Source organism: Kineosporia mesophila (genome assembly GCF_021129235.1).
Classification (GTDB): Bacteria; Actinomycetota; Actinomycetes; order Actinomycetales; family Kineosporiaceae; genus Kineosporia; species Kineosporia mesophila.
The window spans coordinates 115,138-172,199 of sequence record NZ_JAJOMA010000007.1 but is presented as its reverse complement, the minus strand read 5'-3'; the positions used below and the strand labels follow the sequence as shown (position 1 = coordinate 172,199).

At 69.6% G+C, this 57,062-nt stretch carries 52 protein-coding genes and 1 pseudogene (2 of these 53 only partly in view); 32 read left to right on the top strand and 21 right to left on the bottom strand.

Annotated features, from left to right (window positions below):
* The 4 genes from LR393_RS12280 to LR393_RS12265 form a co-directional block, all read right to left on the bottom strand.
* Positions 1 to 354 carry the 5' portion of a glutathione peroxidase gene (locus tag LR393_RS12280; RefSeq protein ID WP_231483982.1) on the bottom strand. 132 nt of this gene lie to the left of the window's left edge, so the window shows 354 of its 486 coding nt (coding positions 1–354); its start codon is at positions 352 to 354; the stop codon falls past the left edge of the window.
* Positions 355 to 389: 35 nt separating this feature from the next.
* Positions 390 to 1,472, bottom strand: coding sequence for a cytochrome P450 (locus LR393_RS12275; protein WP_231483981.1), 1,083 nt, complete (start codon positions 1,470 to 1,472; stop codon positions 390 to 392).
* Positions 1,469 to 2,869, bottom strand: coding sequence for an ABC1 kinase family protein (locus LR393_RS12270; RefSeq protein WP_231483980.1), 1,401 nt, complete (start codon positions 2,867 to 2,869; stop codon positions 1,469 to 1,471). The genes LR393_RS12275 and LR393_RS12270 overlap by 4 nt, the downstream gene beginning before the upstream one ends.
* Positions 2,870 to 3,123: 254 nt before the next feature.
* Positions 3,124 to 4,137: a LacI family DNA-binding transcriptional regulator gene (locus tag LR393_RS12265; RefSeq protein WP_231483979.1), complete on the bottom strand. Its 1,014-nt coding sequence runs from the start codon at positions 4,135 to 4,137 to the stop codon at positions 3,124 to 3,126.
* A 284-nt stretch (positions 4,138 to 4,421) separates the two neighbouring features.
* Here LR393_RS12265 and LR393_RS12260 point away from each other — a divergent pair, with 284 nt between their 5' ends.
* Entirely contained in the window at positions 4,422 to 5,327 is a 906-nt protein-coding gene (locus LR393_RS12260; protein WP_231483978.1) for an amidohydrolase, read from the top strand.
* A complete protein-coding gene (locus LR393_RS12255; protein WP_231483977.1) occupies positions 5,324 to 5,899 on the top strand; it encodes a cysteine dioxygenase in 576 nt (191 codons plus the stop codon). The genes LR393_RS12260 and LR393_RS12255 overlap by 4 nt, the downstream gene beginning before the upstream one ends.
* A 126-nt stretch (positions 5,900 to 6,025) precedes the next feature.
* On the opposite strand, the gene LR393_RS12250 is transcribed toward LR393_RS12255, so the two are convergent.
* On the bottom strand, positions 6,026 to 7,612 hold the full coding sequence (locus LR393_RS12250; RefSeq protein ID WP_231483976.1) for an aromatic amino acid lyase: 1,587 nt from the start codon (positions 7,610 to 7,612) through the stop codon (positions 6,026 to 6,028).
* A gap of 205 nt (positions 7,613 to 7,817) precedes the next feature.
* Between LR393_RS12250 and LR393_RS12245 the strand changes: the two genes are divergently transcribed.
* The 5 genes from LR393_RS12245 (at position 7,818) to LR393_RS12225 (ending at position 12,148) form a co-directional block, all read left to right on the top strand.
* Positions 7,818 to 8,585 (top strand): IclR family transcriptional regulator, encoded by a 768-nt coding sequence (locus LR393_RS12245; protein ID WP_231483975.1) that lies wholly within the window; start codon positions 7,818 to 7,820, stop codon positions 8,583 to 8,585.
* 4 nt (positions 8,586 to 8,589) lie between these two features.
* Positions 8,590 to 9,705: an ABC transporter ATP-binding protein gene (locus tag LR393_RS12240; protein WP_231483974.1), complete on the top strand. Its 1,116-nt coding sequence runs from the start codon at positions 8,590 to 8,592 to the stop codon at positions 9,703 to 9,705.
* The gene (locus LR393_RS12235; RefSeq protein ID WP_231483973.1) at positions 9,702 to 10,349 is read left to right on the top strand and encodes an ABC transporter permease; all 648 of its coding nucleotides are present in this window, start codon (positions 9,702 to 9,704) and stop codon (positions 10,347 to 10,349) included. Before LR393_RS12240 ends, LR393_RS12235 begins: the two co-directional genes overlap by 4 nt.
* Complete coding sequence (locus LR393_RS12230; RefSeq protein WP_231483972.1) at positions 10,346 to 11,083, top strand: ABC transporter permease; 738 nt, start codon at positions 10,346 to 10,348, stop codon at positions 11,081 to 11,083. The genes LR393_RS12235 and LR393_RS12230 overlap by 4 nt, the downstream gene beginning before the upstream one ends.
* Before the next feature lie 144 nt (positions 11,084 to 11,227).
* Positions 11,228 to 12,148 carry an ABC transporter substrate-binding protein gene (locus tag LR393_RS12225; RefSeq protein WP_231483971.1) on the top strand — a complete coding sequence of 307 codons (921 nt, stop codon included), beginning with the start codon at positions 11,228 to 11,230 and terminating at the stop codon, positions 12,146 to 12,148.
* Positions 12,149 to 12,217: 69 nt separating this feature from the next.
* On the opposite strand, the gene LR393_RS12220 is transcribed toward LR393_RS12225, so the two are convergent.
* Complete coding sequence (locus LR393_RS12220; protein ID WP_231483970.1) at positions 12,218 to 12,394, bottom strand: hypothetical protein; 177 nt, start codon at positions 12,392 to 12,394, stop codon at positions 12,218 to 12,220.
* Positions 12,395 to 12,553: 159 nt separating this feature from the next.
* On the opposite strand from LR393_RS12220, the gene LR393_RS12215 reads away from it, so the two are divergent.
* Positions 12,554 to 13,060 carry a VanZ family protein gene (locus tag LR393_RS12215; protein ID WP_231483969.1) on the top strand — a complete coding sequence of 169 codons (507 nt, stop codon included), beginning with the start codon at positions 12,554 to 12,556 and terminating at the stop codon, positions 13,058 to 13,060.
* On the opposite strand, the gene LR393_RS12210 is transcribed toward LR393_RS12215, so the two are convergent.
* Positions 13,026 to 13,802 (bottom strand): IclR family transcriptional regulator, encoded by a 777-nt coding sequence (locus tag LR393_RS12210; RefSeq protein WP_231483968.1) that lies wholly within the window; start codon positions 13,800 to 13,802, stop codon positions 13,026 to 13,028. The genes LR393_RS12215 and LR393_RS12210 overlap by 35 nt on opposite strands.
* 130 nt (positions 13,803 to 13,932) lie before the next feature.
* On the opposite strand from LR393_RS12210, the gene hutU reads away from it, so the two are divergent.
* From hutU to hutI, 4 genes are all read left to right on the top strand, one after another.
* Positions 13,933 to 15,597, top strand: coding sequence for a urocanate hydratase (gene hutU, locus LR393_RS12205; RefSeq protein WP_345718855.1), 1,665 nt, complete (start codon positions 13,933 to 13,935; stop codon positions 15,595 to 15,597).
* A gap of 142 nt (positions 15,598 to 15,739) precedes the next feature.
* The gene (locus tag LR393_RS12200) at positions 15,740 to 16,939 is read left to right on the top strand and encodes an allantoate amidohydrolase (RefSeq protein ID WP_231483966.1); all 1,200 of its coding nucleotides are present in this window, start codon (positions 15,740 to 15,742) and stop codon (positions 16,937 to 16,939) included.
* Positions 16,936 to 18,255, top strand: coding sequence for a formimidoylglutamate deiminase (locus LR393_RS12195; protein ID WP_231483965.1), 1,320 nt, complete (start codon positions 16,936 to 16,938; stop codon positions 18,253 to 18,255). Before LR393_RS12200 ends, LR393_RS12195 begins: the two co-directional genes overlap by 4 nt.
* Before the next feature lie 11 nt (positions 18,256 to 18,266).
* On the top strand, positions 18,267 to 19,460 hold the full coding sequence (gene hutI, locus LR393_RS12190; RefSeq protein WP_231483964.1) for an imidazolonepropionase: 1,194 nt from the start codon (positions 18,267 to 18,269) through the stop codon (positions 19,458 to 19,460).
* On the opposite strand, the gene LR393_RS12185 is transcribed toward hutI, so the two are convergent.
* Complete coding sequence (locus LR393_RS12185; protein ID WP_231483963.1) at positions 19,451 to 19,993, bottom strand: GNAT family N-acetyltransferase; 543 nt, start codon at positions 19,991 to 19,993, stop codon at positions 19,451 to 19,453. The genes hutI and LR393_RS12185 overlap by 10 nt on opposite strands.
* A 30-nt stretch (positions 19,994 to 20,023) precedes the next feature.
* The gene (locus LR393_RS12180; protein ID WP_345718856.1) at positions 20,024 to 21,055 is read right to left on the bottom strand and encodes a Gfo/Idh/MocA family protein; all 1,032 of its coding nucleotides are present in this window, start codon (positions 21,053 to 21,055) and stop codon (positions 20,024 to 20,026) included.
* A gap of 346 nt (positions 21,056 to 21,401) precedes the next feature.
* Between LR393_RS12180 and LR393_RS35245 the strand changes: the two genes are divergently transcribed.
* Positions 21,402 to 23,720, top strand: a complete 2,319-nt coding sequence (locus tag LR393_RS35245) for an ABC transporter ATP-binding protein (RefSeq protein ID WP_331282938.1) — start codon at positions 21,402 to 21,404, stop codon at positions 23,718 to 23,720.
* Positions 23,721 to 24,114: 394 nt separating this feature from the next.
* Here the strand turns inward: LR393_RS35245 and LR393_RS12165 are convergent, their stop codons facing one another.
* The 3 genes from LR393_RS12165 to LR393_RS12155 all read right to left on the bottom strand — a co-directional run bounded on the left by LR393_RS12165 (position 24,115) and on the right by LR393_RS12155 (position 26,955).
* Entirely contained in the window at positions 24,115 to 25,236 is a 1,122-nt protein-coding gene (locus LR393_RS12165; protein WP_231483961.1) for an aromatic ring-hydroxylating oxygenase subunit alpha, read from the bottom strand.
* 130 nt (positions 25,237 to 25,366) lie between these two features.
* Positions 25,367 to 26,593 (bottom strand): NAD(P)/FAD-dependent oxidoreductase, encoded by a 1,227-nt coding sequence (locus LR393_RS12160; RefSeq protein WP_231483960.1) that lies wholly within the window; start codon positions 26,591 to 26,593, stop codon positions 25,367 to 25,369.
* Between the two features lie 26 nt (positions 26,594 to 26,619).
* The gene (locus tag LR393_RS12155) at positions 26,620 to 26,955 is read right to left on the bottom strand and encodes a bifunctional 3-phenylpropionate/cinnamic acid dioxygenase ferredoxin subunit (RefSeq protein WP_345718857.1); all 336 of its coding nucleotides are present in this window, start codon (positions 26,953 to 26,955) and stop codon (positions 26,620 to 26,622) included.
* A gap of 157 nt (positions 26,956 to 27,112) precedes the next feature.
* Here LR393_RS12155 and LR393_RS12150 point away from each other — a divergent pair, with 157 nt between their 5' ends.
* The gene (locus LR393_RS12150) at positions 27,113 to 27,898 is read left to right on the top strand and encodes an IclR family transcriptional regulator (protein WP_231483958.1); all 786 of its coding nucleotides are present in this window, start codon (positions 27,113 to 27,115) and stop codon (positions 27,896 to 27,898) included.
* A 108-nt stretch (positions 27,899 to 28,006) separates the two neighbouring features.
* Positions 28,007 to 28,165, top strand: coding sequence for a hypothetical protein (locus LR393_RS12145; RefSeq protein ID WP_231483957.1), 159 nt, complete (start codon positions 28,007 to 28,009; stop codon positions 28,163 to 28,165).
* A gap of 92 nt (positions 28,166 to 28,257) precedes the next feature.
* Here LR393_RS12145 and LR393_RS12140 read toward each other — a convergent pair whose 3' ends face one another.
* Together LR393_RS12140 and LR393_RS12135 are read right to left on the bottom strand one after the other, a co-directional pair.
* Entirely contained in the window at positions 28,258 to 28,851 is a 594-nt protein-coding gene (locus tag LR393_RS12140) for a DUF805 domain-containing protein (protein WP_231483956.1), read from the bottom strand.
* 139 nt (positions 28,852 to 28,990) lie between these two features.
* The gene (locus LR393_RS12135) at positions 28,991 to 30,502 is read right to left on the bottom strand and encodes an aldehyde dehydrogenase family protein (RefSeq protein ID WP_231483955.1); all 1,512 of its coding nucleotides are present in this window, start codon (positions 30,500 to 30,502) and stop codon (positions 28,991 to 28,993) included.
* Between the two features lie 116 nt (positions 30,503 to 30,618).
* On the opposite strand from LR393_RS12135, the gene betA reads away from it, so the two are divergent.
* From betA to LR393_RS36340, 6 genes are all read left to right on the top strand, one after another.
* Positions 30,619 to 32,316 carry a choline dehydrogenase gene (gene betA / locus LR393_RS12130; RefSeq protein ID WP_231483954.1) on the top strand — a complete coding sequence of 566 codons (1,698 nt, stop codon included), beginning with the start codon at positions 30,619 to 30,621 and terminating at the stop codon, positions 32,314 to 32,316.
* A gap of 385 nt (positions 32,317 to 32,701) precedes the next feature.
* On the top strand, positions 32,702 to 33,802 hold the full coding sequence (locus tag LR393_RS12125) for a quaternary amine ABC transporter ATP-binding protein (protein WP_231483953.1): 1,101 nt from the start codon (positions 32,702 to 32,704) through the stop codon (positions 33,800 to 33,802).
* A 2-nt stretch (positions 33,803 to 33,804) separates the two neighbouring features.
* Positions 33,805 to 35,766: an ABC transporter permease gene (locus tag LR393_RS12120; protein ID WP_345718859.1), complete on the top strand. Its 1,962-nt coding sequence runs from the start codon at positions 33,805 to 33,807 to the stop codon at positions 35,764 to 35,766.
* An 88-nt stretch (positions 35,767 to 35,854) separates the two neighbouring features.
* Positions 35,855 to 36,793: an ABC transporter substrate-binding protein gene (locus tag LR393_RS12115; protein ID WP_231483951.1), complete on the top strand. Its 939-nt coding sequence runs from the start codon at positions 35,855 to 35,857 to the stop codon at positions 36,791 to 36,793.
* A gap of 236 nt (positions 36,794 to 37,029) precedes the next feature.
* A complete protein-coding gene (locus tag LR393_RS12110) occupies positions 37,030 to 39,489 on the top strand; it encodes a GcvT family protein (protein WP_231483950.1) in 2,460 nt (819 codons plus the stop codon).
* Positions 39,490 to 39,520: 31 nt separating this feature from the next.
* Complete coding sequence (locus LR393_RS36340) at positions 39,521 to 40,645, top strand: GGDEF domain-containing protein (RefSeq protein ID WP_231483949.1); 1,125 nt, start codon at positions 39,521 to 39,523, stop codon at positions 40,643 to 40,645.
* 96 nt (positions 40,646 to 40,741) lie between these two features.
* On the opposite strand, the gene LR393_RS12100 is transcribed toward LR393_RS36340, so the two are convergent.
* Entirely contained in the window at positions 40,742 to 41,176 is a 435-nt protein-coding gene (locus tag LR393_RS12100; RefSeq protein WP_231483948.1) for a DUF2000 domain-containing protein, read from the bottom strand.
* Between the two features lie 50 nt (positions 41,177 to 41,226).
* On the opposite strand from LR393_RS12100, the pseudogene LR393_RS36995 reads away from it, so the two are divergent.
* Both LR393_RS36995 and LR393_RS36990 read left to right on the top strand, forming a co-directional pair.
* Positions 41,227 to 41,634, top strand: a pseudogene (locus tag LR393_RS36995) (AraC family ligand binding domain-containing protein); the annotation flags it as partial.
* Positions 41,635 to 42,084: 450 nt separating this feature from the next.
* Positions 42,085 to 42,996: an aldo/keto reductase gene (locus LR393_RS36990; RefSeq protein WP_345718860.1), complete on the top strand. Its 912-nt coding sequence runs from the start codon at positions 42,085 to 42,087 to the stop codon at positions 42,994 to 42,996.
* Between the two features lie 5 nt (positions 42,997 to 43,001).
* Here LR393_RS36990 and LR393_RS12090 read toward each other — a convergent pair whose 3' ends face one another.
* Together LR393_RS12090 and LR393_RS12085 are read right to left on the bottom strand one after the other, a co-directional pair.
* A complete protein-coding gene (locus tag LR393_RS12090; protein ID WP_231483946.1) occupies positions 43,002 to 43,991 on the bottom strand; it encodes an aldo/keto reductase in 990 nt (329 codons plus the stop codon).
* 25 nt (positions 43,992 to 44,016) lie between these two features.
* Positions 44,017 to 44,661, bottom strand: a complete 645-nt coding sequence (locus tag LR393_RS12085; RefSeq protein ID WP_231483945.1) for a TetR/AcrR family transcriptional regulator — start codon at positions 44,659 to 44,661, stop codon at positions 44,017 to 44,019.
* 437 nt (positions 44,662 to 45,098) lie between these two features.
* Here LR393_RS12085 and sohB point away from each other — a divergent pair, with 437 nt between their 5' ends.
* From sohB to LR393_RS12070, 3 genes are all read left to right on the top strand, one after another.
* The gene (gene sohB / locus LR393_RS12080; RefSeq protein WP_231483944.1) at positions 45,099 to 46,082 is read left to right on the top strand and encodes a protease SohB; all 984 of its coding nucleotides are present in this window, start codon (positions 45,099 to 45,101) and stop codon (positions 46,080 to 46,082) included.
* A gap of 134 nt (positions 46,083 to 46,216) precedes the next feature.
* The gene (locus LR393_RS12075) at positions 46,217 to 46,723 is read left to right on the top strand and encodes a SigE family RNA polymerase sigma factor (protein WP_231483943.1); all 507 of its coding nucleotides are present in this window, start codon (positions 46,217 to 46,219) and stop codon (positions 46,721 to 46,723) included.
* On the top strand, positions 46,723 to 47,514 hold the full coding sequence (locus LR393_RS12070) for a hypothetical protein (RefSeq protein WP_231483942.1): 792 nt from the start codon (positions 46,723 to 46,725) through the stop codon (positions 47,512 to 47,514). Before LR393_RS12075 ends, LR393_RS12070 begins: the two co-directional genes overlap by 1 nt.
* Here the strand turns inward: LR393_RS12070 and LR393_RS12065 are convergent.
* From LR393_RS12065 to LR393_RS12055, 3 genes are all read right to left on the bottom strand, one after another.
* Positions 47,511 to 47,918, bottom strand: a complete 408-nt coding sequence (locus LR393_RS12065; RefSeq protein WP_231483941.1) for a VOC family protein — start codon at positions 47,916 to 47,918, stop codon at positions 47,511 to 47,513. The genes LR393_RS12070 and LR393_RS12065 overlap by 4 nt on opposite strands.
* 65 nt (positions 47,919 to 47,983) lie before the next feature.
* Positions 47,984 to 49,939, bottom strand: a complete 1,956-nt coding sequence (gene acs / locus LR393_RS12060) for an acetate--CoA ligase (RefSeq protein ID WP_231483940.1) — start codon at positions 49,937 to 49,939, stop codon at positions 47,984 to 47,986.
* 149 nt (positions 49,940 to 50,088) lie between these two features.
* On the bottom strand, positions 50,089 to 50,928 hold the full coding sequence (locus LR393_RS12055) for a LytR/AlgR family response regulator transcription factor (protein ID WP_269327072.1): 840 nt from the start codon (positions 50,926 to 50,928) through the stop codon (positions 50,089 to 50,091).
* 98 nt (positions 50,929 to 51,026) lie between these two features.
* Here LR393_RS12055 and LR393_RS12050 point away from each other — a divergent pair, with 98 nt between their 5' ends.
* Both LR393_RS12050 and LR393_RS12045 read left to right on the top strand, forming a co-directional pair.
* Entirely contained in the window at positions 51,027 to 51,485 is a 459-nt protein-coding gene (locus tag LR393_RS12050) for a GtrA family protein (RefSeq protein ID WP_231483938.1), read from the top strand.
* Between the two features lie 11 nt (positions 51,486 to 51,496).
* Complete coding sequence (locus tag LR393_RS12045) at positions 51,497 to 52,348, top strand: Fic family protein (protein WP_231483937.1); 852 nt, start codon at positions 51,497 to 51,499, stop codon at positions 52,346 to 52,348.
* Between the two features lie 397 nt (positions 52,349 to 52,745).
* On the opposite strand, the gene LR393_RS12040 is transcribed toward LR393_RS12045, so the two are convergent.
* Positions 52,746 to 53,597, bottom strand: coding sequence for an HAD family hydrolase (locus LR393_RS12040; protein WP_231483936.1), 852 nt, complete (start codon positions 53,595 to 53,597; stop codon positions 52,746 to 52,748).
* A 496-nt stretch (positions 53,598 to 54,093) separates the two neighbouring features.
* Here LR393_RS12040 and ssd point away from each other — a divergent pair, with 496 nt between their 5' ends.
* The 4 genes in view from ssd to LR393_RS12020 are tightly spaced (each overlapping or abutting the next) and all read left to right on the top strand, a layout consistent with a single transcriptional unit that may run on beyond the window.
* Positions 54,094 to 54,852, top strand: coding sequence for a septum site-determining protein Ssd (gene ssd / locus LR393_RS12035; RefSeq protein WP_231483935.1), 759 nt, complete (start codon positions 54,094 to 54,096; stop codon positions 54,850 to 54,852).
* Positions 54,849 to 56,042 carry a TadA family conjugal transfer-associated ATPase gene (locus LR393_RS12030; RefSeq protein WP_231483934.1) on the top strand — a complete coding sequence of 398 codons (1,194 nt, stop codon included), beginning with the start codon at positions 54,849 to 54,851 and terminating at the stop codon, positions 56,040 to 56,042. Before ssd ends, LR393_RS12030 begins: the two co-directional genes overlap by 4 nt.
* Entirely contained in the window at positions 56,039 to 56,650 is a 612-nt protein-coding gene (locus LR393_RS12025; RefSeq protein WP_231483933.1) for a type II secretion system F family protein, read from the top strand. The genes LR393_RS12030 and LR393_RS12025 overlap by 4 nt, the downstream gene beginning before the upstream one ends.
* Positions 56,647 to 57,062, top strand: partial view of a type II secretion system F family protein gene (locus LR393_RS12020; protein WP_231483932.1) — the 5' portion only. The gene runs 88 nt beyond the window's last position; only the first 416 of its 504 coding nucleotides appear in the window; its start codon is at positions 56,647 to 56,649; its stop codon lies off the right edge, out of view. Before LR393_RS12025 ends, LR393_RS12020 begins: the two co-directional genes overlap by 4 nt.

Sequence of the window (57,062 nt, the reverse complement as noted above, 5' to 3'; positions counted from 1 at the left end):
CTCGCCGGAGGCGTCGGGCTGCTGCGTGAGCTGCTGGTAGAGCGCGTCCCGGTCAGGACCGTTGACCTCGGTCTTGGCCAGCATCGGGAAGGTCACGCCGTAGGTGCGCGAGCAGAACTCCTCGATCTCCTGCGAGCTGCCCGGCTCCTGCCCGGCGAACTGGTTGCAGGGCACCCCGATCACCGTGAACCCGCGGTCGGCATAGGTCTTCTGCAGTCGCTCCAGCCCCTCGTACTGCGGCGTCAGGCCGCACTGGGAGGCGACGTTGACCAGCAGCACGGTCTTTCCGGCGTAGTCACCCAGGCTGGTGGGGTCGCCGGAGAGCGTGGACAGGGGAATCGCGTGAAGGCTCATGACTCCCGCAACATTCCCGGGCCGGGATTGTTCCGTCACGCGAGGGCAATCGGCAGTTCGGCCAGGGCGTGAAAGGTGCCCGAGTCCCGCCAACGAGGGACGCCGGTGAGCGCGTGGGCGTTCGGGTACCGGTTGAAGAACCGGGTCAGGGCCTCTTCGGCCTCCAGCCGGGCCAGCGCGGCCCCCAGGCAGAAATGGATACCGGTGCCGAACCCCAGGCTGCCCGGACCCTCACGGGTCAGGTCGAGGCGTTCGGCGTCGGGCCAGCGGCGCTCGTCGCGGGCGGCCCGGTCCAGCTCGATCAGCACGGCACTGCCCTGCGGTACCGGCACGCCGCCCAGCTCGTGGTCGGTCAGGGCGGTGCGGCCGATGATGCGCACCGGACCCTCCAGACGCACCAGCTCGTCGATCGCCCGGGACGGGTTCTCGTGCAGGGCGGGCAGCTGGTCGCGGTGCTGCATCAGGGCCAGACCACCGCTGGCGATCAGGTTGGCGGTGGTCTCGTGGCCCGCGGCCAGCAGCAGCACACAGGTGGCCATCACCTCGTCCACCGACAGGTCGGTACGCAGCAACTGGCTGATGAAGTCGTCGCCGTCACCACCCTTGCGCTGCGCCAGTACCGGGGTGAGGAACATCGTGACCTCGAACCCGGCGGTCACGGCGAGCCGGACATCGTCGGGTGTCGGGTCGACCTCGAGAAGCCGGACCAGGTCGGGGGTCTGGTCGAGAAACACTTCGGCCCCCTCGACGCCCACGTCGAGCAGCTCGGCGATCACCGCCAGAGGCACCAGATACCCGAAGTCCGCCAGCAGATCGACCTGCTCACCCGCGTCCTCCATCTGATCCAGACACGACTCCACGATCGACCCGACCCGACCCCGGAAGGCCTCGACCGCCCGGGCAGTGAACGCCGGGGCGACCAGCCGGCGCAGCCGGGTGTGGTCGGGCGGGTCGGTGAACAGCATCAAGGACGAAGGCAACTGGGTGACGTCGTCGGGCACCAGCGGGCTGTTGGCCGGGTCGCTGCTCCAGCCCTGCCCCCGCAACACGGCCGAGGCCTCGTCGAATCCGGTGATCCGGAAGGCCCTTACCGACTCGTCCCAGCTGACGTGGCTCATGCCCGGGCCTTTCGGTAGTCGGCCTCGAGCCGGCCGTAGTGGGTCGCCGGCTCGGCGCCAAGATCCATCTCCTCGCGGATGCCGCGCCAGTCGTTCTTCGCGCGCAGCCCGGCCAGCACCGAGGTCAGGCCCAGGTCGATGCGACTGAGGGCCAGGTACTCCCCCGGCAGGGCCAGCTTCTGCACGACAGCGGAATGCGGCCCCCGCGGCGAGAACTCGAGATCGACGATCCGGGCCGCGTACTCCGGCGTGTAGGTGAAGGGCTGATCGGACATCACCGGGGTGAGCGACTCCCGGGCCCAGGCCAGCATCGCCTGCGCGTTCGGGGGCTCACCCGGCACGAAACCGTGCTCGCTGTATTGCTTCAGCAACTCGTCGGCGTCACCGTCGATGGTTGCCTGCACGGCCTTGACCATCCAGCCGACCTGCTCCTGGTGCCAGGTCTTCACGCAGCCGAAGTCGAGGAAGGTGACCGTGCCGTCGGGATGGAACAGGTAGTTGCCCGGATGCGGGTCGGCGTTGAACCGACCCAGCCGCCGGAGACTTCCCAGGGTGAAGCGGTAGACAGCCTCTCCCCACTGGTCTTTCAGATCCTGGTCGGCATCCTTGGCGGCAGACCAGCGCATCCCGTCGCTGCGCTCCATGGTCAGCACCCGGCCGGTGCTGTATTCCGGCAGCACCTCCGGCACCCGGGCGAACGGATGGTCGCGATAGGCGTCGGCGAAGACCTGCTGGTTCGCGGCCTCGGTGCGGTAGTCGATCTCCTCACCGATCCGCTCGGTCACCTCGGCCGCCAGGGCGCGGGCGTCGGTGCGGCCCAGATCAGGCAGCACACCCCGGATGACCTGGAAGAACGTCGCGAGCAACTCGGCGTTGGCCAGGTCGGCGCGAATCGCCTCGTCCACGCCCGGATACTGGATCTTCACCACCACCCGGCGCCCGTCGTGCGTGGTGGCGGCGTGCACCTGGCCGATCGAGGCGGCAGCCAGGGGCAGCGGCTCGAACTCGGCGAAAACCTCGTGCGGGGGCGCCCCGAGCTCGGCCGTCACCACCGAGGCAGCCAGCTCCGGCTCCATCGGCGGGGCGTCGTCCTGGAGCCGGGCGAGCGCCGCCTGATACACCGACTGGCTGCTGCCCTCGGCCAGCGAGCCGAGCGAGACGAACGAAAGGATCTGCCCCGCCTTCATCAGCACCCCGCGGCTGTGCCCGAGGGACTCGGCGTAGCGTTCCGCCCCGCGCCGGTGCACGCCGGCCCGGTCCTTCCGGCGCAGCGCGGAGATCACCGCCTCGCCTGCCGTGCGGCCGGTGAGAGCCACCAGCGGTGCCGCCCGGGCCACCCGCCCCGTCTTCAGGCGGCCGTTCTCACGTCGAGCATTTCCCTCGGACCCGGTAGTCACCGCCTCAGTGTCACCCAGGGTCGTGGCGGGGCAAACGCAGTCGACCCCAATGTCCCGCCGGGCAAACGTATCTCGCTCGCGGCACCCGTCCTCGCTGCCCATCGCGACATCCCGGACTTTGTTACCCAAAGGCCCGCGAACGGGCTACGCCTTCACCGTGGGAAAACTCAAAACCCCGGCCCTGCTGATAATTGCCGTCGCGGCCACCTCCGTGCACATCACCGTGAACCGATCCGGCACCGCCGGCCGAAACCTCAAGACCGGGGCGGCGCCACGCTGCCCCGGGGCATCGGCTCGGGCACCAGTACGGTGCGCCGTTGCCGATCGGTCGTCTTGCTGTCGATCGCCTCGACGGCGTGACTGACCACGGCCGAGACCAGGTCGTCGATGGGCCAGCGGTAGCTCGACAGGGGCGGGGTGAGCAGGCGGCCGGCCGGGAAGTCGTCGTAGCCCACGACTGAAACATCTTCCGGCACGGACAGTCCCAGATCCCGAGCGGCCAGGTAGACGCCGAACGCGATGGAGTCGGCCAGGCAGAAGAACGCCGTGGGGGGCGCGTCGGCGGCCATCAGCTCACGCACCACCGCGGCGGCCCCGTCGAGATCGTGCGGGCAACTGCGCACCACCGCGGCGAGCCCGAGCTCGGGTGCCAGTTGCCGCACGATCCGCTCGGCCGGGCGGTCGGGGGTGGCCCGGTCGGTCGGCGTCAGCAGGGTGACGCGGGTGTGCCCGGCGGCCGCGAGCATGCGCAGACCGTGGCTGACGCCGGTGTCGTTGTCGAAGACCACCTCGGCGGCGGTAGGGGCCCCGGGCAGGCCGTCGCCCACCGCCACGAGCACCGTGCGGTCGGCCACCTCGGCCCAGTGCGGCGCGTTCGGGTCGACCGGCAGCACGATCAGTGCGTCGGCCCGCTGGTCGACCATGCGCTTGGCCAGGGTGGCCTCCCGCACCGGGTCGTTGCCGGCGTCCACCGTGACCGGGTTGCGCCCCGCCCCCAGCAGCCCTCGCCCCAGAGCCGCGGCCACCTGCTGCTGCCATCCGTCGGCGAGAGAGCCGCAGAGCACGCCGATCGTCTCGGTACGCCCAGAAGCCAGTGCCCGCGCGATCGGATCAGCCTCGTACCCCAGGCGTTTCGCGGCCTCGCGGACGCGCGCCTGGGTCTCCTCGGTGACCTGTAGCCCCCGCAGGGCATAGCTGACAGCGGCCGGAGACAGCCCAGTCTCCTCGGCGATATCGCGCAGCGTCGGCCGGTGACGCCCCTGAGTCATGCGGTAACCGTAACGAACGGAACCGGCGCCTCCTCTTGAAATGATCAAGGTGAAGCGCTTCAATAGACACCAGTGAAGCGCTTCACCGCAGGTGGGACCGGGTTACCGGAATCACCGACGCCCGATCGAGCGTCGCTCGGTGTTCGTCAGGACGACACACCTTGAGACGCATGGGCAACAGCACTTGAAATCATTCGGGTGAACCGCTTCAATAAGTCTATAGATTTAGTCGAGAATGCAGGTCGGGACGGGGGAGGTCCGAGAGATGCGGAAGGATGGTCGGTGTGTCGTCGCGTTCGGGCGAGTCGTGCGATGTGCATCAGCACCTGTGGCCGTCCACGCTGATCTCCGCGCTCCGGGCTCGCCGGGAACCGCCCTTCCTCCGCGGATGGACCCTTCATCTCCCGGGCGAACCGCCGTACGAGGTGAACCCCGCCGATCACGATGTCGCCGCCCGGCTCGGCCTGCAGGGCGATGTCCGGGCCCTGGTCTCGCTGTCCAGCCCACTGGGCCTCGAAGACCTTCCGGCCTCTGAGGCCCAGCCCCTTCTCGACACCTGGCACGAGGGAGCCCGTGAGCTCCCGTCCGGTTTCGGGGCCTGGGCCGCGGTCGGCCGTCACGAGCCCGACCGGTCCGGCCTGGCCGAACTGCTGCACGGCGATTTCGTCGGGCTGCAGGTGCCGGCCCCCTGGCTGGCCACTCCCCGGGCTCTCGACGCCCTGGCGCCGGTCCTGAGGGTCTGCGAAGAGGCCGGCAAGCCCGTCCTGGTGCACCCCGGGGCGGTCGCGCAGGTACCGGTCGAGGAACTTCCCGGCTGGTGGCCCGCCGTCGTCGACTACACCGCCCAGCTCTCGGCGGCCTGGTGGTCCTGGCACCACGTGGGCCGTGGGCTCCTGCCGAAGCTCCGGATCGGTTTCGTCGCCGGGGCCGGACTGGCCCCTCTGCAGCACGAGCGCCTGAACGCCCGGGGCGGACGGATGGGCCGGCTCGATCCCGGTGTGTTCGTCGAGACCTCCAGTTACGGCCCGCAGGCGGTCGACGCCCTGGTCCGCGTGCTCGGGATCGACGCGATCGTCCGGGGCAGCGACCGTCCGTACGCCCAGCCCGTCCCCCTTGGCTTCGGCAGTGCCGCCGACCACGCCATCGATGTCAGCAATCCGCAGCGTTTCCTGATCGGAGGTAGGCCATGACCAGCACCACCGACACCGCGGCCACGCAAGTGCAGGTCCTGAACGACCTTCCTGCGCGCGTCCTCACCCGCCCGGAACTGCGCGACCTGGTCGCGGCCATCGCCGCCGACCCGGCCGCGTGGGAGCCGCACGTGGCCTACGACGACGAGCACCGCCACTACGTCTGCCTGCACCGCGACGCGAACGTCGACGTCTGGGTGCTGTGCTGGACCCCGAGCAACGACACCGGCTGGCACGACCACGACGTCTCCTCCGGTGCCGTCGCCGTGGCCCACGGTGAGGTGATCGAGCACAACCTGGTGATCGGCAGCGCCGCCCTGGAGATCCGGGTGCCCGCCGGCCAGGCGTTCAGCTTCGGCACCGACCACATCCACCGGATGACCGGCGCCGCCGAGGGCAGCGTCTCGATCCACGCCTACTCCCCGCCCCTGTGGCGCATGGGGCAGTACGCGATCAGCACCACCGGCGTCCTGCGTCGCACCTCGGTCTCCTACGCCGACGAGCTGCGCCCGATCGACGAGCCGTTCCCGGACGACCAGGAACGTCTGCGGGACGCCCAGATCCAGAACTGACGTAATTCCTGTTCGTGATCATGCAAAACCTCCCCGGTGTTCTAGAACTCTGCGAGTCACAGTTCTAGAACGCTGGGGAGGTTTTGCATGATCACGAAATGGTGGGGGGTGCCCCCGTCCTCGAGTTCAGCGGTCCTGTTCGTAGCTCTCGACGAGATCGGCCAGCACGGGCAGGAGTTCCTGGGCGGTGGCGAGGTCGCCGGTGAGGTCGCGGTCGGCCGCGCTGTCGCCGAGCGAGGTGCACAGGTCGAGGATCTTGACCCAGCCGGCGCAAGAACCGGTCTTGGTGACGGCCTCCTGCATGCGCAGGGCCCGGACCGCGGCGAGCAACTCGCAGGAAAGAGCCGTGGCGTAGGCGTCTCCGGCGTTCAGCACCTGAACGGCCGAGCGGGAGGCGAAACTCGCGTGCTCCTCGGTGCCGCGCGACAGGCTCACCGAACCCAGCGAGGCCGGTGACGCGGCGCTGCGCAGTTCGGCGAAGGCCGACGCGGCCAGGTATTCCAGCATCATCACACCCGAGGCGCCGGGAGTGCCGTCACCCAGGAACGGGGGCAGGCCGGTCGCGGCCGGGTCGACCAGCATGGCCAGGCGGGCCTGGAGCAGGGACGCGGACTGGGCCGCCGAGATGGCCGCGCTGTCGCAGCCCAGGGCGACCGCCGGAATATGGAAACCCCCGTGGTGCGCGACGACCGGGGCCGGATCGGGACCGAGCACCGCGGGACCGGCCAGGATCACCGGGTTCTCGGCCGCGGCGTTCAGGTGTGCGCCGACGACCCGGTCGAGCTGCGCCAGCGTGTCGATCATCAGGCCGTTGACCTGCGGCAGGCAGCGCATGCCGAACGGGTCCTGGATGCGGGCGGGGTCGTGCACGGGCACGTCCTGACCGGGCTCGGTGACCAGACCGGTGACCACGCGGCAGACCTGGCGGGTGCCCAGGCCCGGCGTCACGCGGGCCACGGCCGGGCCGAATGCCTCCCAGTTCGCCCGCACCGCAACGCCGGTGAGCGTGGCCACGGCCAGACCGGCGCGGGCCAGGGTCTGCAGGCGGGTGGCGGCGAGCGCGGCGTCGGCCAGGGTGGCGGCGTTCGAGCTGAGGAAGGGCAGGGCGTCGTGGATGCCGAGCGAGATCGGGCGTAGCGGGTTGGTCAGGGGTGCCTCACCGAGCAGGCCGAGGGCGGTGGTGGCCATGGCGGTGAGGTCGCCGGTGCCGATGCCGGCGTGCTCGCGGATCGGGGGCAGGGCATCGGCGTTGATCATCGCCTGGAGGCCGTCGATCGCGGCCATCGAGATGCCGCTGCCGCCGGCGGCCAGCTGGTTGAGGCGCACGACGAGCATGGCCCGGATCCGGATGTCGTTGCGTACCTGACCGGCGCTGGTGGCGTGACTGCGCAGCAGGCCGAGGGTGTGGCGGGCGGCGTCGGTGGCGGGCAGCGCCACCTCGCGGTTGGCGCCGACGCCGGTGGTGCGGCCGTAGACCGGGCGCAGGCCGACGGCGGCGTTCGCGGCCTGGTGCGAGGCGGCGGCGCGGCGGCGGGCGGTGGGGGTGATCCGCACCTTGAGCGGGGCGTCCACGCGGGCCACGAGTTTGCGGGTGGTGAGGGTGCGGCCGTCGATCGTCATCGCGGGCGGGCCGTCCGCCCTGCGTACCCGCGCCGGTGGGGCCGCGTAGGCCGCAGCGGCGGCGGCGGCCCGGTCTGCCGGAGTCTGATCCATGGCCACGCCTCGCTTCCGATCCATCTCATGAAGTAACGGCCGCCCCGGCAGGTTTCTGGACGCCTTACCGCTTCATGTCGATGTGACCTTACTTTCCACCAGTCGGCAAGGTGTTTCCATCAAGTGAAAACTTTCTTCCGGCCGCGACGCAACCCTCCTGGTGAGGTAGAAAAGGTCATTCACCGACCAGAGAGGGGCGCCGAAAATGCCCGGCAAGCCCCCCGCCAGCTCTTCCACGCGATCCGTGGAACGCGCGCTGGCTCTGCTGGCGGCCGTCTGCACCGGGGGGACCGGTCCCCTGGTGGAGCTCGCCCGCCTCGTCGGGCTTCCCGTCAGCACCACACTCCGGCTGCTGCGCACGCTCGAGCAGGACCAGTTCGTCACCCGCGCCGAAGTCGGTGGCTACCGCCCCGGCCCGCGGATGATGCAGCTGGGCGCCCAGGCCCTCTCCCACGAGCACCTGGTGCCGCTGAGCCGCCCGGCCCTGAACGAGCTGGTCGAGGCCACCGGCGAGTCGGCCTACCTGAGCGTCACCGGGCCCGGCGCGACGGCCCTCTACCTGGCCATGGCCCAGGGCACGCACTCGGTGCGACACGCCGGCTGGGTCGGCCGGGCCTTCCCGCTGGCCGGGAGCGCGGCCGGATCGGTCCTGCTCGGGCGCACCCCGGACAAGGGCTGGACCAGCATCGCCTCCGGCATCGAACCCGACGTCACGGCGGTCGCGGCCCCGGTCACCGGTCCCGGTGGAGTGGCGGCGGCCCTGAGCATCGTCGGCCCCACCTACCGGCTGGACGAATCGGCGATCGGCCGATTCGGGCCTCTCCTGACCCATCTGGCCGCCGGACTGGGCGCTCAGCTGGGAGGCGACCAGCTCGTCCATTGCTCCGAAAAGCCCGAAAGAACCGAAGCCATGCCCACTACTGACCCGGCACACCCCGCTGAACCCCGCACGATGCCCCGAGAGCAGAGATGAGCGCATGATCAAGTTTGAATCCGTGGTGAAGAAGTACCCGGACGGAACCGTGGCCGTGAACGGGCTCGATCTCGTGGCGCCCTCGGGAAAGATCACGGTGTTCGTCGGCCCCTCCGGCTGCGGCAAGACCACCTCGCTGCGCATGATCAACCGGATGATCGAGCCCACCTCGGGCACGATCTGGCTGGACGACCAGGACACCGGAAAGGTCGACGCGAGCACGCTGCGCCGGGGCATCGGCTACGTGATCCAGCACGCCGGCCTGTTCCCTCACCGCACGATCGTCGACAACGTGGCCACCGTGCCACTGCTGCTCGGCCGGGACAAGAAGAAGGCGCGCAGCCAGGCGATCGAGCTGATGGAGCGCGTCGGACTGCCCGCGTCTTTCGCGAAGCGTTACCCCGCACAACTTTCCGGCGGCCAGCAGCAACGCGTGGGCGTGGCCCGGGCCCTGGCCGCCGACCCGCCCGTGATGCTCATGGACGAGCCGTTCAGCGCCGTCGACCCGGTGGTGCGCGCCGAGCTGCAAGACGAATTCCTGCGCTTGCAGTCGGAACTCGGCAAGACCATCATCTTCGTCACGCACGACATCGACGAGGCGGTGAAGCTCGGCGACCAGGTCGCCGTGCTCAAGGTCGGTGGCACGCTGGCCCAGCTGGCCTCGCCCGCGACCTTGCTGACCGACCCGGTGGACGACTTCGTCGCCGGTTTCGTGGGTCGCGACCGTGGTTACCGGGCACTGGGTTTCGAGTCCGGCCAGCTTGACCCCGACACCGAGCAGACGGTCAAGCTGGGCGACGACGCAGCGGCCGTGGGCCGGGCCGCCCGCGACGGCTGGTCGCTCGCCGTCGACGACGCCCGCCGGCCCCTGGGCTGGGTGCGCGCCGCCGCCCTGGCCGAGGGCAAGCAGGTGACGCCGGAGCTGCTGCACCGCGGCGGCACCCTGGCCCCGGTGTCCGGCTCCCTGCGCGGGGCACTCGACGCCGCGCTCTCCTCGCCCGCCGGCCGCGGGGTGCTCATCGACGACAACGGCGCCCTGGTGGGTACCGTGACGGCGAGCGAGGTGGTGCAGCGCATCGAGTCCCAGCTGGCCGGCCGGCGCAACGGGAGCGACGGATGATCAACTACCTGAAGAACAACCCGGACAACGTCTCGTCCTGGTTCTTCACGCACCTGTGGATGTCGGTGCTGCCGGTGGTGATCGGCCTGATCATCGCCCTGCCGATCGGCTGGGTGGCGAGCCGCTACCGCTGGACCTACCCGCCCATCACCAACCTGGCCGGGCTGCTCTACACGATCCCGTCGCTGGCGTTGTTCATCCTGATGCCCTCGATCCTCGGCACGAAGATCCTGTCGCCGGTCAACATGGTGGTCGCGCTGACCGTCTACAGCCTGGCGCTGCTGGTGCGGGTGGTCGCGGACGGTCTCAACTCGGTGGCCCCGGACATCCGGGCCGCCGCCACGGCCATGGGCTTCTCCGGCATCGGCCGCTTCCTGCGGGTCGACCTGCCGATCGCGGTGCCCGTCATCACGGCCGGCCTGCGGGTGGCCACGGTGTCCAACGTCAGCCTGGTCTCGGTGGGCGCCCTGATCGGCGTGCCCCAGCTCGGCTCGCTCTTCACCGAGGGCTTCAGCCGGTACATCCCCGGGATCACCCTGCTCGGCATCCTGCTCTGCCTGGCGCTGGCCCTGGTTCTGGACGCATTGATCGTGCTGGGCAGCCGCGTGCTGACCCCGTGGCAGCGGGCGGTGGCAAAGCGATGATCAGCAGTGTCTTCAGCTGGCTCGGTGACGGTGCGAACTGGTCCGGGCCCGACGGCATCACCCACCGGCTCGTCCAGCACCTGGAGTACTCGTTCGGTGCTCTGGTGTTCGTCCTGATCATCGGGATCCCGCTGGGTCTGTACATCGGGCACACCGGCAAGGGCGGTGTGGCCATCGCGGGTGTCGCCAACGCACTGCGGGCCCTGCCCACCTTCGGCCTGCTGCTCTACCTGGTCATCGCCTACTCCGGGAACCTGCCCACCGACTGGATCTACCTCGGCCCCGCCCTGTTCGTCCTGGTGGTGCTGGGCGTGCCGGCGGTGCTGTCGAACACCTACGCCGGTGTGCAGAACGTCGACCCGGCCGCGCGCGACGCGGCCCGGGGCATGGGCATGACCGGGATGCAGGTGCTCTGGCGGGTGGAGGTGCCGAACGCGCTGCCCCTGATCATCTCCGGCATCCGCAGCTCGCTGCTGCAGATCGTCGCCACCGCCACGATCGCCGCCTACGTCACGCTCGGCGGTCTGGGCCGGTTCATGATCGACGGCCTGTCCCAGCGCGACTACGCCCAGATGGCCGGCGGCGCCGTGCTGGTGGGCCTGCTCGCGGTGGCGCTCGACCTGGTGATGGCGGTCATCCAGCGATACGTGGTGTCGCGCGGCATCACCGGCCGCTACGCCCTGCCGGCCGCGAGCGCCGACGTGGTCGCCGCCGAGTCGAGTGTTTCCGTTTGACCCCCTAAAGCGGGATCTGCGCGGGGTTGCGGCCCGACTGTTGCCGAGTTGAGACCCGCGCGCCTTCACGACCAACCAAGACTGTCGGTGGCGAACGAGATGCTGTTCACCGCGGTCCCACAACATCCCCACAGGAGTGCACTGATGAAACGACGCAGCATGATGTTCGCTACGGCGGCCCTTGTCTCCTCGCTGGCGCTGACCGCGTGCGGCGGGGGTAGCGACCCGCTCGACACCTCGACCAGCGACAGCGGCTCGGGCTCGTCCGGCGACAGCATCACCGTCGGCTCGGCCAACTTCCCGGAGAACGTGCTGCTGGCGGAGATCTACGCCGGCGCCCTCGAGGCGAAGGGTGTGAAGGTCTCCAAGAAGCTCAACATCGGCTCCCGCGAGGCCTACATCCCGGGCCTCGAAGACGGCTCGATCGACCTGCTCCCGGAGTACTCGGGCAACCTGCTCTCGTACCTCGACAACAAGGCCACGGCCGTCAGCTCCGACGAGGTCTACGCCGCCCTGCCCGCCGCGCTGCCCGAGGGCCTGACGGTCCTCGACCAGTCCACGGCCGAGGACAAGGACGTCGTGACGGTCACCAAGGAGACCGCCGCGAAGTACAGCCTGAAGTCGATCGGTGACATGAAGGGCAAGAACCTCGTGCTCGGCGGCCCGCCGGAGTGGAAGACCCGCCCGACCGGCGTGCCCGGCTTCAAGAAGAACTACGGCGTGGAGTTCAAGGAGTTCAAGTCCCTGGACGCCGGTGGCCCGCTCACCGTCGCCGCGCTGAAGAACGGCACGGTCGACGCGGCCGACGTGTTCAGCACCGACCCGACCATCACCGAGAACGGCTGGGTCACGCTGGAAGACCCGGAGAACCAGTTCGCGGCCCAGAACGTGGTGCCGATCATCAACAAGGAGAAGGCGAGCGACGCGGTGTCCGCCGCGCTGAACGCCGTCTCGGCCAAGCTCACCACCGAGAATCTCACCTCGATGATGGGCGAGGTCAACCTCGACCAGAAGGAGCCGGCCGACGTCGCCAAGGAGTTCCTCTCCAGCAACGGCCTCAGCTAGTCACCTGACGCGGAAGTGCCCGCCCACCGCCGAGCGCGGGGACGGGCACTTCTGTCGTTTGGTGAGGGCTCAGCGCGAGCGGGCCTCCGCCACGGCCTTCTTCGGGGGCTTGCCGTCGAAGTCGTACGTCCGTAGATCGATGCGCGTGGCGAAGCCCGCGTCGGACAGCCGCTTGAGCACGACCGGGCAGGTCTTGCACCGGGGCTTGTCCTTGCAGCACTTCTTCTTCGCCTTCTTCACGCCCATACCCAAGACATTAGGTGAGGCTGACCTAAGTTTCCAGCGTCAAGAGCCATGGACATTGTTGACGCCTCATGCGTCCCAGGTCCGCACTTGATCAATTGCACCTGATCTTCACCTCTGACCGGCAGGATGGGCGGCGACCTACGGACGAACGGGAGTCGCATGGACCAGGTACGGGCCTTGTTCGATCAGCAGGACGTCACGGTGACCCTGGTGGCGCTGCTTCTGCTGCTGGTCGTCGCCTTGATGGCACCCCGGGTCCGAGCCCGGGCCACCGCCCTGAACCTGGCCTTCCTCGTGATCATGGCCGTGGTCGTGGCCGTGACAGTGCCGCCGTCGCAGGGTTGGGGGCAACTGAGCGACGCCCAGTTCCTGACCGAGCGCATCACCAGCTGCTTCACCCCGAAAACCTGGTTCACCCTCCAGGGGCTGCAGTACGTGGACGTGCTGCTGTTCGTGCTCCCCGGCCTGCTGCTGACCCTGACCACCCGCCGGCCGATCATCAGCCTGCTCGCGCTTTCCGCCTTCACCGCCGGGATCGAGGCCTGGCAGGCCTACTCCGGCGCCGGGGCGTGCCGGGGCAGCGACTGGATCGCGGGCACCCTCGGCGTCATCATCGGCGTGGTCGTGGGCATCACGGTGCTGAATCGGGGCGATCAGCCGGCGTGAGGCGCCCGCCGTGCAACCGGCGCTCCAGTGCCTGGGCGGCCGCGGTCACCGAGGTGACCAACCTCGTGCGTACATCGTCGTCCAGCGTGCCGCTGGGGCAGGTGACCGCCACCGCGGCCGCCGGGTACCCGGTGTGGTCGAGCACGGCGACCGCCACCGACGAGAAGCCGGGAGTGACCTCGTCCACCTCCTCGGCGTAACCGGCACGCCGCACCCCGGTGAGCAGCCGGCGCAGCTGGGTCGGGCTCTGGGCCGGCTCCCGCCCCGGGAACAGGGCCCGCACCTGAGCGGCGGGCAGCGCCGCGAGCATGGCCCGGCCACTGGCGGTGCGCTCACTGGGCAGCCGCACGCCGACATCGGTGACCAGCGGCGGCCGGCCGGGAGCACGTTCCTCGATCAGGTAGAGCACCTCGCGCCCGTGCAGTACGCCCAGGTGGGCCGTGTGCCCGACCGCGTCGACCAGCCGGGTCAGGATCAGCCGGGACAGCCGCTGCAACGGCTCCTGCCGGGTGTAGGCCGAACCGATCTCGAACGCCGCGATTCCCAGCCCGTAACGCCGCTCCTCCGGCAGATGGGTCACGAAGCCCTGCTCGATCATGGCCGTGAGCAGGTGGTACACGGTGCTGCGGGGCAGCTCGAGCTCCCGGGCCAGGGCACCGGCGGGCAGCGGGCCGGGAGCCCGCGCGAGCACCCGGAGCACGGCCAGGGCCCGCGCCGCCGCCGGCACCTGTCCCGTGATCATGCAAACCTTCCCCGAATGGTGGACGCGTGTTTCGGCACGGCTTCAGTGTCTCGTATCCGAGACACGATCACCGTGGCGGTCCTGTTACCCGGCGCCGGGCAGCGGTCCAATAAGAGGCATGACCTCCTCGATTTCCGGGCCGCGTCCGGTTAAGGCGCCCCACGGCACCACCCTGACCGCCCGCAGCTGGCAGACCGAGGCCCCGCTTCGGATGCTGCAGAACAATCTCGACCCGGACGTCGCCGAGCGCCCCGACGACCTGGTCGTCTACGGCGGCACCGGTAAGGCGGCCCGGGACTGGAAGAGCTTCGACGCGATGGTGCGCACGCTGACCACGCTGCGCGAGGACGAGACCATGCTCGTCCAGTCCGGCCGGCCGGTCGGCGTGATGCGCACCCACGAGTGGGCGCCGCGCGTGCTGATCGCCAACTCCAACCTGGTCGGCGACTGGTCCACCTGGCCCGAGTTTCGCCGCCTGGAGAAGCTCGGCCTGACCATGTACGGCCAGATGACGGCCGGTTCGTGGATCTACATCGGTACCCAGGGCATCTTGCAGGGCACCTACGAGACCTTCGCCGCGGTGGCGGCCAAACGCTTCAACGGCACCCTGGCCGGCACTCTCACGCTCACCGGCGGTGCGGGTGGAATGGGTGGCGCGCAGCCCCTTTCGGTCACCCTGAACGACGGCGTGTGTCTGATTGTGGACGTGGACGCCTCCCGTTTGCGTCGTCGGGTCGAGACCCGGTACCTGGACGAGATCGCTTCCGACCTCGATGACGCCGTGCAGCGCGTGCTCGCTGCCAAGGCAGCCCGAAAGCCGTTGTCCGTCGGGCTGGTCGGCAACTGCGCCACCGTCTTCCCCGAGCTCCTGCGCCGCGGTGTGGAGATCGACATCGTCACCGACCAGACCTCCGCGCACGACCCGCTGTCGTACCTGCCCGAGGGCGTCGAGCTGGGTGACTGGCACGACTATGCCGCGGCCAAGCCGGAGGAGTTCACCGACCGGGCCCGCGCGTCGATGGCCAGGCACGTCGAGGCCATGGTGGGCTTTCTGGACGCCGGCGCCGAGGTCTTCGACTACGGCAACTCGATCCGTGACGAGGCCCGCCAGGGTGGATTCGACCGGGCCTTCGCCTTCCCGGGCTTCGTGCCCGCCTACATCCGGCCGCTGTTCAGCGAGGGCAAGGGGCCGTTCCGCTGGGCCGCGCTGTCCGGCGACCCGCGCGACATCCACGTGACGGACAAGGCCGTCATGGAGCTCTTCCCGGAGAACGACCACCTGCAGAAGTGGATCCGCGCCGCGCAGGACAAGGTCGCCTTCCAGGGCCTGCCCGCGCGCATCTGCTGGCTGGGCTACGGCGAGCGGGACAAGGCCGGGCTGCGCTTCAACGAGCTGGTCGCCTCCGGCGAGATCAGCGCGCCGCTGGTCATCGGCCGCGACCACCTGGACTCCGGCAGCGTGGCCTCCCCCTACCGCGAGACCGAGGCAATGGCCGACGGTTCCGATGCGATCGCCGACTGGCCGCTGCTGAACGCCCTGGTCAACGCCTCCTCCGGGGCCACCTGGGTCTCGATCCACCACGGTGGCGGGGTCGGCATCGGCCGTTCCCTGCACGCCGGCCAGGTCACGGTCGCCGACGGCACGCCGCTGGCCGCCCAGAAGCTCGAGCGCGTGCTCACGAACGACCCGGGCATGGGTGTGATCCGGCACGTGGACGCGGGTTACGACATCGCGGAGCGGGTGGCCGACGAGCGGGGCGTGCGGGTGCCGATGCGCGAGGGCGAGAGCGCGTGAGCGCCCTCAACACCACGCGAGGCAACCTCCCCACCCCGCGGGGCCCGCTCCACGCCGCACTGGGCGCCCTCTACCTCGTTCGTGATCAGGCAAACCGGCTCCGGAGGTGGGGGCACCTCCCGGCCGAAGGCTGGGGAATTGCATGATCACGAGGGGATTCGGGCGGCGGTGGGCCGAGCTGGAGCCCATCGGACGGGCCTCGTCCGGTGGGTACCGGCGGTTTGCCTGGACTGCCGAGGACACTCTTCTGCGTGAGTGGTTCGCCGGTGAGACCGCTGCTCTCGGGATGGATCTCACCGTGGACCGGGCCGGGAACCAGTGGGCGTGGTGGGGAGATCCGGACTCGGCGCCGGGCATCGTCACCGGCAGCCACCTGGACTCGGTGCCGGACGGTGGGGCCTTCGACGGGCCACTCGGCGTGGTGAGCGCCCTGGCGGCCGTGGAAGCTTTGAAGGCCGAGGGTTTCCAGCCCGGAAAACCTCTGGGTGTAGTCAATTTTGTGGACGAGGAGGGCGCCCGGTTCGGGGTCGCCTGCGCCGGTTCGCGACTGATCACCGGGGCGATGTCGGCCGACCGGGCCGCGGGTCTGCGGGACGGCGACGGCACCTCGATCCCCGAGGCCATGCGCAGCGCCGGCCAGGACCCCCGGCACCTCGGGCGCGACGACGAGACCCTGCACCGCATCGGCGCCTTCGTCGAGCTGCACGTGGAACAGGGCCGGGCGCTGGCGACCGAGGAGTACGGGGACGCGCAGATCGGTGTGGGGACGGCGATCTGGCCGCACGGGCGCTGGCGTTTCGACTTCGCGGGCGAGGCCAACCACGCCGGTACGACGCGGCTGGCCGATCGGCACGACCCGATGCTCGACTATGCTTCGACCGTGCTAGCGGCGCGGACGTTCGCCGGAGCGCACGAGGCCGTCGCGACCTTCGGCAAACTGCTCGTCGAGCCCAACGGCGTGAATGCCATCCCCTCGCTGGTGCGGGCCTGGCTCGATGCCCGGGCACCCTCGGAGAGCAGCGTGCAGGGCGTGCTGCGTGATCTCACCGCTGCGGCCCAGGAACTCGGGGCGACGGTCACCGAGGAATCATGGACGGGGAACACGGCTTTCGATTCGTCACTGGCCGACCGCCTGAGTCGGGTCCTGGGCGGTGCGCCCCTCCTGGGCACCGGCGCCGGGCACGACGCCGGCATCCTGGCCACGGCGGGCGTCACCACCGGCATGCTGTTCGTCCGTAATCCGACCGGGATCTCGCACTCCCCGGCCGAGTTCGCCGAGGAGGCGGACTGCGTCGCGGGGGTCGAGGCGCTGACCACCGTGCTGCGGGAGCTGGCCTCGTGACCTCCTACTGGGCGCCCCACGCCTGGCTGCCCTCGGGCATTGCCGACGATGTGCAGGTCTGCGTCACCGGCGGCCTGATCACCTCGGTCCGGGAGGGAGTCCGGCCGGAGCCGACCGACCAGAGGCTCCCGGGCGTCCTTCTGCCCGGACTGGCCAATGCCCACTCGCACGCCTTCCACCGGGCGCTGCGGGGTCGCACCCATGCCGACGGCGGGTCGTTCTGGACCTGGCGCACGGTGATGTACGACATCGCCCGCCGGCTTGACCCGGACTCCTACCTCGCCCTGGCCCGGGCGGTCTATGCGGAGATGGCACTGGCCGGCATCACCACCGTGGGCGAGTTCCACTACCTGCATCACGACCGCGACGGCCGGCCCTACGCCGATCCGAACACCATGGGTGAGGCCCTGCGCCAGGCCGCGGCCGAGGCCGGGATCCGCCTCACCCTGCTCGACACCTGCTATCTGACCGGCGGTCTCACGGCCGACGGCTACACGCCGCTGGACGGGGTGCAGCGCCGGTTCGGCGACGGGACGGCGGACGCCTGGGCCTCGCGGGTGTCCGGCCTCAAGCCCTCCTCCGGTCTGCGGGTCGGCGCGGCGATCCACTCGGTGCGCGCGGTGCCCGCCGACCAGCTGGGCTCCGTGGCCGCCTTCACCCGCCAGGACGGCCTTCCACTGCACGTACACCTCTCGGAGCAGCCGGCGGAGAACGAGGCCTGCCGGGCCCACCACGGTCTGACGCCCACCGCGTTACTGAAGCGGGCCGGCGTTCTGGGGCCGCGGACGTCCCTGATTCACGCCACCCACCTGACCGCCACCGACATCACCGACCTGAGCGGCACGTACGCCTGCTTCTGCCCCACCACTGAACGCGACCTGGCCGACGGGATCGGCCCGGCGCGGGCCCTGGCCGACGCCGGGGCGACGATCACGCTGGGCAGCGACCAGCACGCCGTGATCGACCTGTTCGAGGAGGCGCGCGGGCTGGAGATGCACGAACGGCTCGCCACCCGGGCCCGGGGCCGCTTCTCCCCCGCCGCGCTGCTCACCGCGCTGACCGGCGACGGGCACCGCAGCCTGGGCTGGCCCGAACTGGGGCGCCTGGAGACCGGTTCCCCCGCCGACCTGATCGCCGTGCGTCTGGACTCGGTGCGTACGGCCGGGACCCGCCCGGACCAGGTGGCCCTCAGCGCCACCGCACCCGACGTGGACACGGTGATCGTGGGCGGCGAGGTCGTGGTGAGTGCCGGCCGGCACCGGCTCGGCGACGTCGGGGCGCTCCTGCAGACAGCTCTCGCAACACTTTCGGACTGAAGGGAAACCCCGTGAGCCACCTGGTCACCGGAATCGGCCAGCTCGTCACGAACGACCCCGCGATCGGCGACGGTTCGGAGCTGGGCCTGCTCGAGAACGCCGCGATCGTTCTGGAGGACGACCACATCGCCTGGGTGGGCCAGGCCGCGCAGGCCCCGGCCACCGACCGGGTGACCGACCTGACCGGTCGCACCGTCGTTCCCGGTTTCGTCGACTCCCACTCGCATCTTGTCTTCGCCGGCGACCGGGCGGGTGAGTTCGCCGCCCGGATGACGGGCGAGCCGTACACCGGCGGGGGCATTGCGACCACGATGGCCGCGACCCGCGCGGCGAGCGACGAAGAGCTACTGAACCATGCGAAAGCCCTTCTGGCGGAGATGCGTTCACAGGGCACCACGACGGTCGAGATCAAGAGCGGTTACGGGCTCGACGTCGAGCAGGAGGCCCGGGCCCTGCGCATCGCCGCCCAGGTGACCACTGAGGTGACCTACTTGGGTGCGCACGTCGTCCCCCCTTTGATGCGCGACCGGCGGGACGACTACGTGCGGCTGGTGGCCGGCGAGATGCTCGAGGCGTGCGCCCCGCACGCCCGCTGGGCCGACGTGTTCTGCGAACCGGCGAGCGCCTACGCGTTCGACGGCGACGAGACCCGGACGGTGCTGAAAGCTTGTGCGGCAGCCGGTCTGGAGCTGCGCGTGCACGGCAACCAGCTCTCCGAGGGGCCGGGTGCGCAGATCGCGGTGGAGCTGGATGCCGCGAGCGTGGACCACTGCACGCACCTGACGGATGAAGACGTGGCCGCGCTGGGGGCGGCCGGGCAGCGGATCGACCAGGAGAACCCGGTCTCCGGAACGGTTGCCACCCTCCTGCCGGGGGTCGAGTTCTCCACCCGCTCGCCCTACCCGGACGCGCGGCGGCTGCTGGACGCCGGGGCCGTGGTCGCGCTGGCCAGTGACTGCAACCCGGGCAGCTGCTTCACCTCGTCCCTGCCCCTGGTGATCGCGCTGGCCGTGCGGGAGATGAACATGAGCCCGGCGCAAGCACTCTGGGCGGCCACGCGGGGTGGGGCGATCGCCCTGCGGCGCAGCGACATCGGCCGGATCCGGGTGGGTGCCCGGGCCGACCTGGCCGTGATCGACGCCCCGTCGTACGTGCACCTGGCCTACCGGCCGGGGGTGCCGCTGGCCCGGGCCTTTCAGTCGTAGGCCTCGTTCAGCCGCTGGAAGAGGATCGAGTCGGACCAGTTTCCGTTGATCTTCAGGAACTTCGGGGCCATCCCGATGCGCTCGAACCCGTTCTTCTCCAGCACCCGCTGCGACCGCTCGTTGCTCACCAGCGTGCTGGCCGCGAGCCGGTGCAGGCCCAGGGTGTCGAAGGCGATCCGCATCACACCGGCGACGGCGGCCGTGGCCACGCCCCGGCCGCCCGCCGACTCGGCCACCCAGTAGCCGATGTCGCCGGACTGCAGGGCGCCCCGGATGATGTTGTTGATATTGATCCGCCCCACCACCTCACCCTTCTCGATGATGGTGCAGGGCAGCAGGATCCCGCCCGAGTAGAGGAGGAGGGAATCATCGAGTATGCGGCGCTGGCCCTCGACGGTGAAGTACTCCTCGCCCCGGATGGGCTCCCACGGCTGGAGGAAGTCCCGGTTCTGGGAGATGACCCGGGCGAACGGCTCGGCGTCTTCCTCCCGCACGATCCGGACCGTCACTCCGCTGGTACCAGGTGAACTCACGGGGGTCAGGGTACGACGCGGAGGCCGTGGTCATCCGGCCGCCCCGAGGGACACGATCTGCCCGGTAGCCGCACTGCGGCGGGCCGCGTCGAGCACCTCCAGGGAGGCGATGGCGTCGCGCGGGTCGACCGGGACCTCGCCCTCGCCCCGCACCGCGGCGGCGAAGGCCGGGTAGTAGGTGTCCCAGCTGCCGCGCTCGGTCGGGACCGGGGTGCCGTCGTCACCGCGGTAGATCTTGCCCCAGCCGCTCTCCGGCTCCACGCCCCAGTCGTCGCCGGCGGTCGCCGGGTTGAGGCCCTTGAGCAGGAGAGCCTCCTGGCCCTCCATCGGCGTCTCCAGCACGAACGATCCGGTCGAGCCGCTGACCCGGTAGCGCGGGCCCGGGGCCCCCTCCAGCCAGTTGCCGATCAGGTGCGAGATCACGCCGTTGGTGTGCGTGATCGCGACGAAGACCCGGGACTCCAGCTCGTCGGGGCTGGTGGTGTCCAGCTCGGCGTAGACCGAGTCCGCGGGGCCGAACAGGTACAGCGCCTGGTCGACGAGGTGGCTGCCGAAGTCGAGCAGGATGCCGCCACCGGCCGCCGGGGGCCGGCCGGTCGGGTCGAAGCGCTCGAACCGGGACTCGAACCGGAACACCGTGCCCAGCTCGCCGGCCTCGACCAGCTTCTTGACCGTGAGCAGGTCGGCGTCCCAGCGGCGGTTCTGGTAGACCGACAGCTTCACACCGGCCTGCTCGGCCGCCTCGACGGCGCCGCGGGCATCGGCGGCGTCGAGGGCGAAGGGCTTGTCCGAGACCACGGCCAGACCCAGCCCGATGGCCTCGTGCACCAGGGGGATGTGGGTGGCTGCCGGGGTCGAGATGGCGACGGCCTGCGCGCCCGCCGCCTTGAGGTCGGCCAGCGAGTCGAAGGTGGGCACGCCCGGGTAGAGCTGTGCGACCTCCGCCTGGCGTTCCGGCGACTTCGTGACCACGCCGGCGAACTGCACACCCGGCGCGGCGGCGAGCAAGGGGGCGTGGAAGTACTTCCCGCCGAAGCCGAAACCGACCAGACCGATCTTCACGTCATCCGTCACGGGTCGATCGTATGCAGCCGGGCCCGGACACGCCGAGCGGGGCTCGATCCGGACGCCGGGTCGGCCATTTTCCGGGGAGGCCGGCGCCCCGACCCGTGGGCGGAGGGTGCGCGACGTGTACACCTCGTACACCTGGTACCAGGTGTACGAGGTGTACACGTCGCGGCAGTCCTGTCGGGGCCGCTTCGGCTGGTGGTGAACACCGGAAGGGACGAGTGCGGGTGGACGTTGGCGGCGAGGGCACCGGGACAGTCCGGCGCGCGAATTGTCGGGGGTGCCGGGTACGGTCGCCCCGACGGTTCATCCGGCATCCGTCAGATCGGAGAGGGGCGGCGTGAGCAGCAGCGAACGATCTGCGGGTTCGGGCAGCCGGGAGGGCCGGGGCCCGTCGGGCGGGGGTGTGCGGGGCCAGGGTCACGCCGGCCGCCACCCGGGGGCCACGGTCTCCGAGGCGGCCGCCGGCCTGCGCGCGGCCGCGGCCGACCGGCCGTTGCTGCGCCGCGTGGTGGCTCTGTTCCGGCCCTACCGCCGGCGGGTGCTGATGGTGGCCGGGCTGATCCTGTTCACGGCCGGGCTCGGGGTGGCCAACCCGCTGCTGATCCGCGAGGTCTTCGACAAGGCACTGTTCGTGTCGGGCGGGCCCGACGTGCCGCTGCTGGTCACGCTGTGCGCGATCATGATCGCGATTCCCGCCGCGGCCAGCATCCTCGGTGTGGTGCAGGCCTACCAGACCAACTATGTCGGTCAGCAGATCATGCGCGACCTGCGCGGAAGCCTGTTCAGCCATCTGCAGAGCCTGTCGCTGCGGTTCTTCACCGGCACCCGCACCGGCGAGATCCAGAGCCGTCTGCAGAACGACGTCGGTGGCCTGCAGACCGTCATCACCGACACCGCGAGCACGCTGCTCAGCAACAGCGTCATCCTGATCTCCACGCTGATCGCGATGTTCGTGCTGTCCTGGCAGCTCACCCTGCTGTCGCTGGTGATGATGCCGCTGTTCATCTGGCTGACCGGCCGGGTGGGTCGGATCCGCCGTCAGATCACCGGGGAGACGCAGTCCGCCCTGGCCGAGATGAGCGCCATCACGCAGGAGTCGCTGTCGGTCTCCGGGGTGCTGCTGTCGAAGGTCTTCGGCCGGCAGGACCGCGACGCCGACCGCTACCACCGGCAGAACGAGAAGCTGGCCGCTCTTCAGGTGCGGCAGCAGATCGTGGGCCGGGCGTTCTTCGCGGTGGTGTCCACGTTCTTCTCGATCACCCCGGTGCTGGTCTACCTGGTGGCCGGGCTGCAGCTGTCCGGCGGCAGCGGCCCGAGCGCCGGCACGATCATCGCCTTCACCACGCTCCAGTCGCGGTTGTTCATGCCGATCGGCCAGGTGCTGCAGACGAGCACCGAGGTGTCGAGCAGCCTGGCCCTGTTCGCCCGGGTCTTCGGCTACCTCGACCTGCGGCCCGAGATCGTCGAGCCCGACTCACCCACCCGCCTGAACCCCGAGCAGATCCGCGGCGAGATCCGCCTGGACGATGTCTGGTTCAGTTACGGGGTGGGCGAGGATTCCACAGAACTACTTGAAGACGAGGCAACTGGCGAACGCTCGGGTGCGGGCTCGGGTCAGGCGTCTCGAACCGGTCCGGCCGGCATCGGCTCGGCTGGCATCGGCTCGTCCGGAAACGGCTCGTCCGGAAACGGCTCGGCCGGAAACGGCTCGGCCGGCATCGGCTCGTCCGGAAACGGTTCCGTCGGAAGCAGCTCGGCCGACACCGGAACCGGGTCGGTACCGGTTCAGCATCGGGACGGCCCACCCGACACCATGTTTCCCATCGCGCACAGCACGGTGCCCGACTCGCCCGAGGGTGCGGAGGCGGACACCTCGGACGGGCGGCGCTGGGCGTTGCGGGGGCTCGATCTCACCGTGCAGCCGGGGCAGCTGGCCGCGATCGTCGGGGCCAGCGGGGCGGGCAAGACCACGCTGAGCTATCTGATCCCCCGGCTGTACGACGTCACGTCGGGAGCGGTGCGGCTCGACGGCCACGACGTGCGCACGCTGTCACTCGAGTCGCTGGCCGGGGCGATCGGCATGGTCACGCAGGAGACGTACCTGTTCCACGCCACGGTGCGCGACAACCTGGCCTACGCCCGGCCGGAGGCCACGCACGACGAGGTGGTCGCGGCGGCCGAGGCGGCGTTCATCCACGAGCGCATCCTCGAGCTGGAGAACGGCTACGACACGGTGGTGGGTGAGCGGGGATACCGGTTGTCCGGCGGCGAGAAACAGCGGCTGGCCATTGCCCGGGTGCTGCTGAAAGATCCGCGGGTGCTCGTGCTCGACGAGGCCACGAGCGCGCTCGACACCCTCAGCGAGCGCCGGGTGCAGGCCGCCCTGGAGCCCCTGATGACCGGCCGCACCACCATCGCGATCGCCCACCGGCTGAGCACGATCCGCTCGGCCGACGTCATCTTCGTGATGGACGCCGGCCGCGTGGTCGAGAAGGGCACCCACGAGACCCTTCTGGATCTCGACGGCGCCTACGCCCGGCTGTACGAGCAGCAGTTCGGCGGGGGCCTCGTCGAAGCCCGCACCGCCGACGGCTTCCAGCTCACCGACGGCCGGGTGCTCGAGACCGGCGGAGCAACAGCCGATTCCGGAGCCTGAAACCGGTCTCCCTCCCGGGCGCGCGGACCAGCGCCAAGTACTCGAGAGCGGTGACACGACGCCAATTCCGGACCCCGAGGCCGGGCTTCCTTCTGGGTGCGCGGGCCCGTGTGGTCTCGGGGATGACTGTCGGCCGACAAGGCCGCCGGCCACCGGACGTCGGGCGAGGTGGTCCACCCGTCCGGGAGACGGCCTCCGACCGGTCACCGTCACGAAGCACCCCACTCCCATTCTTCGTGACCAGGCAATCCCCCAGCCCCCAGGGGCCGCGAGACGCCCCCGCTCCCCCGCCGGGCGCCGGAGTGGGACCAGGCGAGAGACATTACCCGCGAAAGAATTCCCCCGCATTCATGATCATCGAGGGTATTGCCTGATCACGAACAGGAGGCGGACGTCAGCCCAGGAGCCGGGTCTGGACCCACTCGTGGAACTCGGCGATGTGGTGCTCACTCGGCACCAGTACTCCGCCGGCCCGGTAGGCCCGGCTGGACATGCCCGGCTGGGTGACCTCGCAGGCCTCGAAGTCCTGGCGGTTGACACGGTCGAAGAGCTCGACCGAGCGGGTCAGGTCGGCGCCGGACTCGACGACGCCGGGCAGGTAGAGCCAGTCGCACTCGACGATGGTGCGGTCGACGGCCATCGGGAACATGCGGTGGAAGATGACGTGGTCGGGCACCAGGTTGATGAACACCTGCGGGCGCACGGTGATGGCGTAGTAGCGACGGTCGTGGTCCTCGTCGACACCCGGGATGCGCTCGTGCCCGCCGGCCCCGTCGATGGTGAAGGCCTGGGCATCGTCACGGAACTCGGCCCCGTGACCGACGAAGGCCTGGGCCGCGTATCCACCGGCGAACTCGGGCAGCATCTCGGTGAGCTCGGGGTGGATCGTGGCGCAGTGGTAGCACTCCATGAAGTTCTCGATGATGAGCTTCCAGTTGGCCTTCACGTCGTACGTGATGCGCTTGCCCACGGCCAGCTCGTCCACCTGCCAGCCGCCGATCACCCCTTCGCCGCCGAGCCTTTCGTCAGCCGCGGCGATGACGTCGGTCTCGAACGACGGGGGCTCGTCGGCCAGGCAGACCCAGACGTAGCCGAGCCACTCGCGCAGCGCGACGTTGATCAGGCCGTACTCGCCGCGGTCGATGTCCTGCATCTTGGTCAGGTTGGGGGCGGCGACGAGTTTGCCGTCCAGGCCGTAGGTCCAGGCGTGGTACATGCACTGGATGTTGCGGCGCAGCTGACCCTCTTCCTGGGTGCAGAGCCTGGCCCCGCGGTGACGGCAGACGTTGAGGAAGGCCCGCAGCTGCTTGTCGCGGCCCCGCACGATGACGACGTTCTCGCGGCCGACCTGCTTGGTGACGAACTTGCCGGTCTCGGCCAGATCGCTGGACCGCGCGGCCGCGAACCACATCCGCTCGAAGATCTTCTCCTGCTCCTGCGCGAACACGCCCGGGTCGGCGTAGATGCTCCCCGGCAGGGTCGCCACCAGGCTCGGCGGCAAACTGACACTGGTCATGTTGAGCTCCTATCAACAATTTCCGCGCAGAATCCGCCGAAATGCCATAAACGACAGGCGGAGTGGTGGCATGAAACATCATCACGGGAGTTTGTTTCCCCGCGATCACAACGCGGTACTCACCTGGTGACTACGAAAGTCGCTTGGCCAGTTCTCTTCTCCAGCGGCCGAACACCTTGGGCCGGCCCACGCCGAACACCCCGACCGGCTCGCCCTCACGCCGGTAGACGACCGTGAAGGCGGGGTCGGTCAGATCATCGAGATCGCCGTCCACCAGCTCCGCCTCGTCACCCGGCTGATGATGACCGGCGAACTGGAAGTGCTTGCCGTACTGCTCGGACCAGACGTAGGGCACCCGCATCGCCGGGGCCACGACCGGCGCCGGGGCACCGATCAGGACGGCCACAGCCTGCGCCGGGTGCTGCGCGGCGTGCGTCCAGTGTTCCTGGCGGGTCACGCGGCCGGCAAAGGGATGGTGCGTGGCAGTGCAGTCGCCGGTCGCGACGACACCGGGAAGGGCGGTGCGACCGTCTTCCTCGGTCAGCACGCCTCCGGCGAGATCTCCCTCGGGGCCGGTCAGACCCGTCCCCGCCAGCCACTCCGTGTTCGGAACCGAACCGATCCCGACGACAACGACGTCCGCAAGCAGTGATTGCCCGTCGGCCAGAGACACTCCGGCGACCCGACCCGATTCGCCCGTCAGACCGGATACACCGACACCCGTCAGGACTTTCACGCCGTGCGCCTCGTGGATCCGGGCCATCGCAGCCCCCGCGGCATCACCGAGCGGACCGGCCAGCAACGCCGGGGCCATCTCGACCACGGTCGTGTCGATCCCGAGGGTAACTGCGGTGGAGGCAATCTCGGCGCCGATGAATCCGCCGCCGACGATCACCAGGCGAGCCCCGGGAACCAGCTCAGCCTTCAGGGCCAGGGCGTCGTCGAGAGTGCGCAGTGTGTGCACCCCCGCCAGCACCTGACCGGGAAGCTTCCGGGCCCGCGCCCCGGTGGCGATCACCACGCCGTCGGCGGGCACTCCCTCACCGTGCTCAAGTTCGACCACCCAGCCCGCCCCCTCGGGGCGCAGGCCGACGGCCCGTTCCCCGAGACGCCAATCCAGGTCGAGCCCGGCGTCGGTGGGCAGGCCCAGCGCGATCTTCGCCGGGTCCCACTCACCGGCCAGGAAGGCCTTGGACAGGGGCGGCCGGTCGTACGGGTCGTGCTTCTCGTCACCGATCAGCACGATCCGGCCGGTGAAGCCGAGTTCCCGCAGCGCCCGCGCCGAGGACAGCCCGGCCAGGCCGGTCCCGACCACCGCGACCACGTGCATGGTGCCGGCGGTCTGTTCCGTCGTCATCAATCCTGCTCCTGCTCGCGTCCGGCCTAGGCAACCTGGGCGGTGGCCTGCGACAGCGCCACGTGCACATCGCCGTTCTCGATCACTACGGTGTGCGTGCGCACCGGGACCCGGGCCGGCGGCCCACCGGGTTGCCCCGTACGCAGATCGAAGCAGGTGGCGTGCAGCGGGCACTCGACCGCACAGTCCTCCTCCTCGACATAACCTTCGGCGAGCGAGGCATCCTGGTGTGAGCAGGTGTCGTCGATGGCGTAATAGCTGCCGCCCACGTTGAACACCGCTACCGGGACGCCGTCCGGACCACTCTCGACCCGAACCGCTTCACCCTCGGGGATCTCCCCGACCGCACAGACCCGAATCACGGCACGCCTCATCTCAAGACGGAAGGACTGGAGGAATTTCTCGCTGCATTTGTTGCGCCTTGCACAACGCGAAGTGCGATATGCAACAGCGTGCGGCCCACGGATGCCGCGCGTCAAGACATAACGGGGTTACTGGTGGGGAGCTATGGTTTCGTTCATGGGGGAGACGACCCGCGCCGGAGGCGACGCCTCACAGGTGCAGTCTGTCGACCGGGCGCTGATGGTGCTCGATCTACTGGCCAGAAGAGGCGAGCTCGGCGTGACCGAGCTGGCCGCCGAGCTCGCGGTGCACAAGTCCACGGCGTTCCGGCTGGTGACCGCCCTGGAGCGCCGTGACCTGGTGCAACAGATCGGTGACCGCGGCAAATACCGCCTGGGCCTGGGCATTCTTCGCCTGGCCTCGGCCACGACCGGCCAGCTCGAGGTCAGCCGCGAAGGGCGTGACGTCTGCGAACAGCTGGCTCACGAGCTCGGTGAGACCGTCAACATCGCGATCATGGATGACACGTCGGCCGTCAACGTGCTCCAGGAGTACGGCGACGCCTCGGTGATGACCCGCAACTGGATCGGGCGGCGCACGCCGCTGCACGCCACCTCGAGCGGGAAGGTGCTGCTGGCCTTCTGCGACGAGGCCGTGCGCAAGCACGCCCTGACGAGAGATCTGGATCACCTCACCCCGAACACCTTCAGCAACCCCGACGAGCTGCTCAGCGAGCTGCACGAGGTGGCGGAGAAGGGCTGGGCCTCGACGAACGAGGAGCTGGAGATCGGTCTCACAGCGGTCGCCGCACCCGTGCGGGACGGCGGAGGACGGGTGATCGCGGCCGTCAGTGCGTCCGGCCCGTCGTTCCGCCTGACCCCGGACCGGTTCGAGGCGGTGGCCGGGAGACTGATCAGTGGGGCGGACGAGATCAGTTCACGCCTCGGATATTACGGCGACTGAGAAAGTTACGGGGAAATTCGCGATCGGCCATCCGGCAGAAATACAGCCGTAGCCGTTGCTGCCCGCCTCGCTGTCCTGCACTCGTGAAGACGAGGAGCGCCAGTCCCGTTGATCAGCAAGATCATTTTTGCCCGAATCGTCGCCAGCTGGTTTCGGGAAAATATCAAGGCGCCGCTCCCCGTGATGGGGAGCGGCGCCTTGATATTTGAAATTGAGGACGAGGTCGGTGGCGGCCGCTGTCAGCTGCCCCATCCGACCTTGCCGTGATCATGCAAAGTGTTTTCAGCGTTCTAGAACACCGCCATCGGCAGTTCTAGAACTCCGGGGACATTTTGCATGATCACGAAGGGGTGGGCGGGTTAGCCCTGGCCGTAAGGGGGCTGCTGGCCGTACCCCTGCTGACCCTGCTCGCTCTGGCCAGGCTGCTGGCCATACCCGGGCTGCTGCTGCCCGTAGTTCTGCTGCTGGCCGTAGTTCTGCTGCTGGCCGTAGTTCTGCTGCTGGCCGTAATCCTGCTGCCCGTAAGCCTGCGGCTGGCCGTAACCCTGCCCGCCGAAGCCCCCCTCAATGCCCTTGGGGTTGGGACCGTACTGGTTGGAGCCGGGCTGGCTGTCGAGCACCGTGAAGACCAGCACCACCAGAGGACCGACGAACGGGACGGCCGAGACCAGGAACCACCAGCCGGAACGGCCGGTGTCGTGCAGGCGCCGGACGGTGACCGCCAGGTTCGGGACGATGAACCCGAAGATCATCGCCAAGTAGATCAGGCCGAACAACGCCTCGCCGGCAGTGGCCGGAAGGATCGCGTAGAGAATTCCGGCAACGATCAGGGCCGCGATGAAGCCGATCGAGTAGGCGAGGTACCACCACCAGTACTCCGACCGCCGGGCCCGGCCTTCGAAGGTGGCGTACTTCTGGGTCAGAACCGTTCTCACGGCTTCCTGAATCGACACGCGGGCTCTCCATGATGTCGGCGGTCAAGGGGTGGTGCTGGCGGTCAGGGTCGCGCGAACCTAGCAGCCCGTCGACCAGCACCAACACCCCGACGTCACCCGATGGATCAGCGTTGCAGCGCGGCGCGGGAATTCGTGGTCAGCCGGAGAACCAGTGCTGCGCCGCCGGCTCGGTGTTCTCGTAGACGTGCTTGGCCTCGCGGTACTCCGCCAGCCCGGAGGGGCCCAGCTCACGCCCGGTGCCGGACAGCTTGAAACCGCCCCACTCGGCCTGCGGCAGGTACGGCCCGAAGTCGTTGATCCAGATCGTGCCGTGCCGCAGCCGCCGGGACACGCGGTGGGCCTTGCCCCGGTCCGAGGTCCAGACGCCCCCGGCCAGCCCGTACCGGGTGTCGTTGCCCAGGCGGACCGCCTCGTCCTCACTGCTGAAGCGCTCGACGGTGACGATGGGCCCGAAGGTCTCTTCCTGCACGATCCGCATCACGCCCGTGCAGTTGACGAAAACGGTTGGCCGGTAGAAGTACCCCGTCTGGTCGTCGGAGAGCCGGGCACCGCCGGTGAGCAGCTTGGCGCCCTCCTCCAGACCGATCCGCACGTGGTCCTCCACCTTGGCCAGGTGCTGGGCGGAGACCAGCGGCGGCATCTCGGTCTCCTCGGAGAGACCGTCACCGATGCGGATCAGCTCAGCCCGGCGCACCAGCTCGGCGACGAAGTCGTCGTGGATGCTGTCTTCGAGGATCAGCCGGGTGCCGGCCGAGCAGACCTGCCCGGCGTGCAGGAAGACGCCGGTCAGGGCGGCGTCGAGAGCGGCCTCCCGGTCGGCGTCGGCGAAGACGATGTGCGGGTTCTTGCCGCCCAGCTCGAGCGCGACCTTCTTCACCGTGTCCGCCGCCGTGCGCATGATCGAGCGCCCGGTGTTCAGCCCGCCGGTGAACGAGACCAGGTCGACATCCTCGCTCTCGACGAGACCCGCGCCCGCCACCGCACCCGACCCGAGCAGCAGGTTCACCACCCCCGCAGGCACCCCCGCGTCTTCCAGCAGTCCCACCAGCACGATCGTGGTGAGGGGCGTGACCTCGCTGGGTTTGAGCACCGCGGTGCAGCCGGCCGCGAGAGCGGGGGCAATCTTCCAGGAGATCTGCAACAACGGATAGTTCCACGGACCGATCAGCGCGCAGACCCCGACCGGCTCGTACACGACCCGGCTGATGACGGCGGGGTTGCCCGCGTCGACCAGCCGGCCCGGCTCGCCGAGAGCCAGCGCCGCGTAATAACGAAACACAGATGTCACGTCATCGACATCTATCTCGCTCTCGCGCAAGGTTTTTCCGGTGTCAAGCGTCTCGATGCGAGCGATCTGGGCCCGGTTGGCCTGTAGTAGATCGGCGACCCTCCCGAGAATCGCGCTGCGTTCTGCCGGCGAGGTCGAGCTCCACTCCCCCGCGTCGAAGGCCGCCCGCGCGGCGGCGACGGCGGCCTCCACATCGGCGGCCGAGGCCTCGTCCACCTGGCCTATCTCTCTGGCATCAGCGGGATTCAGCACCGCGCGATGCCCGGACGCGGAGCGCCACTGCCCACCGATGTAGAGCGTGCCGGGCACCGTGGGCGTGCCGTCGAGGGAGACTGCGAGCTGAGTAGCCGCGGATGACATCTAGACCCCTCACCAATCGTGATGATTCACTGTGGCCGTTGCATTGTCTGGAACGCAGTGCGTATGACGCAACGATGGTAGGCGGTTTGCCCGCCCCGGTCATCAGGAGGACAGGCATGGTCGAGCGGTACGACTACGTCATCGTCGGCGGTGGTTCGGCCGGGTGTGTACTGGCGAACCGGCTGAGCGAAGACCCCTCCACCAGCGTGCTGGTACTGGAGGCCGGCAGATCCGACTTCGCCTGGGACCTGCTGATCCACATGCCCGCGGCCCTGACCATGGTGATCGGGAATCCGCTCTACGACTGGCGGTACCAGAGCGAACCCGAACCCTTCATGCACGGGCGGCGGGTCTCGCACGGCCGGGGGAAGGTGCTCGGTGGTTCGTCGAGCATCAACGGCATGATCTTCCAGCGCGGCAACCCCCTGGACTTCGAGCGGTGGGGCGCGGACCCGGGCATGCAGTCCTGGGATTACGCGCATTGTCTACCGTATTTCAAGAAAATGGAGAACTGCCTGACCGGGGCGGACGAGTGGCGTGGCGGTGACGGCCCCCTGGAACTGGAGCGCGGCCCGGCCACGAACCCGTTGTTCTCGGCGTTCTTCGAGGCCGTGCAGCAGGCCGGCCACCCGCTCACGGACGACGTGAACGGCTACCAGCAAGAGGGTTTCCACGAGTTCGACCGCACGATCCGCAACGGCCGGCGGCTGTCGGCCGCCCGCGCCTACGTGCACCCGGTCCGGAAGATCCGGAAAAACCTGACGGTGAGAACGCTTTCGCTGGTCCACCGGGTGATCTTCAAGGATGGACGCGCGGTCGGGGTGGAGTACACACGATCCCTTCCGTTCGGTGGGCCTCTCGGGCGGGTCGGATCGGGCCCGCAGCGGGTGGAGGCCGGTGAGGTCGTCCTGGCCGGCGGTGCGATCAACACCCCGCAGCTGCTGCAGCTGTCCGGCATCGGGAACGCGGCCGAACTGGGCAAGCTCGGTATCGACGTGGTGGCCGACCTGCCCGGGGTGGGCGAGAACCTTCAGGACCACCTCGAGGTCTACGTGCAGCACGCCTGCAAGCAGCCGGTGTCACTGAACCCCTCGCTCAAGCTGTGGCGCCGCCCGGCGATCGGCCTGGAGTGGCTGCTGCGCAAGACCGGCCCGGCCTCCACGAACCACTTCGAGGGCGGCGGGTTCGCCCGCAGCAACGACGACGTCGGCTACCCCAACCTGATGTTCCACTTCCTGCCGGTGGCCGTGCGCTACGACGGCAGCTCCCCGGCGGCCGACCACGGCTACCAGGTGCACATCGGCCCGATGTACTCCGACGCCCGGGGCAGCGTGAAGATCACCAGCACCGATCCGCGCCGGGCCCCGGCCATGACCTTCAACTACCTCTCCACCGAACAGGACCGGCGGGAGTGGGTCGAGGCGATCCACGTGGCGCGCGAGATCCTCGCCCAGCCCGCCTTCGCCGACTTCAGCGACGGGGAGATCTCCCCCGGCCCCGAAGTGAGCACCGACGAGGAGATCCTGGACTGGGTCGCCCGCGACGCCGAGACGGCCTACCACCCGTCCTGCACGGCGAAGATGGGCACCGACGACCTCGCCGTCGTCGATCCCCTCACGATGGGCGTTCACGGAGTTCCCGGCCTGCGCGTCGCCGACGCCTCGGTCATGCCCTACGTCACCAACGGAAACATCTACGCGCCGGTCATCATGCTCGCGGAGAAGGCGGCCGACCTGATCGGTGGAAACACGCCTCTGGAAGCGCAGCCGGTGCCGTTCTATCGGCACGTCGTGAGTAGCGAGCAGTCGGCTTAGGAAAGCCGCGACGCCCTCCTTCAACGCTTCTCGATCCGCCTTCAACCGGCGGCCCGAAAACCGTTCGGCGCAAGCCGCCCCACCGGGCCACCCTCGCACCGCACGATACGCAAAGCGCCTGTTGGTCGTCCGTAATCACTACTCAGAGTGAACGGGTGACCAACAGTGCGTCATGTCACGATTGGGCGACGGAGATTCGGGTATAGCTACGGCTTTGGCTAGATTAACCACACCGAAACGACCGTATACCTTGACCATGACCTCACCACGGGCACAGTGTGTCCCCCAAGAAGAATCGTAGTGCGCCATACGCAACATTTCATGAAGTCCGTAGCTCGCCCAGGGCCATTGGCCCTTCCGTTGTGGATAATCAGAAAGGTGAGCGATGGCCGCCGTCACCGGGGACAGTCAAGACCTGGCCGTAGTGCCCGGAACGAGCGCCGAACCGACCACCGCCCCCGCCGCACCGCATATCTCGGTGCGCGACCTGTGGATGGTCTTCGGCCCGAAAGCCGCTGCCGTACCGGCAAATAAAGAATTGTGTGAGCTCCCGCGCAAGGAACTGATGCAGCGCACGGGTAACACCATCGCGGTGCGCGACGTCTCGTTCGACGTGGCCCCGGGCGAGGTGTTCGTGGTGATGGGCCTGTCCGGCTCCGGTAAGTCCACGCTGGTGCGATGTCTCACCCGGCTCATCGAACCCACCAGTGGTTCGGTGGTCTTCGAGGGCGAGAACCTGCTCGAGGCTGACGCGAAGCGCCTGCGAGAACTGCGTCGTCACAAGTTCTCCATGGTGTTCCAGAATTTCGGCCTGCTCCCGCACCGACGGGTGGCCGACAACGTGGCCTACGGCCTCGAGGTGCGCGGCGCCGGCCGGGCCGAGCGGCGTAAGCGCGCCGACGAGGTGATCGAGCTGGTCGGCCTCGCCGGTTACGAAAACTCCTACCCCGATCAGCTGTCCGGCGGTATGCAGCAGCGGGTGGGCCTGGCCCGGGCGCTGGCCGTGGAGCCCGACCTGATGCTCTTCGACGAGCCCTTCTCCGCGCTCGACCCGCTGATCCGGCGGGACATGCAGAACGAGGTCATCCGGCTGCACCGCGAGCTGGGCAAGACCATGATCTTCATCACCCACGACCTCTCCGAGGCGCTGAAACTCGGCGACCGCATCCTGATCATGCGCGACGGCCGGCCGGTCCAGATCGGCACGGGCGACGAGCTGGTCGGGGCCCCGGCCGACGACTACGTGCGGGACTTCGTCTCGGACGTGCCCAAGGGCGACGTGCTCACCCTGCGCTGGATCATGCGGCCGGTCTCCGACGCCGACCCGACCGACGGCCCGGAACTGGGGCCGGAGGTGGTGGTGCGCGACGCCACCCGTGTGGTGCTGGAGAGCCACAAGCCCGTCAAGGTGGTGGACAAGGCCGGCAAGCTGCTCGGAATCGTCGGCCAGGAAGAGATTCTCGCGATCGTGGCAGGCGCCCGGTGACCGTGCTGACGGCCTCCCGGGCGGCCATCGCGAAACCCGGCCGGGGCCGGATCATCGCGGCCGTGCTGGTGGTTTTCGTGGTGCTGGCCGCGGTGTTCCGTGGTCAGAACACACTCTCGCTGGTGCCCTCGGACACCACGGCGCTGCACCGCTGGTTCAACGACGTGAATCACTGGGTCACGACCAACCGCAACGACAGCCCGCTCTTCCTGTATTTCTTCAACGAGATCCGGGCTTTCGTCGACGGTCTCACCACGTTGATCCAGAACCTCATCGCGCAGCCGAGTTACGGCCGCCCGGTGCCGGTGATCGGCTGGCTGGGCGTGGTCTCGATCATCACGCTGATCGCGGTGGCCTTCGCCAACCTGCGGGTGGCGCTCCTGGTGATCGCGGGCTTCGGTTTCATCGGCCTGCAGGGGCTGTGGGAAGAGAGCATGGACACGCTCGCCCTCACCCTCTCGGCCGTGCTGCTGGCGCTGGTGATCGGTATCCCGCTGGGCATCTGGGCCGGCCTGTCCGACCGGGTCAACGCGGTGGTCACGCCGGTACTGGACTTCCTCCAGACGATGCCGACCTTCGTCTACCTCTCCCCGTTCGCCCTGCTGTTCCTCATCGGGCCGGCCTCGGCCACCCTCGTCACCCTGGTCTACGCGCTGCCACCGGCCGTGCGCTACACCGCGCACGGCATCCGGTCCGTGCCGCGGGCCAGCGTCGAGGCTTCCGAGTCGCTGGGTGCCAACGGGTTCCAGAGGCTGACCGGCGTGCTGCTGCCGATGTCGACGCGCACCATCGTGCTCGGCCTGAACCAGACCATCATGGCCGCGCTCTCGATGGCCACCGTGGCCTCGCTGATCGACGCGCCCGGTCTGGGCAAGACCATCCTCAAGGCGCTCCAGACCCTCGACGTCGGCACCTCGTTCAACGCCGGGCTGGCGATCGTGGTGATGGCGATCGTGCTGGACCGGCTGACCACGGCCGCGAGCCGGCGGGCCCGTACCCATCGGCCCTCCAAACTCCGGCTTCCCCTCCTGGGGGTGGCGGGCGTCCTCACGCTGTTCGCGATCTATCTCTCCCGCACCTTCATCTGGGCGGCCGAGTTCCCGGACACCGTGGGCAGCACCGACATCAACTTCGGCAACGACATTGCCCGGATCAGCGGTAATTTCGCCGACTGGTTCACGACCCAGGCGTCGGACGTCACCGGCTGGATGAAAGACACCACCAGCCTGCTGCTGATCGACCCGTTGCAGACGCTGCTGGTGGAGTCGCCGTGGTGGCTGGTCGCGGCCCTGCTGCTGGCGCTGGCCTATCTGCTCGGCAATCTCCGGGTCACCGTGCTCACCGCGTTCTGCGTGGCCGGTCTGGTGTTCAGCGGACTCTGGCAGGACAGCATGACCACGCTGGCCGCCACGCTGATCGCCACCGCCGCCACGATGGTGATCGGGATCGTGGTCGGCGTCTGGATGGCCCGCAGCCGGCGCGCCGACATGGTGATCCGGCCGGTGCTCGACGCGCTTCAGGTGATGCCGCCGTTCGTCTACCTGGTGCCGTTCCTGGCCCTGTTCGCCGCCAGCCGGTTCACCGCCATCCTGGCCGCCGTGCTCTACGCTGCGCCGGTGGTGATCAAGGTGGTGGCCGACGGCATCTCCGGGGTCTCGGCGACCACCGTCGAGGCCGCGATCGCCTCGGGATCCAGCAGCACCCAGATCATCTGGAAGGTGCAGATCCCGATGGCCCGGCAGGCGCTGGTCCTCGCGGCCAACCAGGGCATCTGCTATGTGCTCGCGATGATCGTGGTCGGTGGCCTGGTCGGTGCCGGCGCGCTGGGATACGACGTGGTGGCGGGCTTCTCACAGGGTGAGCTGTTCGGCAAGGGCCTCACCGCCGGGTTTGCCATCGTCATCCTGGGCATCATGCTCAACCGGATCACTCAGGCCGCCGCCGAACGCCGGCGCACGGCCTGACAGTAAGTGCGTGCCGTTCCAGATTCATGCATGCCCATCAGGAGGATGAAACCCCGTGCTAGACAATAACAAGGCCAGGAGGGCCGTCTTGGGGGCGGCAGCCCTCGGCCTGGCGCTGTCCGGCTGCGGCGGCGCGACCGTGGAGTCCGGCAGCACCGGGTCGGGCGGAGGCTCCGCCGAAGACTGCGGCACCGTGAACATGGCCGTGAACCCGTGGGTCGGCTTCGAGGCCGACGTCGCCGTGGTCAAGTACGTGGCCGAGAAGGAACTCGGCTGCTCGGTGAACACGAAAGACCTGACCGAGGAGGTCTCCTGGCAGGGATTCGCCTCCGGCGAGATCGACGTGATCATGGAAGACTGGGGTCACCCCGACCTGGAGAAGCAGTACGTCGACGAGCAGAAGGTCGCCACCAAGGTCGGCGAGAGCGGCAACGTCGGCCAGATCGGCTGGTTCGTTCCGCCGTGGATGGCCGAGAAGTACCCGGACATCACCGATTCCAAGAACCTGAACAAGTACGCCGACCTGTTCAAGACCTCCGAGTCGGGCGGCAAGGGCCAGGTTCTGGACGGTGACCCGTCGTACGTCACCAATGACGAGGCCCTGGTGAAGAACCTGGACCTCGACTACAAGGTGGTCTACGCGGGCAGCGAGGCCGCGCTGATCACGGCCTTCCGTCAGGCCGAGGAGAAGAAGACCCCGCTGCTGGGCTACTTCTACACGCCGCAGTGGTTCCTCTCCGAGGTTCCCCTGGTGAAGGTGGACCTGCCGGCGTACAGCGAGGGCTGCGACGCCGACCCGGAGAAGGTCGACTGCGACTACCCGGAGACTCCGCTGATCAAGTTCGCGCGCACCGAGTTCATGGACTCGGGCAGCCCGGCCGCGAAGCTGGTGAAGAACTTCAGCTGGACCAACGACGACCAGAACATCGTGGCGAAGTACATCGCCGAGGACAAGATGGACGACGAGGACGCCGCGAAGAAGTGGGTCGACGCGAACCAGGCCAAGGTCGACGCCTGGATCAAGTAGGTCTTTCACGAGCGGGGCAGTGGCTGCGGCCACTGCCCCGCTCGGGTTTTGCGGTCAGGTCGCCTCGATGTTCCGGTTGCGTTTCAGGGCAACAATTTTGGACGTCGTTGAGCTTCTCGCGGTCGGCGTGGCACTTTGCCCGTACTTGCCTCTTGACTCAGTGCGCCCGACGTTGGACAGTCGAGTTGCGCTTGATGATTTGAGTTGCGTAATACGCACCCACAGGAGGCTGGGCCATGACTGGACCGCGCGTCGTCATCATCGGAGCAGGCGTCGTCGGAGCCGCCCTCGCCGACGAGCTGTCCGGCCGGGGCTGGACCGAGATCACCGTGGTCGAGCAGGGCGAACTCCCCAGACCTGGCGGGTCGACATCGCACGCGCCCGGTCTGGTGTTCCAGGCCAACTCGTCCAAGACCATGGCGCAGCTGGCGAAATACACCGTGGAGAAGCTGGTCTCGCTCGACCTGGACGGTGAGCCGTGCTTCCTCCAGGTGGGTGGGCTGGAGATCGCGACCACCCCGGAACGTCTGGCCGAGCTGCATCGCCGGGCCGGCTGGGCCACGGCCTGGGGCATCGACGCCACGGTGATCACCCCGGCCGAATGTACGGCCCTGTGGCCGATGCTCGACGAGTCGCGGGTGCTCGGGGGCCTGCACCTGCCCACCGACGGCCTGGCGAAGGCCGTGCGGGCCGTGGAGGCACAGTTGCGGCGGGCCCGGTCGCGCGGTGTGAAGGTGCTCGACCAGCACGAGGTGCTCGACGTGCTGCGCACCGACGACGGCCGCAAGGTCACCGGGGTGCGCACCGACCAGGGCGACATCGAGGCCGATCTGGTGGTCTGCTGCGCCGGTTTCTGGGGTCCGAAGGTGGCCGCGATGGTGGGCCTGACCCTGCCGCTGACCCCGCTCGGGCACCAGCTGGCCTGGACCGAAACCGTTCCCTCGCTGGCCGGTTCCACCGCCGAGGCGACGCGCCCGATCCTGCGGCACCAGGACGGCGACCTGTACTACCGGGAGCATTTCGAGGGCATCGGCATCGGCTACTACGGCCACCGGCCGATGCCCGTCGCCCAGGACGAGATCCTCTCCGTGGGCGAGGCCCCCGACATGCCCTCGGTGCTGGAGTTCACGCCCGACGACTTCGCCCCGGCCTGGTCCGAAAGCCAGCGCCTGCTGCCCGATCTGGCCGGCACGTCGGTGGGTGAGGCGATCAACGGCATCTTCTCGTTCACCACCGACGACTTCCCGCTGCTCGGGCCCTCGACCGAGGTGGAGGGCTTCTGGGTGGCCGAGGCGGTCTGGGTGACGCACTCGGCCGGGGTCGGCGCGGCGATGGCCGAATGGCTGGTCGACGGCCACTGCTCGTCGTTCGACCTGCACGAGTGCGACGTCAACCGGTTCGAGAAGCACCAGCTGACACCCGACTACGTGCTGGCCCGGGACTGCCAGAACTTCGTCGAGGTCTACGACATCAAGCACCCGCTCCAGCCGATGGAAGACCCGCGTCCACTGCGCACCACGCCCTTCTACCACCGCCAGCAGGAGCTGGGCGGGATGTTCCTGGAGGCCTCGGGCTGGGAGCGCCCGCAGTGGTACCGCTCGAACGCCCCCCTCGTGGCGAAGTACCCGACGCGCACACCGGACGCCTGGGCCTCGCGCTACTGGTCGCCGATCGTCGCGGCCGAGGCGCAGCACACCCGTGAGCAGGTGTCGATGTTCGACATGACCGCGCTGAAGCGGCTGGAGGTCACCGGGCGCGGCGCCACCGCGTTCCTGCAGACGATGTTCACCGGCAACGTGGACAAGTCGATCGGCTCGGTGACCTACGGGCTGCTGCTCGACGCCGACGGCGGCATCCGCAGCGACGTCACCATCGCCCGGCTCGGCCGCGACCGCTACCAGGTGGGCGCCAACGGGGCCCTGGACGAGGCCTGGTTCTCGCGGCACCTGCCCGACGACGGCCTCACTCAGGTCCGCGACATCACGCCCGGAACCTGCTGCATCGGCCTGTGGGGGCCCCGGGCCCGCGACGTGCTGGCCGGCCTGACCCACGACGACGTCTCCAACGCGGGCCTGAAATATTTCCGCGCCAAGGAGATCCAGATCGGCTACATCCCGGTCACCGCGATGCGCCTGTCGTATGTCGGGGAACTCGGGTGGGAGCTCTACACCACCTCCGACCAGGGCCAGAAGCTCTGGGACACGCTCTGGGCCGCCGGTCAGGGGCACGGCCTGATCGCCGCCGGGCGGGGGGCCTTCAACAGCCTGCGCCTGGAGAAGGGGTACCGGTCGTTCGGCACGGACATGACGTTCGAGCACGACCCCTGGGAGACCGGGGTGGACTTCGCGGTGCGGCTCCAGAAGGAGTCGTTCCTCGGGCGGGAAGCCGTGGTGGCCCGCCAGGAGTCCGTCTCCCGCCGCCTGACCTGCCTGCTGGTCGACGTCGACGAGAATGCGGCCACCTACGACCAGCCCCTGGGCAAGGAGCCGGTCTACCGTGACGGCGCCTGCGTCGGCTACGTCACCAGCGCCGCCTACGGGTACACGGTGGACGCTCCCATTGCCTACGCCTGGCTGCCCGCCTCGCTGTCGGTGCCGGGTCAGCGGGTCGAGATCGGCTACTTCGACCGGCGCCTGCCCGCCACGGTGGCGGCGGAACCGCTGTTCGACCCGGAGATGAAGCGCCTGCGCGGCTGAAGTCCGGGGGCGCGGCGACCGACGAGGAGGTGTGAACTGGGCGCGTTCGGGACTCGGCGCCCGGAATCCGAGGGCCGCGGCGCGGACCGCGAGCTGGATCCTCCTGCTCTCGGCCGCCGCGATCCCGGTCTCCAGTATCGGGCTGCCCGGGCCGGCGACTCAGCGGACCATGATGATCGGCTCGCCCGTCATCTCCATCGCCCTGGCCGGCGTCCTGACGATCAGGCGTCTTCCCGAGGCCGTGCGGGGTGCTCTCCTCATCCTCGCCCCGCTCCTGGGCATCGTCAGCGTGGTGACGCTGAACATCGCCACCCGGGACGCTTCGGCGGGGGCTCAGGTGATGTTCTGCCTGCCTGCCCTGTTCGCGGCCACGCACCTGAGATCCCTGGGCGCGCTGATCGTGGCCGTGTTCTGCATGTTCGGCGTCGCCCTGACCGTCGCGGTGCTGCGGCCGGACGGTGGCGGCGTGTACGACTGGTTCGACGTGTCCCTGGTGATCGGCCTGATCACCGGCATCCTGCTGCTCGGAGCCCAGCGGCACGACCGGCTGGTCGCCATGCTCAAGGCCCAGGCCTCCCGCGATCCGCTCACCGGGCTGGTCACCCGGCGGGTGCTGGACGAGGCCATGCACCAGGCGCTGATGCCGCTGGTCCCCCGGCAGGGCGGTGACGCCCGGGGGACGGCTCTGGTGCTGCTGGATCTGGACCATTTCAAGGCCATCAACGACACCTACGGCCATCCGGTCGGGGACGACGCCCTGGTGCACCTGGCCGCGCTGCTGCGCCACGACGCCGGGCCGGACGTGGTGGTCGCCCGGCTCGGCGGGGACGAGATGGCGGTGCTGCTGACCCGGTGCACCGCCCACACGGCGCAGGAGTGGGCCCGGACCCTGCTGGCCCGCGTGCTGAGCCACCCCCTGCCGATGAGCACCGGGGCGGACCTGACCCTCGGGATCAGCGTGGGGGTGGGACACAGCGATCCCGGCCCGATGCCGCTGCGCGATCTGTACTCGGCCGCGGACGCCTCGCTGTACGCGGCCAAGCACGCCGGGCGCGGGCAGGTCGGGCCGACCCGCACCGCCTCCCTCAACCCCCCACCGGAGGCGGCAACCCCAACGCCCCTCCTCGTCCATAAACCCCCACCCAGCCGTCCGTGACCCGCTCCACCCTGTGCGTGATCCTGCAAACTTCCCCGGACCTCCCGGCCGAAGGCTGGGGGATTGCCTGATCACGAGCAGGTCGGGGCTCTTCGGTCAGGGGTGCATGACCGCACCCTTGAGCACCTTGTCGACCGCGTTCTTCGGGCCGTGCACGGCGATCCCGACCAGATCGAGCTCGGCCCGGGGCACGGCGGCCACGGCGGCGCGGTTGTCGCGGTCGTTACCCGAGGCGAACAGGTCGGTCGTGAAGATCGACATCGGGAGCTCGCGGCCCAGGGCCTTTCCGTGCGCCGCGGTGATCACGTCCTTCGACCCCTGGAACACCAGCACGGGCTGGCGCAGCATGCCCAGGTAGCCGGTGCCGTCGGCGTCCTCGTAGGGCTCACCGATCAGGTGGGGCTGGCCCGCGGTGATGCCGCTGACCAGGAAGGCACACACGTTGAGGCGCTGCCAGGGGGCCAGGTCGTCGCGCAGGAGCACCGCGATCTTGGTGTCGAAACGGATGGGTGCCAGTTCTGCTGTACTCACGCGACCGATGGTGCCCCGCGTCCTCCAGCAGGCTCTTGTACGTTCTTGACATGGCGGACGAGGCGCCGGAGCTCACGGCGTGGCAACCGGGCCTGAGTGGTGTCCGGGAAGTGCTGCATGCCCGCTTCCACCAGCACGCCTACCCGATGCACGCGCACGACGCGTGGATCCTCATGCTCATCGACTCCGGGGCGGTGCGCTACCACCTCGCCCGCCACGAGCACGGAGCCCTGACCAGCACGGTCACCGTGCTGCCGCCGGGAGTGCCGCACGACGGGCGGGCCGCCGGGCCCGGTGGCTTCCGCAAGCGGGTGCTCTACCTGGACGAGACCCAGTTCGGCCCCGCCCTCGTGGATGCCGCGCTCCGGCAGCCCTCCCTGCACGATCCGGTGCTGCGACTGCGCGTGCACCAGCTGAACGTGGTGCTGGGGCGCCGCACGGAGGACCTGGAGGCCGCCAGCCGCCTGGCCCTGATCCGCGAGCGCGTGCAGGAGATGCTGGGCTCGCCCCCGGAGCGTCCCGAGCACCGGGCCGGCCTCGCCCACGACCTCCGCGACCTCCTGGAAGACCACGTGGTGGAGGGCATCTCACTGGAGGATGCGGCCCGGACCCTGCACCGCGACCCGACCCACCTGGTGCGGTCGTTCACCCGCGAGTTCGGCATGCCACCGCACCTGTACCTGACCGGGCGGCGGGTGGAGAAGGCGCGCGGGCTTCTGCTTCCGGTGAGCCCCCGGCCCGGGTGGCGGTGCTGGCGGGGTTCTACGACCAGTCGCACCTGGCCCGGCACTTCCGGCGGATGCTGGGCACCACGCCGGGCCGGTTCACAGCTTCGGCGGGGCGGGAATGACGTCGTGGGTGATGCGTTGTCGCTACCGGTAGTCGTCGCCCGCCCAGGAGGTTCCCCCGTGTCCCTGATTCCCCGCACCGACCTCGATGTCTTCCCGCTCTGCCTCGGGGGGAACGTCTTCGGCTGGACCGCCGACGAGCAGCGGTCATTCGCCGTGCTCGACGCGTACACCGAGGCCGGGGGCAACTTCATCGACACGGCGGAGGGCTACTCGCACTGGGTGCCGGGCAACGTGGGAGGGGAGTCCGAGACGATCATCGGTAACTGGCTGGCCCGGCGTGGGCGCCGGGACGACGTGGTGATCGCGACCAAGCTGAAGGGGCTCACCCGCGACAGCATCCGCGAGAGCGTCGAGGCCTCGCTGCGGCGCCTGCAGACCGATTACATCGACCTGTACTACGCGCACTACGACGACCCGGACGCGCCCCAGGAAGAGACCGTGGCGGCCTTCGGCGAGCTCGTCAGCGAGGGCAAGGTGCGTTACCTGGCGGCGTCGAACTTCACCGCCGAACGGCTGGAGAGTTCCCTGCGCATCGCCGATGACCTGGGCGTGGCCCGGTACGTGGCCCTGCAGCCGCACTACAACCTGGTCGAGCGCGACATCGTCGAGGGCGAGCTGGCCGCACTGGTGGCCAAGGAAGACCTGGCGGTCTTCCCCTACTACTCGCTGGCCAGTGGCTTCCTCACCGGCAAGTACCGCACGGTGGACGACGTGGCCGGCCGCGAGCGCGGCGACCGGGCCGGGAACTACCTGGACGAGCGGGGTTTCCGGGTGCTCGACGCACTCGACCGGGTGGCGGCGGCGCACGGGGCGCAGCTCACCACCATTGCTCTGGCCTGGCTGCGGAACCGCCCGAACGTGCTCGCCCCGATCGCGAGTGCCCGCACGGTGGAACAGCTTCCGGCCCTCACGGAGCAGGTGGAACTGACCGAGGCCGAGGTGGACGAACTCACCACGGCCTCGGCCTGAGAGCTTTACCAGCGGTTGTGCACCAGGGGACGGATGTCCTCGTCGTAGACCCGCCGGATCACGCCGCGCACGTCGTCGCTGAGCTCGGGCAGCTCGGCGGCGGCGGCGTTGGCCCGGGCCTGCTCGGGTGAACGGGCGCCCGGGATCACCGTGGTGACGCCCGGCTGGTCGAGGATCCAGCGCAGGGCGGTCTGGGCGAGCGTGCCCTCGTCGTCCGGAAGCTGCTGCTGCAGGCGGCGAACCGCACGCACCCCGGCCCGGAAGGGAACGCCGGCGAAGGTCTCGCCGACGTCGAACGCCTCACCGGAGCGGTTGAAGGTGCGGTGGTCGTCGTCGGCGAAGACCGTGTCTTCGCTGTAGCGGCCGGACAGCAGGCCGCTGGCCAGGGGAACCCGGGCGATGATGCCGACGCCGGCGGCCTCGGCGGCGGGCAGCACCTGCTCCAGCGGCTTCTGCCGCAGCGGGTTGAGGATGATCTGCACGCTCGCCACGTTCGGGCGGGCGATCGCGGTGACGGCCTCGGCGCAGGTCTCGACGCTGACGCCGTAGGCCGCGATCCGGCCCTTCGCCACCATCGAGTCGAGCGCGTCGTAGACCTTGTCCGTCGAGTAGACCGGGGTCGGTGGGCAGTGCAGCTGCACCAGGTCCAGCGTGTCGACGCCGAGGTTCGACCGGCTGCGGTCGACCCACGCCTTCATGTTGTCCTTGGTGAACGAGGCCGGCTCGAAGGGCTGAGCGCGTCGGCCCAGCTTGGTGGCGACCGTCAGCCCGGCGTCGGGCAGCTCTTTCAGCAGCTTGCCGATGACCTTCTCACTGCGCCCGTCGCCGTAGACGTCGGCGGTGTCGATGAAGGTCACACCGGCCGCGACGGCGGCGTGCAGGGTGGCCAGCGCGTCCTGCGTGCTCACCGAACCCCAGTCGGCACCGAGCTGCCAGGCTCCCAGCCCGATGACTCCCACACTGCGGCCGGTCCGGCCCAGGGTCCGTTTCTCCATAGCCCGCAACGATAGGGCCTCCAGCTCAAACCGGCGCCAGCGGCATGAACCTCGCCATCACCTCGTCGATGGCACCGATCAGGTAGTCGGACGCCGTTGCATCGCCGCCACAGTGTCGTAGCAGTGCCTGCTGGAACAGGCCGTCCAGCAGGCCGTAGATCACGTCGGCGCCGAACGGCAGCGGCACCGCGGCAAGTTGGCTGATGCGGGTCGCGACGCGCCAGGTCATGTCTTGCAATCCGGTATCGATCGCGCCGACGTCGGCGCGGAACGCGTCGTCGAACATCGACTGCGAGCGCAGGTCGTACCAGAGCCGGTGCAGATCGGAGTCCTGCACCATCGACTCGGCCATCGCCAGGGCGAAGTCGTGCCGCAACTGTGACCCGGTGGTGGCGGTGTCGACGATGTCGTCGTACCGGCACATGCAGCGCTTCTTGTACTGGCGCACGCACTGGGTGATCAGATCGACCTTGTCGATGAAGTAGTAATGCAGCACGCCGTGCGAGAACTCGGAATTCTGAGCTATCTCCCGCAGACTGGTGCGGGCATATCCCAGTTCCGACAGAGTTTTCAGCGCAGCGTCGGCGAGTTCGGTGCGCCGCTGCTCGAATTTTCCACTTCCGCGGCCCCGGCCTTCGTGGCGTGCCGGTCTTTCGTCACCGGCTGCCACGAATTGCCCCGTTGGCTCAGCCACACTCTCCCCCGTGGGATCTCGTCGCTCGCGTCCGTACGTCGATCCAGCCGTCGACCCGCACGATAGCGGCGCCGCAGCACCCCGGCCCGCCGCCCCGTCCCCTCCTCCGACCGGCTGGAAGCGGCGAACGGTATGGGTTTTACCCCTTCTTCATACCCCTGGCGTCCCGCGGTTCCCGGAAATCACCCGGAGGGTGAATCCCCGGGCTTTGCCGAAAGCTGCTTTCGCTCACCGGAAATAGTGCGGCACAATGAACTTCGGCAGAATTGCTGGACATCTGGCCAGAAGAATTCTTGACAATCGTCCAGACCCAGTGGCGGTGTGACCCGGATCACGGTCAATTTCCCCGGGCCTTTCCCCGGCGGCCCCGTGAATCACCGTCCCACCCGTCACCTGGCGGTTTAAAGTGGAGCATGCGGCACGCCTTGACGGACTATCTGTTGTTCCTGGCCGAGGGCGTGACCGTGGTCGCGCTGCTGGGAGCTCTCGTGGTGGGGGTGGCCCGGCTCGCCGCCCCGAGAAAACCCCAGTCCCGGCTGCGGGTGAAGAACATCGGCGACCACTACGACCACCTGCGGGACAAGCTCGCCGAGGCGGTACTCCCGAAGAGGGCACTGCGCGAGCGGCGCCGGGTGCAGAAGTCGCAGCGCAAGCTGGCCGCCCGGGGGAAGATCCCGGCCCGGCCCCGGGTGTTCGTGCTCGACTTCCACGGCGATCTGCGCGCCTCCCGGGTGAGTGGCCTGCGGGAAGAGATCACGGCCGTGCTCAGCCTGGCCACCCCGGCCGACGAGGTGGTGCTGCGCCTGACCAATCCGGGTGGCACGGTCAACGACCAGGGCCTGGCCGCCTCGCAGTTGCAGCGTGTGCGGCACCGCGACATCCCGCTCACCGTCTGCGTCGACACCGTCGCGGCGTCGGGCGGCTACATGATGGCCTGCGTGGCCGACCGCATCGTGGCCGCACCGTTCGCGATCATCGGATCGATCGGCGTGGTTTCGCAGATCCCCAACTTCCACCGGCTGCTCGACCGGCTCGGGGTCGAGGTCGAGCAGTTCACCGGCGGCGAGTTCAAGCGCACCGTGACGATGTTCGGCCGCAACACCGACGAGGACCGGGCCAAGGTCACCGAGCAGGTCAACGAGATCCACGACCTGTTCAAGACTTTCGTGGTCGAGCAGCGCCCCGGCATCGAGCTGGAGCGGGTCGCCACTGGTGAGTACTGGTACGGCAGCGATGCTCTCGAGCTGAACCTGGTCGACGAACTACGCACCAGCGACGACTACCTGCTGGCCGCGCGCGAGCGGGCCGACCTGTTCGAGGTCACCTGCCCGGTGCCGCTCTCCCGGGTCCGGCGGCTCACCGAATCGGGACAGGCCGCCCTCGCGCGGCTACGCTGACCCCCACCCGAAAAGGTGCGGGTCCGCGTCCATCAGGTGATTTTCTCAGAAGAACTGCAACCGGGCGGCCCGGTCGCACGTGTTTGCCGGTGTGAATGCCAACGCGCCGGCCGGCCGAGGGGTGAGGTGACCGGATGAACGACGCCGACTTCGACGACTTCTACGCCGGTTCCTCCCGGAAGCTGCTCGGCCAGGTCTACGTGATGACGGGCGACCTGAGCGCCGCGGAGGACGCCGTCGCCGAGGCCTACGCCCGGGCCTGGCAGCGCTGGCCGAGCCTGCAGAAGTACGGCTCGCCGGAGGCCTGGGTGCGCACGGTGGCCCTGCGGGTGGCGGTGAGCAACTGGCGCAAGGCCCGGAACCGGTTGCTGGCGCATCGCCGCGACCAGCATTCCGACCCGCTGGCCACGGCCCCCGACCCCGCCCGGGTGATGCTGGTGCAGGCCCTGCAGAAGGTGCCGGCCAAACAGCGCCAGGCCCTGGTGCTGCACTTCATCGCCGACCTGCCCGTGCGCGAGGTGGCCCGGGAGATGAAGGCCAACGAGAGCACCGTGAAGTCGTGGCTGTCGCGGGGCCGCGCGGCCCTGAAGAACGAGCTCGGGGAGTCCGCCTCCTCGGCCTACGGCGGGAGAAGCGAGTAATGGTGGACGAAGTGGAGCAGCGCCTGCGCGACCTGGACGGACTCGCACAGTCCTCCGGGCAGTTGCCGTCCCCCGGCGAGCTGCGTCGCCGCGGCGACCGTAAACGCCGGGCGCAGCGCACCCGGCTGGCGGTCGGTACCTTCGCCGTGGTCGCGCTCATCGCCGGAGGGGTAACGGCCTGGGTGAGCCAGGAGAGCACCCGCACGCGGATCGTCCCCGCCGCCCCGGCCACCTCGTCCCCGGTCAACCCGACACCGACCGGTACCGACGCGTCCTCCAGCACCCCGACGCCGTCATCGGGCAGCACGGTGAAGATCCCCACCCGCACCGACCGGCTCAGCCCGGCGAAGGGCAATACGCAGTACTGGATCTGGGCGGCGAACACCGGCCCGGGAAGCCGGATGCTGACGTACGGCCCGAAGACCGAGAAGCTCGACCTCACCAAGTCGAACCGCAAGGAGACGTGGATCAGCTACTCCGGGCAGATGCTGCTCATCCCGGTGCCGGGCACGAAAGATGTCTGGGAAATGGGTGATCCGACCAGCGAACCGGACCTGATCTGTGTCACGAACGGAGAGGTCGACTTCCGCCAGGAGATCTGTGACGACGATGACGAGAAGCAGCACTTCCGGATGACGCTGTCGGACGACGGCACCACCTACGCGATCTCCTCCGTGGTCAGTGAGTCGACCATGACGGCCTACCTGGCCGCCAACGGCCGCTCCCTCACCTGGTCGAACACCGAGAACGACTCCACCGCGTGGATCTTCGAGGAGAAGTCCGGCAGCTAGGAAGCGACCAGTTCGACCTCGAAACCGTCGCTGTTCTCCAGGTATCCGGCGTAGTGCGAGGGGCCGCCCGCGAAGGGGTACTTCTCCCCGAAGAGAGGCTTCCAGCCCTGCTCCGGCGCCCGGGCCACCAGGTCGCCGAGCTGTTCCCGGGTGCCGGCGTGGAAGGCCAGGTGGTTCAGGCCCGGCCGCAGGCGCTCGTGCCGGTCCGGTGTCATGGCCTTGCTCTGCTCGACCACCAGATAGGTGCCGTGCTGGGTCCAGCTGCGCCCGGCGGGCCAGTCCTGGAACTGCTCGTAGCCGAGTTCACCCAGCAGCCAGCCCCATTCGGCAACTGCCCGGGACAGCTCGGGCACCCAGAGCTCGACGTGGTGCAGGAGTCCACGGGGACCCGGAGTCTGCGACATTCACTCTCCTTCGGCGTGATCGGGCAAAGGCTCCCCCGGGGGAACCTTTGCCCGGTCACAGGAGGTTACCCGGCGCGCAGGCCCTTCTTGATCAGGTCCATCACCGTCGAGTCGGCCAGGGTGGTGACGTCGCCGACAGTGCGGTTCTCGGCCACGTCCTGCAGCAGACGGCGCATGATCTTGCCGGAGCGGGTCTTCGGTAGCTCGTTGACCACCATCACCTGCCGCGGCTTGGCGATCGGGCCGATCTCCTTCGCCACGTGGTTGCGCAGCTCGGCGATCACGGCCTCGGACTGCGACTCGTCGTACCCCGCGTCGCCGCGCAGGATCACGAAGGCGCACACGGCCTGGCCGGTGGTCTCGTCGGAGGCCCCGACCACGGCCGCCTCGGCGACCTTCGGGTGCGAGACCAGCGCCGACTCGATCTCCGTGGTGGAGAGCCGGTGGCCGGACACATTCATCACGTCGTCCACCCGGCCGAGCAGCCAGATATCGCCGTCCTCGTCCTTCTTCGCGCCGTCGCCGGCGAAGTACAGGCCCTCGAACCGCGACCAGTACGTCTCCTTGAACCGCTCCGGGTCCCCCCAGATACCGCGCAGCATCGACGGCCACGGCTCGGTGAGCACCAGGTAGCCGCCGGATCCGTTCGGCACCGGCTTCATCGCGTCGTCGACCACGTCGATCCCGATACCGGGCAGGGCCACCTGGGCCGAGCCGGGCTTGGCGGTGGTGACGCCGGGCAACGGGCTGATCATGATGGCGCCGGTCTCCGTCTGCCACCAGGTGTCGACGATCGGGGCCTGGTCGCCGCCGATGTGCTTGCGGTACCAGATCCAGGCCTCGGGATTGATCGGCTCGCCCACCGACCCGAGCACCCGCAGGGACGACAGGTCGTACTGGGCCGGGATGTCGTCCCCCCATTTCATGAAGGTCCGGATCGCGGTCGGCGCCGTGTAGAGCTGCGTGACCTTGTACTTCTGGATGATCTCCCAGAACCGGCCCTTGTGCGGGGTGTCGGGGGTGCCCTCGTAGATCACCTGGGTGGCGCCGTTGGCCAGCGGGCCGTAGACGATGTAACTGTGCCCGGTGACCCAGCCGATGTCGGCGGTACACCAGTAGATGTCCTTCTCCGGCCGCAGGTCGAAGACGTTGCGGTGGGTGTAGGCGGCCTGGGTCAGGTAGCCGCCGGAGGTGTGCAGGATGCCCTTGGGCTTACCCGTGGTGCCGCTGGTATAGAGGATGAACAGCGGGTTCTCGGCGTCGAAGGCCTGCGGCTGGTGCACGTCTTCCGCACTGTCGACCACGTCGTGCCACCACACATCCCGGGAGTCGTCCCAGGCCACGTCCTGCTTCGTGCGCTGCACGACGAGAACCTTCTTCACCGACGGGGTGTTCACCACCGCGGCGTCGACGGCCGGCTTGAGCGCCGAGGGGTTCCCGCGCCGGTAGCCGCCGTCCGAGGTGATGACCACCTTGGCGTCGGCGTCATCGATGCGGCTGCGCAGGGCCTCGGCGGAGAAACCACCGAACACCACGGAGTGCGCGGCGCCGATGCGGGCGCAGGCCAGCATCGAGATCACCGCCTCCGGGATCATCGGGAGGTAGATGGCCACCCGGTCGCCGGCCTCGACACCCAGGCCGAGCAGGGCGTTCGCCGCCTTGGAGACCTCGCGCTGCAGTTGCGCGTAGGTGATCGACCGGGTGTCACCGGGTTCACCCTCGAAGTGGAGCGCCACCCGCTCGCCGTTACCGGCGTCCACGTGCCGGTCCACGCAGTTGTAGGCCACGTTCAGTGTGCCGCCGACGAACCACTTCGCGAACGGGGCGTTCGACCAGTCCAGGGTCTGGGTCCACTCCGTCGTCCAGTCCAGTGCCCGGGCCTGCTCGTCCCAGAAGGCCAGGCGGTCGGCCTGGGCCTGCTGGTACAGCTCCGGCTGGGCCAGTGCGGCGCCGGCGAACGCCGGGTCCGGCGGGAATCGCCGTTCCTCGTGGAGCAGGTTCGACAGGGTCTCGTCCGTCATCGGATCCCCTTCAAGACGTTCGCGTCATCTAAGTCACAGGTGTGCTCGTGCTCACCTGACCCTAATCGCCCCGGGCCGACAGCGACACGGCGACGGGGCAGGTCTCTCCCCGGGAGGGGAAAGGCCTGCCCCGTCGGACAGGGATCGGTTCAGCCCGCGTCCGCGACCCGGGGTTCGTGGGAACTCTGAGCGTGATCGGCGCGCGGCGGTGGTTCGCCGGCCCCGGCGAGCAGCACCTCGCGCACGTGCCGGCCCTGGCGCCGGCTGACCTGGAGCGTGCGCCCGCGAAGCCGGACCCGCATGCGGCCCCCGACCGTGCGCACCTCGTCCACATGCGGCAGCGCGACCATCGTGCTGCGGTGGATGCGCAGGAAACCGTAGGGTTCCCAGCGCTCTTCGAGGGTGGTCAGGGGCACCCGGATGAGATGACTGCCCGTCGCCGTGTGCAGGCGGGCGTAATCGCCCTGGGCCTGCACGAACAGGATCTGCGAGCGCCGGATGAACCGGGTGACCCCCGCGAGTTCCACGGCGATGGTCTCGTCGGTCGAGGCCGCGACCGTGCGTCTCACCGCCTCGGCCAGACGCTCGGCGGTCACCGGCTTGTCGACATACTCCACCGAGTCCAGCTCGAACGAGCGGGGTGGATGCTGCCGGGCCGGAACGGTGAACACCAGATGTGGATGTCGGTCGATCCGGGCGAGGGCACGGGCCAGGTGCGGCCCGTCCAGCCCGGGTGTGGACACGTCGCAGACCAGAAGGTCGACCGGATCGTCGCGAAGTATCTGTAACGCTCCCGCGCGGTTACGCGTGGTGCGCACAGCACTGATCCGCGGATCGGCCCGGAGGAACTGCGTCATCCGAGCGAGTGCCGCTCCGTCCGGGTCAACGATGAGTGCCCGTAGCGGAGCCGGGTCCGGGGGATGGGTCCATCGCGGACCGGTAGTTCTGCCCCGACCAATTGCCGTCACGTTCCCAGGCGCCGTTGCCATACGGACAAGAGTAAGGACGCACCGTGTTCCTGTGAACCTATGAATTTCCATAAGTCACACACAGGGGACTTTGAGTTTCCGGGCGCACGCTCGATCCCATGACCGCACCGACCAGCCCGGACCTCGTCGCAAGCGCCGGTGGCAGGCACAAAGTCGCAGGTCAACGCCGTAAGACGATAGGCCAGCTGCTCCGCTTCGCCGGGGTCGGCGTGCTCAGCACACTGGCCTACTCGGTGCTCTACCTGATCCTGCGAAGTTTCATGAACTCCTTCGCCGCCAACACGCTGGCCCTCCTGATCACCGCAGTTGCCAACACCGCGGCCAACCGCCGGGTCACTTTCGGGGTCAGGGGCAACGCGGGTCTGGCCGGGGATCACGCCGTCGGGCTGCTGGCGTTCGCCGTCGGGCTGGCGCTGACGAACGGCTCGCTGGCTGTCATCCACTGGGCCGGGGTGGACGCGCACTGGGTCGAGGTGGTCGTGCTGACGGTGGCCAACGCGATCTCCACGGTGCTGCGGTTCATCGCCCTGCGGATGCGGCTTCCGAAGGCTGGTTAGTCTCGGGGGCTGTGACCGTTTCCCTGGGCGAGAGCCTGGCCGCCCTGGAGAATCTGCCGGGAGTGGCTGCCGCGGTGCAGTCGGCCCGCACGGCCTGCACCGAGATCCGGTGGCACAACGCCCTGCGCCGTCGCTCGGCCGAGGCCCGGGCCGAGGCCACGGTGCGCTCGGCCCGCAGCTCCGCCGCGCTGGAGGGTGCCCGTTATCCCCTCGACCTGATCCGGGACGTCGCCCGGGGCGCCTCCTCCCTCCCGGACGACGCCTCCGGTCGCCTGGCCCTGGCTGCTGTGCGGGTCTACTCGCAGGCGGCACAGCTGGAGAAGTCCCTCTCCGCCGCCCCGGCCCAGGCGCTGGCCCGATTGCACCTGTCGGCAGCCGGCGATCTGCTGCCGGCCGAGCAGGTGGGCCGTCCGCGTCAGGGCAGCGAACTTCCCGCCGACGGCATCGGGGAGCCCGCGAGCGCGCCCGTGGGCCGGGCCCTGGGTGCCCGGCTGGACGGGATCACCGATCTGCTGGCCGCGCCCCCCTCGGCCCCGGCGCTGGTGGTGGCCGCCCTGGTGCACGCCGAGATCCTTACCGCCCGGCCCTTCGTGGCGGGCAACGGTCTGGTCGCCCGGGCCGTCGCCCACGCGGTGATGGTCGGGCGGGGGCTGGACCCGATGGGCGTGGTGGTGTGGGAGGCCGCCCACCTGGATGCCGGCCCGGCCTACCACCGCAGTCTGCAGGCGTACACGAGCGGACGGGTGGACGCGGTCGCGGACTGGCTGGTCCAGAGTGCGGACGCGGTGGTCAAGGGGGCGGGCGAGGGTCGCGTGGTCTGCGACGCGGTCACGAGGGGACGCGTGTCCGGTACCTCGGAGTAGGGGCTGGTTGGCGTCCATGCTTGGAAGCTTTGACGAAAACCTTGGCCCAGAAGGCTTACGCGACCACTCCGGATCGCACGAACGGCCGGTAGCCCCTGTTGCGGGCGGCAATTCCGGAGTACACCTGTACCCAGGATCCGAAACACCGGAATGAACGGAGGTTCTCCGGATCCACACGGACAGCACGGTTGATCGGTACCCACGCGCGACCAGTCCTCGTGAGGACCCGCCTGGACGGGCTTGCACCGCTCCGGCGAATTGCCATTGCGCGCCTGGTAGTCGGGAACCGTGCTCCCGGGTGGCGGCGCCCTGCTGCGGGGCGCCGCCACCCGGCACGGAGTTCCATCCCCCGCCCGAAGACCGAGGCAGCCTATGAAAAGTATCCCCTGAGAAAAGGTTACGACTCCGGCCGGGAAGGCGCCCGACGCACGCGGGTAGCCTCCCGGCCGGATTCCTTGCGTCGGCTGGCGTACCAGACCAGGCCCGCGGCGGCCCCGGCCGCGGCGGTGCCCAGCGCGGCCGTCCCCGTCTTCTGCGCCGGGAACCGCGGGCGCAGGCTGACGGGACGCACGAAGTCCTGCACCGGCCAGTCCCGCGTCATCGCCTCGCGCCGCAGCCCCTTGTCGGGATTGACCACGACGGGATGCCCGACCGCCTCGAGCATCGGCAGATCGGTGATCGAGTCGCTGTAGGCGTAGCAGCGCTCGAGGCGGTAGCCGCGCTCGGCCGCCAGCTCGCGGATCGCCGCGGCCTTGTTCGCACCGTAGGCGTAGTACTCGATGGCGCCGGTGTAGCGCCCCTCGTCGATGACCATCCGGGTGGCCACCACGTGGTCGACGCCCAGCAGGGCCCCGATCGGCTCGACCAGCTCGATCCCGGAGGCGGAGACGATGACGACGTCGCGGCCCGCCGCCTTGTGCTCGGCGATCAGGGCCGTGGCCTCCTCGTAGACGATCGGCGCGATCAGCTCGGCCAGCGTGGTGGCGACGATGTCGCTCACCTGCTGCACCTCCCAGCCGATGACCATGCGCGAGACCAGGTCGCGCATGTGTTCCATCTGGGTGTGATCGGCGCCACTCGCGTGGTAAATGAAATGCGCGTAGGCGCTGCGGAGCATCGCGGACCGGGTCAGCAGGCCCCCGGCGTGCAGCGGCCGGGAGAACGCCACCGTGCTGGATCTGGCGATGACCGTCTTGTCCAGATCGAAGAACGCCGCCTCGAGCCCCGGACCGACCGCGCCTTCACCCATGCCGATCAGGATAAGTGCACACCCAAATCACCCGTAGTAAAGGCAGGGCTGCTTTCGGCAAGAACTTTCAGGCGTTCGGCTCCCCGGAATTCCGGCCGGGATCAGCACAATCGCCCATGACGCACGGTGAGCAGTTAATGCCGAATCACTTTTTGGGGTAACACAAAGTGCTTGGCTGTCACTAGAACGGCCTTTTGGCTGTCTCTTTCCTGTCGAGTTGCCGCTGTCCGGTGGCGTAGGTGTTGCACTGGACGCCACAGGGGGTACAGACTGATGTTGCCGGCTTAATTGCCGTGCCCGCCCGGTCCGACTCCTCCCCCCCGAGCCGGACCGGCCAGACGGCCCCCGCTCCCCCCCAGCGGGGGCCGTCGCCTTTTGCCGGTGGATTTCTTCCCCTGCCGCCGGACGAGTTCTCCACAGCCGGCACGACCGCCCGGTTATCCACAGACCAGGTCTTCTCCCGGCCGGCACATCGCCGGATGCGGAATCTGGGCCCATGGCCCTTCTTCTTCCGCCCTTACCCGCTCCTCATCCGCACCGAACCGCCCGGGAACACCGCGGCCTGATGGTCGGCGTCATCGGTGGTTGCGGGGGCGCCGGGGCGAGCGTGCTGGCCGCGGCCCTGGCCCGGACGGCGGCCCGGACCGGACCGACCCTCCTGGTCGAGATCGATCAGCTCGGTGGCGGGGCCGACCTGCTGCTCGGCGCGGAGGACGAACCCGGCCTGCGCTGGCCCGATCTGACCTCGGCCCGGGGCCGGTTGCTGCCGGGCAGCCTGTCGGGCTCGTTGCCGCTGATCGACGGCGTGCACGTGCTGGCCGCAGCCCGTTCCGGGCCGGCCACCGGTCCGTCCGCCGCGGCCGTGTCCGCGGTGCTCGACTCGGCCGGGGCCGAGTATCCCGTGGTGGTACTCGATCTACCCCGGCATCTGGACGAGGCCGCCAGGGCCGCTGTGCGGGTCGTGGACGCCGGTGTGGTGGTCGTGCCCGCCGAGGTCCGCGCGACGGCCGCAGCGCGGCGCGTGGTGGCCTCCCTGCGGCCACGGGTGGCCGATCTCCGTGTCGTGGTGAGGGGGCCCGCACCGTCCGGCCTCGACCCGACCGGCATCTGCACCGCACTCGGCCTGCCGCCGGCCGGGCTGCTGCCGCCCGAGCCGAGGCTGAAGGCGGCTCTCGATCGGGGCGAACCTCCCGGGCTGCGCCGCCGGGGGCCGCTGGCCCGGTTCTGCCGGGACCTGCTTGAGGAGCTGGCGTGAAGACGTCCGAGGCGGCGCTCTCGGCGGTCGTCACCCGGTTGCGGGGTGGGCTGGCCGGCCACGACCGGCCGGGGCGGCACGAACTCGCGGCGATGGTCGCGGCCACGTCGGCCGGGCTGGGGCAGGTGCTCGGGCAGGACGACGTGCTGGCGGCGACCGAGCGGATCAGCGCGGAGCTGTGGGGGCTCGGCCCGCTCCAGCCGTTCCTGCGCCTGCCGGGCGTCACCGATGTGCTGGTGAACGGCCCGGGCGAGGTCTGGATCGACCGGGGCGAGGGCCTGACCCGGGTGCCCTGCCCGGCCGCGCTGTCGCAGGAGAGCGCGGTGCGGGCCCTCGCCACCCGGCTGGCCTCGGCCGGGGGCCGTCGGCTCGATGACGCCGCGCCCTACGCCGATGCCCGGCTGGAGGGCGGAATCCGGCTCCACGCGGTGATCCCGCCGGTCGCCCCGACGGGCACGCTGATCTCGCTGCGGTTGCTCCGGCCAGAACCCCTGCGCCTGGAGACGCTGGTCGAGACCGGTTCGCTGCCCGCCGGCTGGGCACCGGTGCTGCGGGCGATGATCGCGGCGCGGGCCGCGTTCCTGGTCAGCGGGGGCACCGGCGCCGGGAAGACGACGCTGCTGGCCTCCCTGCTGTCGCTGGTACCGGCCGCCGAGCGGATCGTGCTGGTCGAAGACGTCGGCGAACTCCGGCCCGCCCACCCCCACCTCGTTCGCCTGGAGGCCCGGCACGCCAATGTCGAGGGAGCGGGCGAGGTCTCGCTGGAGATTCTGGTGCGCCAGGCGCTGCGTATGCGACCCGACCGGGTGGTGGTGGGCGAGTGCCGGGGCGCCGAGGTCCGCGACCTGCTGGCCGCCCTCAACACCGGGCACGCGGGCGGGTGCGGCACGGTGCACGCGAACGCCCCCGCCGATGTGCCCGCCCGGCTCGAGGCCCTGGGTGCGCTCGCCGGGCTCTCGGCCGATGCGGTGCGGGCCCAGGCCGCTGCCGCCCTCGACGCCGTGGTGCACGTGGAACGGCGCGGGAACCGGCGCCAGGTCACGCAGATCGCGGTGGCCCGGCGGGGTGAGCGGGGCGAGTTGAGCATGCTGCCGGCGTTGACGGCCGATCCGCGGGATCCCTTCGCCGAAGGGTCACGCGGGCCGGGGTGGCCGGCGCTGGCTGAGCGACTGGATGGTGGACGCGGATGAGCCGGTTGAGTTCTCGGCTGTCCCCGGGAGGTTTTCGGGAGTTTGCGGGGTCGTCGATCGGTCGCAACGATGCGGCCCGGTTGTGCGGGCGGGTGTCGGCCCTGTCCCGGGCCGGGGTGCCGCCGGGGCGGACCTGGGAGGTGCTGGCCGCCGGACGGGGGCCGGACGCCCGGGTGGCCGCGACCGTGGCCGGGATGCTGGCCGTCGGTGGGACCACCGCGGAAGGGCTGCGGCTGGCGGCCGGCGGGTGTGAGGGGCCGGGGGTCGAGGCGCTGGAGTGGCTGGCTGCCACCGCCGAGGTGGTGCGACGGTCGGGTGCCCCGGCGGCGGCGATCTTCGACGGGATCGGCGACGGGCTGCTGGCCCAGATCGCGGAGTCGGACGAACGGGAAGTGGCTCTGGCCGGGCCTCGCACCACCGCGCGCGTGCTGGCGGCCCTGCCGGTGATCGGCCTGCTGCTGGGCGCGGTGCTCGGGGTGAACACCCTGGGCGTGCTGTTCGGTACCGGGGCCGGTCTGGCCTGTCTGCTGGGCGGCGCCGGGTTCTGGTGGGTGGGCCGGCGGTGGACGGCCCGTCTCGTCCGCTCGGCCTCGCGGGAACGGTCGTGAGCGTCCGGCTGGACCGGGCCCTGCGGCCGCACCGGCGGTCGGCGCAGAGCCCGGCGGGCCCGGTCACCGCGGTGATGCCCGGCCCGCTGGTGCTCGACCTGATCGCGGCGCTGGTGGAGAGCGGCGCGCCCCCGGCCGCGGCGTTACGGGGAGCGGGCGCCGTACTCGCCGAGCTCGGTGATCCCCGGGGTGAGAAGCTGCTGCGGCTCAGCGATCTGGTCACCGGTCCGATACCGGAGCCGGAGCCGGGCTCCCCCGAGCCCGACGGTGTGACGGCCGCCCTGACCGAGGCCCTCACCCTGGCGGCCCGTTCGGGACTGCCGCCCTCGGCCCTGATCCGCCGGGCGGCGACCGAGGAACGGCGGCGTCAGGCAACGGCCAGGGCAGCCGCGATCCACCGGCTGGAGGTACT

Excerpts from the sequence above, each read along its gene's own strand:
- LR393_RS12275 (WP_231483981.1), bottom strand. The coding sequence starts at position 1,472 with ATGAGCCACGTCAGCTGGGACGAGTCGGTAAGGGCCTTCCGGATCACC.
- LR393_RS12265 (WP_231483979.1), bottom strand. The coding sequence starts at position 4,137 with ATGACTCAGGGGCGTCACCGGCCGACGCTGCGCGATATCGCCGAGGAG.
- LR393_RS12255 (WP_231483977.1), top strand. The coding sequence starts at position 5,324 with ATGACCAGCACCACCGACACCGCGGCCACGCAAGTGCAGGTCCTGAAC.
- LR393_RS12250 (WP_231483976.1), bottom strand. The coding sequence starts at position 7,612 with ATGGATCAGACTCCGGCAGACCGGGCCGCCGCCGCCGCTGCGGCCTAC.
- LR393_RS12245 (WP_231483975.1), top strand. The coding sequence starts at position 7,818 with ATGCCCGGCAAGCCCCCCGCCAGCTCTTCCACGCGATCCGTGGAACGC.
- LR393_RS12240 (WP_231483974.1), top strand. The coding sequence starts at position 8,590 with ATGATCAAGTTTGAATCCGTGGTGAAGAAGTACCCGGACGGAACCGTG.
- LR393_RS12235 (WP_231483973.1), top strand. The coding sequence starts at position 9,702 with ATGATCAACTACCTGAAGAACAACCCGGACAACGTCTCGTCCTGGTTC.
- LR393_RS12230 (WP_231483972.1), top strand. The coding sequence starts at position 10,346 with ATGATCAGCAGTGTCTTCAGCTGGCTCGGTGACGGTGCGAACTGGTCC.
- LR393_RS12225 (WP_231483971.1), top strand. The coding sequence starts at position 11,228 with ATGAAACGACGCAGCATGATGTTCGCTACGGCGGCCCTTGTCTCCTCG.
- LR393_RS12220 (WP_231483970.1), bottom strand. The coding sequence starts at position 12,394 with ATGGGCGTGAAGAAGGCGAAGAAGAAGTGCTGCAAGGACAAGCCCCGG.
- LR393_RS12215 (WP_231483969.1), top strand. The coding sequence starts at position 12,554 with ATGGACCAGGTACGGGCCTTGTTCGATCAGCAGGACGTCACGGTGACC.
- LR393_RS12210 (WP_231483968.1), bottom strand. The coding sequence starts at position 13,802 with ATGATCACGGGACAGGTGCCGGCGGCGGCGCGGGCCCTGGCCGTGCTC.
- LR393_RS12200 (WP_231483966.1), top strand. The coding sequence starts at position 15,740 with ATGATCACGAGGGGATTCGGGCGGCGGTGGGCCGAGCTGGAGCCCATC.
- LR393_RS12165 (WP_231483961.1), bottom strand. The coding sequence starts at position 25,236 with ATGACCAGTGTCAGTTTGCCGCCGAGCCTGGTGGCGACCCTGCCGGGG.
- LR393_RS12160 (WP_231483960.1), bottom strand. The coding sequence starts at position 26,593 with ATGACGACGGAACAGACCGCCGGCACCATGCACGTGGTCGCGGTGGTC.
- LR393_RS12150 (WP_231483958.1), top strand. The coding sequence starts at position 27,113 with ATGGGGGAGACGACCCGCGCCGGAGGCGACGCCTCACAGGTGCAGTCT.
- LR393_RS12135 (WP_231483955.1), bottom strand. The coding sequence starts at position 30,502 with ATGTCATCCGCGGCTACTCAGCTCGCAGTCTCCCTCGACGGCACGCCC.
- betA (WP_231483954.1), top strand. The coding sequence starts at position 30,619 with ATGGTCGAGCGGTACGACTACGTCATCGTCGGCGGTGGTTCGGCCGGG.
- LR393_RS12125 (WP_231483953.1), top strand. The coding sequence starts at position 32,702 with ATGGCCGCCGTCACCGGGGACAGTCAAGACCTGGCCGTAGTGCCCGGA.
- LR393_RS12110 (WP_231483950.1), top strand. The coding sequence starts at position 37,030 with ATGACTGGACCGCGCGTCGTCATCATCGGAGCAGGCGTCGTCGGAGCC.
- LR393_RS12090 (WP_231483946.1), bottom strand. The coding sequence starts at position 43,991 with ATGGAGAAACGGACCCTGGGCCGGACCGGCCGCAGTGTGGGAGTCATC.
- sohB (WP_231483944.1), top strand. The coding sequence starts at position 45,099 with ATGCGGCACGCCTTGACGGACTATCTGTTGTTCCTGGCCGAGGGCGTG.
- LR393_RS12075 (WP_231483943.1), top strand. The coding sequence starts at position 46,217 with ATGAACGACGCCGACTTCGACGACTTCTACGCCGGTTCCTCCCGGAAG.
- LR393_RS12070 (WP_231483942.1), top strand. The coding sequence starts at position 46,723 with ATGGTGGACGAAGTGGAGCAGCGCCTGCGCGACCTGGACGGACTCGCA.
- LR393_RS12065 (WP_231483941.1), bottom strand. The coding sequence starts at position 47,918 with ATGTCGCAGACTCCGGGTCCCCGTGGACTCCTGCACCACGTCGAGCTC.
- acs (WP_231483940.1), bottom strand. The coding sequence starts at position 49,939 with ATGACGGACGAGACCCTGTCGAACCTGCTCCACGAGGAACGGCGATTC.
- LR393_RS12055 (WP_269327072.1), bottom strand. The coding sequence starts at position 50,928 with ATGGCAACGGCGCCTGGGAACGTGACGGCAATTGGTCGGGGCAGAACT.
- LR393_RS12050 (WP_231483938.1), top strand. The coding sequence starts at position 51,027 with ATGACCGCACCGACCAGCCCGGACCTCGTCGCAAGCGCCGGTGGCAGG.
- LR393_RS12040 (WP_231483936.1), bottom strand. The coding sequence starts at position 53,597 with ATGGGTGAAGGCGCGGTCGGTCCGGGGCTCGAGGCGGCGTTCTTCGAT.
- ssd (WP_231483935.1), top strand. The coding sequence starts at position 54,094 with ATGGCCCTTCTTCTTCCGCCCTTACCCGCTCCTCATCCGCACCGAACC.
- LR393_RS12025 (WP_231483933.1), top strand. The coding sequence starts at position 56,039 with ATGAGCCGGTTGAGTTCTCGGCTGTCCCCGGGAGGTTTTCGGGAGTTT.